Raw genomic sequence first — 57,671 nt, 5'->3', positions numbered from 1 at the left:
TTTAGTGGTGGGGTTGGTGGGCATACTGGTGTTCTTTCTGAATTATGCCAGCCCACGTCAACTGAATCCCAACGACTTCTCATTCAGCAGTCAGCCGGTTGCGAAGGTAATTCCGAACTCCGTGGTTTTCCGGTACGATGCCACGGCCGCGCCCACCGATTCGGTATTTATTCAGCAATCGTGGGATCCGCGCCGACGTGAGCTAGTCCCCCGAAACGGTCATGAACACAGTTCGATCTATTACTACCCCGGCTTTTTTCGGGCCAGGCTGGTGGTGGGCAAACAGATCATGCAGGAACACAACCTGCTGATTCCGTCGGAGGGCTGGAACGTGGCGGTCATGCAGGAGCCGGTGCCGGTTTATGTCAGGCCAACCGATTTCATGCACAACGGCGCGTTGAACCTGCCTGTCTCTGTCATTGAGCAGCAACACATTCCGATGCAGCCCAAGCCCCCTACGGTTCAGTACCGCTATGTGAAGGCGTTCGCCGACCTGCGGGCCGACAATTTTGTGCTGGAAACCCGCCTCAAGAACACCTTCGCCCAGGGGGCGTCGGTCTGCCAGCGGTCGCTCATTATGATCCTGTGCAAAAACAATATCTTCGCCATCCCCCTGTCGGCCAAAGGCTGCGTGGGCGATATGACGCTGTATCTGGCGGGTCATCGGGCCACCGCCAAAACCGCTGATTTGTCGGCTTTCGGCGTAGACTTTTCGCAGTGGGTGACCCTGCGCTGCGAAGTCCGTAACAAACACGTAACGCTGTTTATTGATGACCGAAAGGTGTACGAAGCCACCGCGCCGCAGGCCAGCGTCGACATTGTGGGTATCAGTTATTCGTTTGAAGGCAGTGGCGCCGTTGACTTTGTCCGCTTCCGCCGGGCCGATGGTACAACGGCGTTTGTCGATGCGTTTGGTTCACCTGGTCAGCAGAACCCATCGCGGTCTGGTGATGATACTGACCAGGAACGTGGGAAAATACAGGCACCGAAATAGCCAAAACAAGTGAAGTTATGTTGCCCATTTGGGCGAATGAAACGGTAGGGTACGTTCCGCCATCGCTACAGTTTCATTGCACCGTATCAGGCCAACTCTACAGCTCCGACTTCTCCACCACGATTCCCTTACCCGTACCTGACCCATAAATTAAGCCATAATCAGGCTTTACTCCGTACTGTGCTTTGAGCTTTTGGTGTAACTCGGCCGATTGACGTACCCCGTTCACGATCAGTTCGCTGTCGCTCAGGCCAAACCCATCTACTGCCGATGGGTCTGCCACAACCCCTTGCTGAACTAAAGCGGCTATGACTCCCCGAACGCGTTGGCGCTGCTGGTCATAAGCCAGGTCGGACGGCTCGGGCATCCGCTTTGTTTTCCACGAGCGCATGTTGGCCGCTGTGTCGGCTTTGGCGGTTTCCTTCCATTTCTTTTTGACGGTTGAGTAGGCTGGTTCAGGCTGGTTGATGTCGCGTTGGAACTCCTTTTTCGACGCTTGATCAGCTACCTCTTTCCTGTATAGCTTTTCGGGTTGATCACTCGGTTGACGTTTATCAAACTTGCGCAGCTGTGCTTCTTTTTGCCAGAGGCGTTGCTGCTGTCGCTTTGCTTCGGCCATTGCCATACTTCTGGCTAGTGTGTCATGTTTCGCCTGTTTTTTCGCCAGTAAGGCCTGATCAATTTGACGAAGCAGATCCTGATACTGGTTTAAGTCAGATGCAGCGACGGGTGTATCGTTTATGGTTAGGGCAACGAGCTGGTTGTTCGCTATTGTCAGGTGATATCGTATGCCGGTGGCTTCGCGAACCGTCATCTCCCGATTGGCCATCTCCTGATTGGTCGTCACAAACAGAATGCTGGTGAACTGCCTGCGTACAGGTGCTGACTGTGTGGGGGTTGCCGGGCTGGCCGGTACGGTATCAACGGGCGGTGGCAGGCGCTTATCGGGTGATCTCAGAACCGGTGCCGCCGCTTTATTTTTAGTCTGCGTGTGCTGGTCAACGCCGAAAAACGCAGGCTTTGCAGAGGCAACGCGCCGTAGACGAGCTTCTTCCGGTGAAGGCGGCAACATAGAAAAAGCCGAAAAACCGAGCAGGCCAAGCAACAAGGCGATTTTTTCGACCAGACTCAGGCGTTTATTCTCTTCAGTCACCAGTCGCTTCAGCCGATTGACCAGTTTATGACTTCCCAGCCCCATTACCAACGCCGAATCGGTGTGCGTATTTAGTTGAAAAGCCAGCAATGCTTCGACGTAGTGCCTTTTACCCAAACTGTGCGCCAGCACAATATCATCGCAACAGGCTTCGCGCTCGTTCCGGATCAACGAAGACAGCCACAGCAAGCCGGGGTTGAAAAAGAAGACTGTCTCGACCAGGCATTGCCCGATATTCACCAGGTAGTCGCGTCGCCAGATGTGGGCCAGTTCATGCCACAAAATGGTTTCGATTTGCTCGGGCGACAGTTGAAAAAACAAGCCCACCGGCACCAGAATAACCGGTTTGAACAGACCAACCGTAACGGGCACACTGACCAGCGCCGACTGCAACAGCCGAACCGATTGGCTAATACCCAGCACCTGCCGAAACGACTCCAGCCTGGTTTGCCAGTGGGGCTCAACGGCCAGCACCCTGCGGTAGCGAATCCGATGAGCGTAGTAGATCCCTCCGGCCAGCTTCAGGCTTTTGACTACGAAAAAGGCCAGCCAAATCAGGAAGATCCACCCCGACTCGCGATTCACAAACGCGATCAGGCTACCGTAGAGGTCGAAGTCTTCCACAACACTGTTCTGGTAAACTGCAGCCTGCACTGGCCCAACGGACTCAACAAGCAGGTTGCCAGTGGGTTGCTGTGGGTTGAAAGTCGTTAGTTCCCAATACAAGACAACCGCCATGGTCAACACAAAGCCTAGCAACGTGCTGCTCATCAGTTGATAACGTACCTGCGGAGCCGATTTTTGAGTGGCCATCATCACCCCACCCGTAACGACGGCCGTGAGTAGCCCGATCCAAAGCGAGTGAATAAGGGTCCAGCAGATCGCCTGAACGACCTGGCCAGAAAACAGTTGCGTTGAAAAAGAAGCGTCCATGGTGTTTTATGGTTTTTGATCCAGTTTGTTCATCAGTTCCTGTATGGCCTTCATATCGTCGGGCGACAGCTTTTTATTGCCCACCAACTGCATCATCAGGCTACTCGCCGACCCGTTGAACAGCGTATCGACCACCCGGTCGAGCAGCATGCTTTTGGTTTTAGATTCCTCAACAATAGCCCAATAAACGTGCTTCATCTGGCGCTCGTCCTTTTTCAGGAATCCCTTCTCGACCATGATCTGCATCAGCTTCAGGGTCGACATGTAGATCACTTTCCGGATGTGCTGATTCAGGTGATCGTTTACGAAACGAGCCGTCGATGGGCCGAACTCCCATAGTATCTGAAGAATTTCCAGCTCCGATTTGGTCGGCTCGCCAGGTACGTTGGCATCTTGTGTTGTTGTGTTCATGAGGCAAAGCTAAGAAACATTTCTTAACTAAAGTAAGAAATGTTTCTTAGCTTATAAAAAAAGTTGTAGCATTGCCACATGATTTGGGAATCAGCGCGTTAAAAGTAAGAAAAAATTCTTATGTCTATGCCTCATCCCGACTCGGTTAATCAGTTGGTTCACTCTCAAACCCAGTAAATAGCATGTTCAGCACGCGTGTATTACAATCGCCACTTGCCCTTTTGCTACTGGTATGGCTCAGTCATCCTGGCTGTGCCCAGCGCCCTGAAGTCGCCCGTATCGACTCGTTTTTAACCACGCTGGCCCAGCACCAGCTGTTCAATGGCAGTATGCTGGTGGCAGAACAGGGGCAGATCATCTACCAGCGTTCAGTTGGTTTTGCCGATACCCGCCGGCAGGTTCGCCACACCGACACAACAACCTTCAACCTGGCCTCGTTATCCAAGCCGTTTACCGCCGTTGCCGTGTTGCAGTTGGTTGAGAAGAAGAAGCTGACACTGGACGATCCGTTGGTGACCTACTTCCCGGACTTTGCCTACCCGGCGGTTACGATCCGCCACTTGTTGACCCACACATCGGGTTTGCCACAATTGGAACGGCAGGAAGATGCCTACAGCAACGCCCATCCCGACGAACTGATCAGCAACCAAACGGTCTACCGGCACCTGATCGAGCTAAAGAAGCCACTGCTTTTTCAATCGGGTGATAAATGGGCCTACAACAACACCAATTACATGCTGCTGGCGATGCTGGTCGAGAAGGTGAGTCGCCAGCCGTTTGCGACGTACCTGAAACAGCGTGTGTTCAAACCGGCTGGTATGGCCAACACCTATGTTCGGGAAGCGGAGATGCCCAATACCGTCCGGTACACGCGACCAGCCATGTATGTTAACCAGTTCCACAATGTTGATTCGCTGGATCGCAAACAGTTTTATACCTATTACCAACTGGGCAGCATAACCGGACCGAACAACGTAATCAGTACCGTGCGGGATTTGTGGGCGTTCGACCGGGCGCTTTTCTCGGGTAAACTGATCGGCAACGAATTGATGGCGCTTGCGGTTACCCCCGTGACCTTAAACAATGGCAAGACATACCGGCAGGGCAGTAGTACCCGCTCGTACGGGCTGGGTTGGACAGTTTATAACACTAAAACGGAGCCGATCAACAACTACGTTTTCCACGATGGACATATCGTTGGGTTGACCACGTTTCTGCACCACAACCTTACCAAAGACCAGACCATCATTTTCTACGACAATATGGACAACAACCCCATTCAGGTAATGGTGTCGGTAGCGAACCTGCTGAATGGTCAGGCACCGTTAGCCATTGAGAAGCGGCAGTCGCTGGCACGGGTCTACGGCGAAGCGCTGGTTGCCAAAGGCGCAGATCACGCGATCAGCAAATTCAACGAACTGAAAGACGACACCACCCACTACTACCTGGCCGAGCTGGATATGAACCGCCTTGGCTTCGACCTCCTGAAAGCCCCAATCGCGAACCACAACGAGCTTTGCCTGGAGGTTTTCAAACTTAACACGTTGCTGTATCCGAAAAGCGGCAACACCTACGACAGCTATGCCATGGCACTGGCGCATACCAACCGGAAAGAGGAGGCCATCGCCATGTACCGAAAATCGATTGCCCTGTGGCCCGCCAATGAAGACGGAAAAAAAGCCCTCCAGAAACTGATTGAGAAATAGGCTACCAGCGACCTTTTTTTGCCTTTCTGCTAGGTTTCCTGCTGTCCACCTGCGTACGGGCTTTTGTCCGATTCTGGACAATTCGCGTTCGGGTAAATTACTAAAAACGGCCTGTTCTGCGCAGAATAGGCCGTTTTTATTCCTGGCAACGCATTTGTTATACAAATACACATCTAATGATATTGGCATGAAAGGAACGTACCTGGGCGAATTTGAGGAGGTGGTATTGCTGGCCGTAGCCATCCGGTCGGGCGATGCCTACGGGGTGGCTATCGTCAATGAGATCGAGCAGCAGATGGGCCGGTCGGTCAACCTGGGGGCGGTGCATTCGGCCCTGAACCGGCTTCAGGAGAAAGGGCTGGTCAACTCCGAAATGGGCGGCGCAACTGCCGAGCGGGGTGGTCGTCGGAAGCGGCTCTATTCGGTGACGGCCTACGGACGCCGGGCGCTGGAAGAGGTTCGGCAACTACGCAATCAGATGTGGGACGCCATTCCTCAAACCACCTGGTCATGAACAAGCTACGCCGACCGCCGCGCTGGGCCACGTACCTGCTGCACAGGCTGTGCCCGCCCCAGCGGGCCGAAGAGCTGGAGGGCGACCTGGCCGAGCTGTTTCAGCAGCGGGTAGAGCAGGTGGGCCTGCGCCGGGCCCGCTGGCGCTACCTGCGCGATGTGCTGAGTCTGCTGCGGCCTTCGCTGCTGAAGAGAGAAAAACGGGCCTATCCCCAACCAACCAATACGACCATGCTTCGCAATTACCTGACCATCGCTTTCCGGAACCTGGCCAAGAACCGGGTCTATTCGTTCATTAACATTTTTGGGTTGGCCTCCGGTATGGCCGTCGCCATGCTGATCGGGCTGTGGATTTATGACGAACTGTCGTTCGACAGACAGTTTAAAAACACTGACCGGCTGGCTAAACTCTGGCAGTTCGTGAAGTTCGACGTCGAGAAAGCGTCTTATGATGTGATGCCGATACCGCTGGCGCAGGAATTGCGGAGTAAGTATCCTGATTTTGAGTCGGTCGGGTTGTCGGTGACGCGTAAGGTGATTCTGGCGGCTGGCGACAGGAAACTGATGAAATCGGGGAATTACGTCGAGCCCGACTTTTTCAATATGCTGTCGCTGAACGTCCTGTCGGGAACACCGTTTGGAAACAACGATGTCAATGCGATTCTCCTGTCTGAATCGCTCGCCAATGCCTTGTTCGGTGCCGAAAGTCCACTTGATAAGCTGATTAAACTGGACAATAAACAGACGGTGAAAGTCATGGGCGTTTACGGAGATTTTCCGGCTAATAGCTCGTTCAACGACGTCCTGTTTCTAGCTCCCTGGAAATTTTTTGCGGCCAACGACGCGGGTGCCAAACGCGACCAGGATGAATGGGATTCCAACTCCTATCAGATCTACGCCCAACTCAAACCGGGGGCCAGCTTCGATCAGGTGTCGGCTAAGATTAAGGATATTCGGATAAAGCGGGACAATCCACCGGGGTACAAACCCGAGTTTTTCCTGCATCCGATGACGAAATGGCACTTGTATTCCGATTTCAAAGACGGCGTCAACACGGGCGGGCTGATTACGTTTGTCTGGCTGTTTGGCTCTATCGGTATCATTGTGCTGCTGCTGGCCTGCATCAATTTTATGAACCTGAGTACGGCGCGTTCCGAAAAAAGGGCCAAGGAGGTCGGCATTCGAAAGGCAGTGGGATCGGTACGTGGTCAATTGATTGCGCAGTTCTTCAGCGAATCGCTGCTAATGGCGATGCTGGCTTTTACGTTGGGCATTCTGTTCGTGCAGGTTACGCTACCGTTCTTCAACCAGGTAGCTGACAAGAAAATGGTCATTTTGTGGGTCAATCCGTTGTTCTGGCTAGCCGGGCTGGGCTTCAGTCTGCTAACGGGTTTGATTGCCGGTAGCTACCCCGCTCTGTACTTATCGTCATTCCAGCCCGTAAAAGTGTTGAAGGGACCCTTTCGGGCCAATCGGTTTGCAGCTATTCCCCGGCGGGTACTGGTCGGTTTTCAGTTCACGGTTTCCGTAACGCTCATTATCGGCACCATCATCGTATTCCGGCAGATCGAACATGCCAAAGACCGCCCGATCGGGTATAGCCGCAATGGATTGATTGAAATCGGTATGAATGCGCCTGAATTGGCCGGGCACTATACGGCGTTACGAAACGACCTGCTTACTACGGGAGCCGTGGCCGCCATGTCGGAGTCGTCGAATTCAATAACGGTTCAGTATGGAGGCACCACCGACATTTCCTGGACAGGTAAAAAGACCGGCACCATGCCGCTGGTCATGTCGAATTATGTATCGCATGACTTCGGCAAAACGATCGGCTGGCAACTCAAGGAAGGGCGGGATTTCTCCCGGGAGTTTACGACGGATAGTTCGTCGATGATCTTGAATGAAGCGTCGGTTAAATTGATGGGCTTCCAGCATCCGATCGGGGAAATCGTACGGCAGGGCGGCCGCGAGTACAAGATCATCGGTGTGATCAAAGACATAGTAAAAGAAGATCCGTTTAAGCCCGTCAACCCCTCTTTTTTTGCGGTTAGCTACCGGAACGTCAACACCATCAATTTACGTTTAGCGCCACAGCTATCGGCCCACGAAGCGCTGGCGAAAGTAGAGCAGGTCTTCAAAACGTACAGTCCCGATTCGCCTTTCGACTACAAATTCGTGGACGACCAGTATGCCCGGAAATTCGGCACCGAAGAACGGATTGGGCGATTGGCCGGCGGGTTTGCTATGCTGGCCATTCTGATCAGTTGCCTGGGTCTGTTTGGGCTGGCTTCGTTTATAGCGGAGCAACGGACCAAGGAAATCGGCATTCGGAAAGTGCTCGGCGCGTCTCTGTTCAACGTCTGGGGATTGCTGTCGAAAGAATTTGTGCTGCTGATTCTGGTCGCTTTCTGCCTGGCAGCCCCCATTGCTTATTATGTGCTGTCTGACTGGCTCCAGAATTACCAGTACCGTACTGAGTTATCGTGGTGGATTTTCGCCCTGGCTGGTTTAGGGGCGTTGGCGGTCACGTTGCTAACCGTCAGTTACCAGAGTATCAAGGCCGCGCTGGTGAACCCCGTAAAAAGCCTGCGGAGCGAGTAGTCATGAGGCCGTCGCACCCACCCCGACCTGCTGGCCCGCGCTGGGCCACGTACCTGCTGCACAGGCTGTGCCCGCCCCAGCGGGCCGAAGAACTGGAGGGCGACCTGGCCGAGCTGTTTCAGCAGCGGGCAGAGCAGGTGGGCCTGCGCCGGGCCCGCTGGCGCTACCTGCGCGATGTGCTGAGTCTGCTACGGCCTTCGCTATTGAAACGAGAAGAGACTGTTTACCCTAAACCAACACATACGGACATGCTACGTAACTATCTCAAAATCGCTTTGCGCACCCTCGCCAGAAACAAGGGCTATTCGGTCATCAACATCGGCGGCCTGGCCGTTGGTATGACCGTGGCGATGCTCATCGGGCTCTGGATCTACGATGAACTGTCGGTCAATACATCATTTCAGCACTACGATCGCATTGCGCAGGTCATGCGCAACCGAACGGTCAATGGCGAAACAGATACCAGACCGGGTTTGCCGATACCGTTGGCCCAAAGTTTGAAAACGACCTACGGCGATCGGTTTAAACACATTGAATTAGCCTGGTGGACTGGTTTTCACACCGTCACGCTGGCCGGTCAGGTGTTTTCGAAAAGCGGCAAATTCATGACTCCCGGCGCACCCGACATGCTATCGCTAACCATGCTTAGAGGGAGCCGGGCGGGGCTCGTCGAACCGGCTTCCATACTGCTGTCGGCCTCGCTGGCAACGGCGCTGTTTGGCGATACGAATCCGCTAAACAAGACCCTGACGCTCGATAACACCATGACGGTCAACGTGACGGGCGTGTACGAGGATATGCCAGTTGGAAGCAGCTTTGCCGACGTGCAGTTCATCGCTCCCTGGGCGCTGTACGCCACGTCGACGGATTGGGTGAACGAAGCGAAAGACGACTGGACCAACACCTCATTTGAACTGTTCGTTGAGCTGGCCCCGTCGGTTAGTCTGGCCGATGCGTCGGTGGCGGTCAGGAACCTGCTGGTTGGGAAAACCAATGGCGATCCGGCTCAGAAACCCGAGGTACTGCTCTACCCGATGGCGCGCTGGCATTTGTATTCCGACTGGAAAAACGGCGTCAACGAAGGGGGCAGGATTCAATTCGTCTGGCTGTTTGGCCTGATTGGGCTCTTCGTGCTGCTGCTGGCCTGCATCAACTTCATGAACCTCAGTACGGCTCGTTCTGTCAAGCGGGCCAAAGAAGTGGGCATCCGCAAAGCCATTGGCTCGCGGCGGCAGGAACTGGTGGCTCAGTTTCTGGGCGAGTCGCTGCTGGTGGTTGGGCTCGCGTATGGCGTGGCTATCGGGCTGGTTTTTCTGCTGATGCCGCTGTTCAATCAGGTCGCCGACAAGCATATGGTCGTTCCGGTGGCGAATCCCATGTTCTGGGTCCTGGGCCTGGCCTTCGCCTGGCTGACGGGGCTTTTGGCGGGCAGCTACCCGGCGCTGTACCTGTCGTCGTTTCGGCCCGTTGCCGTGCTGAAAGGGGCCAGTCAAACCGGCCGGCGCATTGCAACGCCCCGGCGAGCACTGGTTGTTGTGCAGTTCACGGTCTCCATTAGCCTGATCGTGGGTACGTTGGTCGTTTACCGGCAGATTCAGTTCGCCAAGAACCGACCCATCGGCTACAGCCGGAACGGGCTGGTTTCGCTGCTCCTAAACGTACCCCATTACGAGCAACACCGCGAAACCGTCCGCAACGAGCTGATCCGGTCGGGCGCGGTGCTCGACGTGGGCGAATCGGCCAGTCCGCTAACCGAAGTCCGGTCGACCAACGGCGGTTTTAACTGGGCGGGGAAAGATCCGACGCTACAAATCAACTTCGGGACAATCGGCGTATCGCACGAGTTTGGGAAAACGGTGGGCTGGGAATTCAAACAGGGCCGCGATTTCTCCCGCAAGCTGGCCTCCGACTCGCTGGGCATCGTGCTGAACGAATCGGCCGTGGCGTTTATGGCTATGAGGGACGTACTCGGCAAAACCATCACCTGGACCGGAAACGACTTTCAGGTAAGCTTCCACGTCATCGGTGTGATCCGCGATATGGTAATGGATTCGCCCTACGAACCGGCCAAACCGTCGGTCTTTTTTATCGGCCCGAAAGCCGGTAAATTCCTGACCATGCGCCTCAATCCGGCCCGTAGCCCGCGGGCCGCCCTGATAACCATTGGCGACGTGTTGAAGGCACAGCTGCCTGATGCGCCGTTCAACTACACGTTTGTCGATGACGAATATGATCAGAAGTTCCGCAGCGAAGAGCGCATCGGCACGTTGGCGTCCATCTTTGCGGCGCTGGCTATTTTCATTTCGTGCCTCGGTATTTTTGGACTGGCGTCCTTCATGGCTGAGCAACGGACCAAAGAGATTGGCGTTCGGAAAGTGTTGGGCGCATCGGTGCTGAACCTCTGGGTTTTGCTCTCGAAAGACTTCGTTGTGCTGGTGCTGATCGCCCTGGGTATCGCCACGCCGTTCGCGTACTATTTCCTGACCAACTGGCTCCAGGCATACACGTACCACACCACAATTGCCTGGTGGGTCTTCGGCCTGACCGGCGCCGGTACGTTGCTCCTTACGCTACTGACGGTGAGTTTCCAAAGTGTCAAAACCGCCCTGCTAAATCCGGTGAAAAGCCTCCGAAGCGAATAGCCAACTACATCGTGCCGTTTGACAGGCAATGTGTGATGCTTCGCAGTGCTACGCGCTTGTGGTGTGTGGCAATATTCACCCCATTTCCAGCCAGGTACGTCCCATTTCCGACACGTACCTGCGCCACTCGTTTAGCTTTGGCCATGATCAACCAATGCCTTATGAAAACGACTGGCCTGCTACTACTTCTTCTCCTGTTCATGACCACGCACCTGCTCGGCCAATCGCCCGATCTGGTGCCTACGCAGGGCATTACCTCGGCCATTCATCAGGCCAACATCGGCAAGTTGCGGTTCACCGATAAAGCGATACCAGCGGCTGACCTGACGGAGGCTGACTTTCTAAGTACGTATACGCTGACCAATAAGAGCAACCTGTTCATGACGGCGTTTATGGGCAATTCGCTCACGAACTACCTGCACCAGCTAGCGCCCGAATTGCCGGCCGACGTGCTCACGAAAACGGGCGGCTATCAGTTCTCTTTCTTTGTCGACGACCGGCTCATTTACCAGAGCAACCTGCATCCGGGAGCACCCTATGCGTCCATTAAAAACGCCGAAACGATCATCAGCAAACCGCTGATCGACAACCAGAAGGAGGGTGCCTGGTGGAGCCAATCGGCCTGGAACCGGTTCATGAACAATGGCGGGGATGCGGCCCTGACCGAAGGCCCGCACCGCTTCCGGCTCGACATCCGACCGTACCTCAACCCGACCAGTCCGATGGTGGGCGGGCTGCTGGCAAGTGGGGCGCTGAAGCTGCTCGTCAACCGCAAACCGGTGATCGACCTGCGCACGATCCGGCTCAACGTACCCAGGCCGTATCCGGGACTGCCGGTGTCGACGGAGCGGTTTGACCGGGACAAGATCAAGGCGTTGGCAGGCATGATCGACGCGGCGGTATTCAAGCACATTACGGGCGTGGTGGTGCTGAAAAAGGGCAAGCTGCTGATTGAGGAGTATGGCAACGGCGCTACCCGCGATTCGCTGCACGATGTGCGTTCGGTGGGCAAGTCGTTTGCGTCTACCCTGACGGGTATGGCCATCCGGGACGGACATCTGTCCAGCGAACAGCAGCCCCTGGCCGACTTCTACGACCTGACCACCGTGGCGAACAACGTACCTGCCAAAGCCCGAACCACCTTGCGCGAGCTGCTGACGATGAGCTCGGCTTTCGATGGCAACGATGATGATAACGATTCGCCCGGTAACGAGGAAAACATGTACCCCACCCCGAACTGGGTAACCTTCACGCTGAACCTCCCGGTCGACACAGCCAAATACAGGGGCTCATGGCATTACTTCACGGCGGGCGTTGTCTTGCTGGGCGACGTGTTGAACAAGGTCGTGCCCGGCGGACTGGAGCGCTACGCCGATCAGAAATTACTTGGCCCGCTTGGTATTCGGCGGTATCAGTGGCCGTATACGCCCCAACAGACGGTCAGCATGGCGGGTGGCGTGCGCATGAACGCGCTGGATTTTGCCAAATACGGACAGCTCTACCAGAACGGTGGCCGCTGGCAGGGCCGACAACTGCTGCCAAGGGCCTGGGTCGACAAGACATTCACCCGCCATAAAGCCATTCCGGGCCGCCCGAACGAGTACTACAGCTACCTGTTCTGGAATAAGACGTACCGCGTAAACGGCAAGGGCTACGAAACCTATTACGCCACGGGCAACGGCGGCAACAAGATCTTTGTGTTCAAGGATCAGCCGTGGGTCATCGTCATAACCGCCACCGCCTACGGCACCGCCTACGCCCACCCCCAAATCGACCGCATGATGGAGCAATATATCCTCCCTGCTCTACTACGCTGAATTGGATATTGCTAGTGTATGTTGGGTATCCCACTAACCATTTTCGTTTTACGTCTAGCGCTCATATGACAATGAAATCGCCCATCATGACCGGCTGGATATTCATTCTGCTATTCGTGGGTGTACTGGTCATCGCCCTACTAACGGTCACCTTCCAAAGCATCAAAGCGGCCATGATGAACTCGGTAAAATCATTACAGGGAGAATAAACGGGGGCTATTGATTTCTATAACCCTCAAGTCGCGACGAGGCAGATAAAAGGTTAGTTGAGCTGGCGAACACTCTTGGTAGGGTAATACGTACTTCTCGACCTTATACATTGAAAGCATTGACTAATCCTATTATGTAAGCTGGGTATATAAATATTTGTAAATTTACAAATAATGTCAAAATGGCTTTGTATCCTCCATGTAGCTTGTTATATTTGATTTGTAAAAATACAAATGCAGGCATGGATGAATTAGACGACATAGATATCAGTCACCTATTGAGGTCGTATAGTGACATCGACAAAAGGAGTCTTAAGGAAAGGTTCGAAATGCAGTTGAAAAAAATGCAAATCAACCAGACCCAAGCGTTGGAGGCTATTCAAATTGAGAGCAGGGCTTTACACGCCCTTTTAGCTGGGACGAGTAGCAGGGTGGATATTCTTTCACTCATAAAATTGGCTCATTTTTTAGAAATCTCCCAAACCGAAGCGATCAATCTATATTTAGACTCTCTAAAGAAACCTAGCGACGAGCAAATTAGCCTTCTTGAAAGAAGAAAATATATACTCAAAAATTTTAATTTATCAGACTTGAAATCCGAGGGAATCATTGAAAGCTCTAGTGATCTCGACCATGTCGAAAAAGTTTTGGTCAAGTATTTTGATTACAACTCTATTTTTGACTACCGAAGAGAAGTTTTAAATCCGGCATATAGTTCTGCAAAGATTGCCAGTAATAACCAAATGCTTAATTATTGGACTGAATTTGCTCGTCAAGTATTTAAGAAAATTTACAATACGAATCCCTACGATCGAAAAGCATTGATTGAATATTTTCCGACAATTAGGTGGCATTCTATGAATGTTGAGAAGGGATTGTGGGAGATTGTTCGAGTACTTTTCAGAATGGGTATCACGATCATATACTTACCGAAATTTTCAAAACTTCATATTAGAGGTGCTACATTCTCTGTTAACAGAAAGCCTTGTATAGTCTTAACAGATTATAAGGGTAATTATGCAACGTTGTGGTTTGCTCTCTTACATGAATTACATCATGTACTTTTTGATTGGGATGATATTTTAATGAATTCATACCATATCTCAGACAAAACGGACCTCTATACGAAAGTAGAAGTTGAAGATGTTGCGAATCAATTTGCAAAAGATTATCTATTTTCCGATGAGAAATTACAAGATGTTCTTCCTCACATAAATAATCGTTCGTATATAGAGAAATATGCTAGACTTAATCATGTACACTCTAGTATTATCTATACGATGATAGCATACAAAAGAAGTAACTGGGTTTGGTTAAAAGATTTTTTGCCAGACATCGGCCGATGTTTAAAAGCGGTTGACGGCGTATCACACAAAATGCCAGCCTCCAAAGTCGCTGAACTTTATATTAACACTATTTACACCACAGATCATGAAAAAAACTGAGAATCAGAGCAAAAGAACAGTTGAGGAATTAAAAAAGATACAGGAAGCTGATGAACTGCGCAAACAGTTAACAATTGGTCCTGATTCTTTAATACAACGAAAGGGATCGGATAGGTCACTTGATCAAAGGATACAGAAAATTGAACTCATTAGTGGTGAGACAATTGACGTAAAGAAGCTTTATGAATACATAGACAGTAAGATTAATGAATATGGTATTCAATTTCAACAAAGTTGGTATCGTGAAATTTTTCGTTTGAATGGTTGGGAAATACCAGAAAGTGGAATTGTATCTAAAAAGCCAAGTATTGTGTCGAAGTACACCATTGATATAATTTATGGTCGTTTCCCCAAAGAAGTCCTTCCAGTAATTGAGACTAAGAATAGGTTCAACGAAATAGGAATTAGAATGTACAAACATTTTCAGTTTCTTACCCCGGAAGGCGTTAAGAAACTTGCTAAGTATCTGGAACAATCTGAAAAAATCATGAATCGATGTACTTATTGGGATGAATTTGTTAGGGAACATGCCAAAGAATATGGCCACCCATTCCAAATGAGTGTGTTTGACTAAATGCATCGTAACATAAACAGCCATCGCTATTAGAACGTACCTGACTATCACAGAAGTACTTTCTTGCCAGTGTTGGCGGCGCGGTAGATGGCTTCGATCACGCGCATGTCTTTGCGGCCTTCTTCGCCCGAAATGTGGGATGGGAGCGGTTTGTTGCTCAGGATGTGGCTGGCGATATCGTCGAGTTGGGCGGCTTGCTGGTTGATGACCGGGAAGTTGAACACGTTCCGGCTGGTTTTTCCTGCAAACGGGCCGTAACTCAGGGCTGGGCTTAGCTCAAACGTACCTTCGTCGGCGGTGGCGAAGAAGCGGTCGATATTGCAGTTCGCGGTCGTGGCTGAGGTACAGACGGCCCCACTCGGAAAGTACAGTTGCCACATAATGTTTTCCTCTACTTCCTTGAACCGGTCGGGCATCGTCACCGGGCCATACTGCGCGGTGACGGCGATGGGCTCTTCGCCCAGCACGTAGCGGCTGCTCTGCACACAGTAGACGCCCAGGTTCATCAGGGGGCCACCACCCGCCATGGCCTTGCTGAGGTGCCAGTCGTCGGCCGGGATGCCCGCCAGTCGGTAGCCCAGTGCCGCGTCGATCCAACGTACCTGGCCAAACACCTTTTCCTGACCGAGTCGTTTGAGCTCTATGTGGTGCGGTTCGTAATGCAGCCGGTAGCCAACCGCCAGTTGTACGCCCGCTCTCTGGCAGGCGGTAATCATCTCCCGGCAGTCGCGTTCCGTCAACGCCATCGGTTTCTCCACAATCACGTGTTTGCCCGCTTTGGCCACCCGCAGCGTGTATTCCTTGTGCATCCCGTTGGGCAGGGTAATGTAGACCAGGTCAATGTCCGGGTTGTTGGCCAGCTGGTCGAGCTGCTGATACGTGTAGATGTTCTTGTCGGGCAGGCCAAATTCGGCTTTCCACTGCGCTGCTTTGGCCGGTGTGCCCGTAATGACACCAGTGAGCTGGCAATAGCGCGAGTCGGCCAGGCCGCTTTTCAGCACGCTGGCGTAGCGGCCCAGTCCGCAGATCGCGATGTTCAGCTTGCTGGTCGGCCCCGGCTGGTCGAAGGCAGACGCCAGAAGGGTAGGGGAGAGCGTCGACGCCCCGATGCCAAGACCAAGATTACCGATGAATGAACGTCTGGAGAAAGTAGCCATGTTGCCGCGTTTAAGGTCCCAAAGTAGACCAGCCCGGCTGCTTCATCCAATCAATAAAGGCCCAAAGGCGATTCTGGCCGGTGAATGGCGATCGGGTTATCATCGCCAGCTAAACACCGTAGTCTCACGTCGGTAGCCAATCGCTACGTTTATCGGATTGCGTTGGCGTGCCCAACAAAGGGCCAAACGAGAACGGGTGGCTCATTGGCGGAGGTAGCCTGGCGCCAGTCTGGATTTGGAAACAACATAATAGCCTTAGTTGGGCGAGGTTTGGATTTGTTCGTAACTAGTGTCGTTTTTTGACGGATGTCGGCTCCGTGAAGCAATTAAACCGACTCAGGCAATTATGAATGATAAGCAATTACTGGAAGACAGTCTCCTCAAGGTGTGGAGTGAACGGAATGATGACCAACGGCTCGCCGTGATGCAACGGATTTATGCCGCCGATATCCTTTTTTACGAGACCGATCAGGGCGAAGCCATCAAGGGACATCAGGCAATTGATGCCCTGATCAAAACGCTGCAAAGCCAATGGTTGCCTGAATTTGTCTTCTCCCTGACCAGACCAGCCGTAACTAATCACGGGGTCAGTCATGTAGCCTGGACACTCGGAGCCGCTGAGGCAACACCTGTCGCCAGCGGTATGGATATCGCCATTAGTGAGAACGGACTCATTAAAGAACTGTATCTGTATTTAGATGCCCCCGCTGGTTAAAGCGATCGGTAAGTTGGTTGACCGGTAGGTGCCTGCGCACAGGTAGCCCCGGTTAACCGATGCCAACATTCATCCGCCAGGTACGTTTCGAAATACACCAAAACAGCCGCGCTCGGTCCACTTTTTACCGATCAGAAAAAATGTATGACTAATTGTGAAACCGATTGGTTGCGCGTATATTTGCAACCGAACGGTTTCGTTAATCGCGCAATACCCCTATGAGGAGAGACATTTTTCAGGCAATCGCCGACCCGACGAGGCGGGCCATTATCGCCTTGATCGCCCTGCAGGCCATGACACCAAACGACATCGCCGACCACTTCAACACGACCCGACAAGCCATATCGAAACACCTGCGTATTCTCACGGAATGTGAACTGGTCAGACAGGAGCCGCAGGGCCGGGAGATTTATTACTCGCTTGAGCTTGACAAACTAAAAGAGATAGACAACTGGCTAGCCCACTACCGAACCATTTGGGAAACCCGGTTCACTCAACTTGACGACGTATTAACCATCCTTAAACAACAGAAAAAATGAACAAGCTGCTCTTCGACTTCACCGTCGACAAACCACAAAAAACCGTATTCATCAACCGGGAATTTGCGGCCGAACTCCCGCTGGTTTGGGATGCCTTTACCACCCCGGAAATCCTGGACCAATGGGTAGCCCCCAAGCCCTGGTCATCCAAAACGAAGTACATGGATTTTAAGGTGGGTGGCCGCCGGTTCTACGCGATGGTGAGCCCGGATGGACAGGCCCGTTGGTCGATTCAGGAGTATACGTCCATTACGCCGAAGACAAACTACAAACTGTACAATTCGTTTGCTGATGAACAGGAAAACCCTGAACTGCCGGGTTCTGAGTGGGATACGACGTTCAGCGAGCAAAACGGCATCACTACCGTGCGTATTATCATTAAAAATGAATCGCTTACCCGCCTGGAGCGCATGATTGAGATGGGCTTTGAAGCAGGTTTCAAAGGATCGATCGATAACCTGGAACACGTGCTGGCCGACTTATCGAAACAACGGCAGACAGCCAACGCTCCATCACATTGATCACGGGGAAGCGTCAACCGGAATTGACTAAGCCTGAACAGCACGAATCAGACAACGATATACTATGGCTCTTCTAAACCCCTTTATCTACTTCAACGGCAATGCCGAAGAAGCCTTTACCTTTTACAGATCCGTATTTGGTGGCGAGTTTGCCAGAGTGGCGCGCTACAAAGACATCGCCAGCGCTGACTATCCGATTTCTGAAAACGACGCCAACAGACTGATGCACATTGCGTTGCCTATCGGTAAAAGCAACATGTTGCTGGGGAGCGACGTAATGGAACATAGGGGCCAGGTGATGGTGAACGATAACCGATATACGATTGTCATTCAGGCCGAAGGCCAGGAAGAAGCCGATGCCTTATTCAGTGGGCTGTCGGCAGGTGGGCGCGTGGAGATGCCGATAAGCTATGGCCCGGGGGGTAATTACTTTGGCATGTTCACCGATCGGTTCGGTGTTCAGTGGATGCTCGACTTCGACCCTAGACGCGGCGAAAACGCGTAAAGAGACAAGGTGATAAGTAGGTAGAGTTTTTGCTGGCTGGCTGCGAGGTCTACAGCGCGAAGCCAGCCAGCGAAAGCTTTACGCACAAGCTAGTATAACGATCACAGCGCATGGCTCGGAGCGGACAGCGTTTGTCCAGAATCGGACAGCCAGACTCGCCAATATTTTGTGAAAAATGCCTCCAGAACGTACCTGGGGGCTTTTTTTATAGCTGGCATCGCATTTGATCGACATTATCGGATTAAATAAACAGGCCATGAAACGAGCCTTTCTGGGAGAATTTGAAGAAGTGGTACTGCTAACCGTGGCCATCCTTGATGAGGGCGCCTACGGCGTCACGATCACGCAGGAAATTGAGCAGCAAACCGGTCGCGCCGTTGGCTTTAGTACCGTGCATACCACGTTGCAACGACTGGAAGAGAAAGGCTTCCTGTCATCGGAGATGGGCGGTGCCACGGCCGAGCGGGGTGGCCGGCGTAAACGCTTTTTCGCCGTTACGGCCGCGGGCCGAAAAGCGCTGGCCGACGTGAAGCAGGTACGTACGCAGCTATGGGATGCCCTGCCCCCACAAACGCTGCAACTCATGGGGATCTGACGATGAGCATGAATAACCAGAAGCCTGACCTCCATCCGCCGCGCTGGGCGCAGACCCTGCTGCGCTGGTGGGCCCACCCCGACACGGCCGAAGAAGTGCAGGGCGACCTGCTCGAACTCTACGACCACTGGGTACGTACCCAGGGCTCGCGCCGGGCCACCTGGCGTTATAGCCTGAGTGCCCTGAAACTGGTGCGGCCACTGGCCCACTCAGCCAACAGGTCCAGCCGTTATGCTGACCACTACCGATCCCCTTTATCCTTTAGTCCTGCCATGCTTCGCAACTACATCAAAATCGCCTTCCGCAACCTGACCCGAAACAAGGTTTTTTCGGGGATCAACCTGCTGGGCCTGTCGACGGGCATCACCGTGTGCCTGCTGATTTTCCTGTTCATCATGAACGAGTTCAGCGTCGATAATTTCCACAAGAATGGGAAAAGCATCTACCGCGTGATGCGGGGCATACAGAACGAGGGTAAAGAGACAGCCGTCTCCTACCTGTCGGGTCCGTATGCGCCCGCCCTGCTGAACGACTTCAAGGGCCAGATCACGCAGGCGGTGCGCGTAAACCCGACCGATGCGCTGGTCACGTCCGACAATCAATCGTTTCACGAGCGGAAGATCCTTGATACGGACCCTAACTTTTTCACGTTCTTCTCCTTCCCACTGCTCAAAGGTGATCCGGCTACCGTGTTGACCGACCCGGCGAGTGTGGTACTGACCGAATCGACCGCGAAAAAGTACTTCGGCACCATCGACAACGCCCTGGGCAAGATCGTTACGATCGACAAAAACCTGGCCGTGAAAGTTACCGGTATTGCGCAGGACGTACCTGCCAATTCTCACCTGGATTTTGATCTGGTTGTGCCGCTGGAAAACTACAAAGACCGGAGCTGGATGAACGTGTGGATCAACAACGGCCTGTACACCTATGTGCAGCTGGCGCCAACGGTCAGCGAAGCGCAGGTTGAGCGAAGTTTCCCGCGCTTCATGGATAAATACATGGGGCAGATCCTGAAGCAGGCAGGCTTTCATTTTAACCTGTCGCTCACGCCGTTACCCGACATTTACTTTGAGCAGGCGGCCTTCGACAGCGTAAAACATGGCGACAAAAAAGTGGTGTATATCTTTCTGTCGATCGCCATGCTGATTCTATTGGTGGCCTGCATCAATTTCATGAACCTTTCCACCGTTCGGGCGGTAGAGCGCTCAAAAGAGATTGGCGTCCGGAAAGTGCTGGGCGCCATTAAAGGGCATCTGGTGTGGCAGTTTATCGGTGAGTCGCTCCTGCTGGCAACCTTCTCGTGCGGGCTCTCGATCGGGATGCTGGCGCTGGTATTGCCTTTCTACAAACAGTTGCTGGGCTACCCCCTGAATCTGGCCGTTTATACGCTGCCGATCCTGCTGTTTCTCGTTGGGATCATCGTGGTAGTGGGTTTCCTGTCGGGCAGTTACCCGGCCTTTGTGCTGGCGGCTTTTTCGCCCATTCAGTCGCTGAAAGGGAAGCTACGCATGGGCAAAGGGGGAACGTCGCTGAGGCAGCTACTGGTGGTGGTGCAGTTCAGCATCTCAATCCTGCTCATGCTCGGAACGGCCATTGGTACCCAACAGATGCGCTACCTTAAAAACAAACAGCTGGGCTACACCAACGAGCAAACCCTGGTGGTCCCCATCGATAATGAGGATATCTATAATTTCTTCCTGCATCATAAAGCCCAACTGCTGGCGCAGAGCCAGGTAGAGGCCGTTTCGATGATGTCGGGCGAACCCGGTGGCTTTTTCGATGGCCTTATGTTCGACGTGGAGGCGCACCCCAACCGATGGAAAGCCCGAACGGAATTTGCCGATTTCGATTTCGTGAAAACGCTGGGGCTGACAATCATTGCAGGCCGCGATTTTTCGGGCCAGTTTCCGACCGATACGGCCCGCGCTGCCCTGATCAACCGAACGGCGGCAGCCCGGCTTGGCTGGACGCCCGACCAGGCCGTTGGCAAATGGCTTAAAAGCACCCTGCGCGACAGCACGAACCGCATTATCATTGGCGTGGTGGACGATTTCAACTACCTGTCGCTGAAAGAGGCGATCGAACCGCTGGTGATTGCCCCGAACGACGACCGCCGGGCCGCGCTGATCAAGCTAAGGCCGGGTAACCTGACGGCCACCGTGGAAGCGATCCAGCGGTTATACGCCGAAACGCGACCGGCCTACCCGTTTGATTACCATTTTTTAGATCAGCAGTTCGATAAACTCTACCAGACAGACCTTCGTCAGCAGACAATTCTGAGCGTTTTTGCTGGTCTGGCCATCTTCATCGCCTGCCTGGGTCTGTTTGGGCTGGCCACGTTTTCGGCCCAGCAGCGCACCAAAGAAATTGGCGTGCGCAAAGTGCTCGGTGCCTCCGTTGGCAGTATTGTCACGCTCCTGTCCAACGACTTTCTGAAACCGGTGGGTATCGCCATTCTGATCGCCAGCCCCCTGGCCTGGTGGACCATGAGCAACTGGTTGCAGGGCTTCGCGTACCGGGTTGACATTGAGTGGTGGCTCTTTGCGCTGACTGGCCTACTGGCAATAGGCATCGCCCTGCTGACGGTGAGCTTCCAAAGCATCAAAGCCGCGTTGATGAACCCCGTCAAGTCCCTTCGTTCTGAATAAGCGAACCGAGGCATCACCCGGTCTCGCCCCGTCAGGACCCCGACATCGGTAGAAAATGGGTGGCAGGGCCGTGTAAACCCGTCCCGTCAGGGACATAACATCGGTAGAAAATGGGTGCCAGGTTCATGAAAATACGTCCCGTTAGGGACATAACATTGGTAGAAAATGGGTACGAGACCCGTACATCCCCGTCCCGTCAGGGACACAATGTTGGTAGAAAATGGGTGGCAGGGCCGTGGGAATACGTCCCGTTAGGGACATAACATCGGTAGAAAATGGATACCAGGCCCGTACATCCCCGTCCCGTCAGGGACAAAATGTTGGTAGAAAATGGGGGTCTGGTTCATACATCCCCGTCCCGTCAGGGACATAACATCGGTAGAAAAGCCAGACCCGTACAAACCCGTCCCGTCAGGGACACAATATCGGTTTAGGGTTACCGATGTTATGTCCCTGCCGGGACGGGTTTTCATGAACCAGCCCCCATTTTCTACCGATGTTATGTCCCTAACGGGACGTATTTACACGGCCCTGCCACCCATTTTTCTACCAATTTTATATCCCTACCGGGACGGGTTTACACGGGTCGGGCTTTTTTGCCAATGCTGGGTCCCTGACGGGACGTGAAAACGTACATCGACTGTCTACAAACGGACAGTGCCGATGGGTGCTTTTGGGCTATAAAACGCCTTTAGTGGCTCTGTGGACCTCTGGCTGGATGTGGCACTGCATTTGATCAGCAAAAGTGGAGCTAATCACTGGGGCATGAAACGGACCTGTCTGGGGGAATTTGAAGAGGTGGTACTCCTGACGGCGGCTGTGCTGGCCCGGCAGGATCAGGCCTACGAGGTGGCCATCACCCACGCGATCAACGAGCAGAGTGGCCGGTCCGTCCGGCTGAATCAGATCCATGCCGCCCTGCAGCGGCTGGAAGCCAAAGGCATGGTCAGCTCACAGCTGGGCGACCCCACGGCCGAGCGCGGTGGGCGGCGCAAGCGGCTGTTCAGTGTGACGGCCTACGGGCAGGGCACCTTGCAGGAGATCCAGACCGTGCGGACCACCCTGTGGGACCGGTTACAGGCAACACTTATACCTACCTTGAGCGTATGAAACCCCGTCGTCTACCGCCCGATCCGCCTCGCGCTGCTGACCGACTGCTCCGCTGGTTTGTGGCGCCGCCCCGGCGCGAAGAGGTGCTGGGTGACCTCCACGAAGAATTTGCCTACCAGGTCGAGCGTATCGGCGAGCGCCAGGCCCGCTGGCGCTACTGGTGGGATGCGTTGCCAGTGCTTCTATAGTCCGTCAGCGTACGGGGTATGTCCGTTTGTGGACAACGCAATAGAAGGCATTAGCCTGCAAAAGCCCTTTCGTAGCTTCACAGGGCTGCTTTAGGTAGTCTGGCAAGGCGTTTGACAGACAGATAGAGACGGGCCTCCATCATCCGTATCGTGCCGGTGGATTGGTCTGACCATCGTTTATTCCAGCTCTGGTATGTTACGCAACTACATTAGAACCGCCTGGCGGACCCTGTTCAAGAACAAATTCTATTCGCTGATCAACATCACGGGCTTGACCGTTGGGCTGTCGGTGGGTATACTGATCCTGTTATGGGTGCAGGATGAGCTGAGCTTCGATCGGTTTCATAAGCAGGCCTCCTCCATTTACCGGCTCGAAAACTGGGCGGGCACCGGCAGTAGTCGGCAAATCTGGACCACCACGGTGGCGCCAATCGCCGGTTTTGCCAAACGGGAGGTGCCCGAAGTGAAAGACGCCGTTCGGCTGGCGCATAACTACGCATTCACACTGTTCAGCTACCAGGGGAAGGTGTTCAACGAAGACCATTCGCTCTTTACCGATCCCACTTTTTTCTCGGTATTCGATGTCAACCTGATTCAGGGGAATCCGGCGAAACCCTTTCCTGATAACAATTCGGTGGTGCTGACGGAGACCACGGCCAAACGGTACTTTGGCGATGACAATCCGATCGGGAAGGTGCTGACGGGCAACAACAAAACAGCCTTTACGGTGAGCGGCGTTGTCCGGGATTTGCCCAAGAACTCGTCGATCACCGGCGATCTGTTTCTCCCCCTGTCGCTGCACTTCACCAACCTGTATGGCAGTAAGCCGACCGGAAAAACGGCCGATTCCGATTTTTCGCAGTTCATGTACGACACGTACCTGCTGATACCGCCGGGCGCGTCGATCGCCAGCGTGGCCGATAAACTGCGGGCCATTCACCTCCGCAATAAACCCGACGATACTGACCTGACGTACCTGTTGCAGCCGCTGGCCAGTATGCACCTGTACCGGGCCGATGGGACCGAGGGTGGTATTGAAACCGTGCGCATGTTTGCTATTGTGGCCCTGCTGATCCTGGTCATTGCCTGCATCAACTACGTCAACCTTTCCACGGCCCGGTCTATGCTGCGGTCGAAGGAGGTGAGCATGCGTAAGATTGTGGGGGCGGCCCGGTCGCAGTTGTTCACGCAGTTTCTGATCGAGACCACCCTGCTGTTTGGTCTGGCCACAGTGCTGGCGCTGGGGCTGATGGCGGTCCTGTTGCCGCTCTACAATCAACTGTCGGGTAAGGCGCTGGTGCTGGATGTGGCCAGTTATCAGATCTGGCTGGTCATTGGCCTCACCATTGCGGGCACGCTGGTGGCGTCGAGTATGTACCCGGCGGTGCTGCTGTCTTCGTTTGAGCCGTTGAAAGCGCTGAAAGGGAAGGTGTCGAATCGGCTGAGCGAGGCGTCGTTTCGGAAAGTGCTGGTGGTGGTGCAGTTCGCCGTGTCGGTGATGCTGATCGCCGGTACGTTCATCATCAGCAATCAATTGCAGTACATCCGCTCGAAGGAACTGGGCTACGACAAGACGCACGTGTTCGCTTTCTACATGCGCGACATGATGAAGCAGTATGATGTGTTGAAAGCCGATTTGCTGAGCCAGCCGGGGGTGGCGGCCGTGACGCGGTCGAACGCCAACATTGTTGACCTGGGTAGCCAGACCGGTGATAACGCCTGGGACGGTAAACAAACGGGCGAAACCATGATGATGCGACCCATGTCGATCGACAAGGATTTCATTCCGTTCTTCAATATGACGCTGACGCAAGGGGCCAATTTTACGGGTGCCGTGGCCGATTCGCTGCATTTCATTCTGAACGAAACCGCCGTAAAAGCCGCCCGGATCAACAACCCGATTGGGAAGCGGTTCCGGTTGTGGAAGCACGAGGGCACCATTATTGGCGTGGTGAAAGACTTCCACTTCGCGTCGATGCGGCAGAAGATTGAGCCCGCCATCTTCTATTACGACACAAAACAGGCCGGGTCGATGTACGTTAAAACGACCGGCAAAGACGCTGCCCAGGCCATCGCTACGGTTGAACGCGCCTGGAAGCAGTACAACGGTGCCTACACGTTTGAGTACTCGTTTTTGGACGAGGTGTTCAACAATCTCTACAAAACCGAGCAGCGGACCGGAATGCTGTTTACCATCTTCGCGTCGATCGCCATCCTGATCTCCTGCCTGGGCCTGTTCGGGCTGGCGGCCTACACGGCGCAGGTACGTACCCGCGAAATCGGCGTTCGGAAAGTGTTGGGGGCGAGTGTGGGCAGTGTCATTCAGCTGCTGGCCAGAGACTTCATTCAACTGGTCATTGTCGCCATTATCATTGCGGTGCCGGTAGCCTGGTGGGCCATGAACCAGTGGCTCCAGGATTTCGCCTACCGGATCGAGATCAGGTGGTGGATGTTCGCCTTTGCCGGTATGTTGTCGCTGGTTATTGCCCTGCTCACGATCAGCTTCCAGAGCATCAAAGCCGCGCTGATGAATCCCGTAAAAAGTTTGCGGAGTGAATAGCTAGTCTGATAGCTGAGATAAGTCGCGGCATGTGTAGGCATTCATAGTACCGACAGGGAGTTTTTGCCCCTTGCTTCGAACAGCCTGAATAAATGCGTTACACCGGCTCTCGTCAAACAAGCCAGTCGACAAGGCATAACATAAAAAGTCCATTGTGGTCAGGTACATTATCTTATGCCTCTCACAATAGTTCTTTATGTCTTTGAGGTTGCTACTAGCGAGTATATCCTTTGTATAGCGAGCAACGGCCATGCAAGCGCTTTCGCCCATTCCTTTATCCAGCATTTTTCGTATCCAGAAGAATTCTTTCACGATCTCTGGATTGTCGTCGGGGAAGGGTATAATTTCAAGGAGCTTAAAATTTATCAGATTGTCTACTTCCCGCTTTCGGTCGCGCCAGCGTTCCAACTCAGTATAGACTTTGTCGAGCAGTTTGACGGGATAAGGAAAGATGCTGGGGAGCATGACGATTTCACCGGCGCTTACGAAATGAGATACCACATCAGCATCTACCAAGATAATTTTAGGCATGATCGGTTGTTAACTCATCAAGACTAATGCCTAAGTCGAGCAGAAGCTCTGTGTAATGACTTTCTGAAATTTGTTCGGAATCGAAGAGTTCACGGGCCATTGTTCCATAATCGCCAATGGTCAGATTATGGTTACCGGGCTCATATAGTTCGGTCGATTTGCCGAATTGGATGGCTGAGCGTTTGACATTTGATTTGAACTGCTCACCATAGGCCCGATCAATCAGTCCAATCTCTTCCAGACGGATGAGCAGGGCTTGCCGGGAACAGGAGAAAAACTGTTCCAGATGAATGATGGTGGCAAGGCTGATCTGGTTTTTGTCTAATTCGTCCCAATCGGTAATCTGCATTAAAACGCCATCGCGTGGAATGAGCAGGTAGGCAGCAAACCAATCGGCGTTCAATTCCTCAGGGTCTCGGTAATCGAATTGGCCGGGGTTACAAATCCGTGAGGTGAATTCTTTTTGAACAAACAGATGGTACAACTCGTGGCAAATGGTAAAGTGCTGTCTGGCTAGTATCTGTTTGCTATTAACCAGCATAAACCGTTCTGAACCTGTTTTAATCGCCATACCCGAAAATGTATCGCTCAGTGGTTTAAAGACGGTCTGGACGTTTAAATCCTGCAATAAACTACGCAGTCGGATGGGTTGGCGATCGTTCAGCCCGTGCGTTTGCCTGAATTCGCTGGCCGTTTTCTCCAGCGATAGCTTCATGCCTCTCAATTTAGTCGACATGGTTCAACCGTTTCTTCATTTTAAGGTAATTATTAACAATCCGCTGGAACGATGCCATGCTGGCTAAATCCTCTGGCGTTAGTTCGTCGGCCCGAAAGGCAAAGGCGGTATTGGCCTGCTGCTGTGCGCTATCTGCTTCGAGCAGGTCGTAGGCGTCGATGCCAAACAGGTCGGCTAAACGCTGGAGGTGATCGGTTGAGACGGGGCGGGCACCGGTTTCGTAATAGCTGATCTGCTCCCGGTTAATGCCGAGATACTCAGCTACGCTAGCCTGATTAAAGCTAAGCCGCTCGCGAAACTGGCGGATATTCCAGCCGACCGATTCGTTGGGGGTCCTCATAAGTAGGTTGGGAAATTGCTGTTACAAATGTATAAAAATGTTATATACTATTGTCGAGTACTTTATCGGCCTATCTGTGTAAATAGCTGTATATCAATTAAAAGCTCGAAAGTCGGATTCTTTGTTTTGTTACAAATAAATTTAGGAAGAATAGGAATATGATCTATGTAACAATATGATTTAGTCTAAAGTTAGCCGTTCTTCAGCTTTTTCGACGTAATGCCTGTCCATCTCCCCCTTTACCAGAAAGGCCAGACTTTTATCGACTAGTTATACTTTATGGCCTGAGGGTTAGGTAATCAGGTATTTGCTAACTGCCAATCAAATTGCTAGTAAGTTAAAGTTGACGCCTGACCTAATCAGGACAGCCATTGTCCAGAAACGGACAGTTTTTAAACGGAATACATGGCCAAAAGCGCCAAATTAGCCTGTTTAGGCCGTTTGGCGCTTTTGGCCATCGATTTGTACGATAAAATAGAGACTAATCAGAACAAGACGATGCGCAGAACGTACCTGGGCGAATTTGAAGAAGTGGTGCTGCTGATGGTGGCGATTCTCGGCGGCGAAGGCTATGGCGTTACGGTTAGTCAGGCGCTGGAAGAGCATACGGGCCGGGTAGTCACCTTCGGCACCGTACACAACACGCTCATCCGGTTGGAAGAGAAAGGCTTTGTACGCTCCGAACTCGGTGGCGCCACGGCCGAACGGGGTGGTCGCCGCAAACGACTATTTCGGGTAACGGCGCCAGGGAGCCGTGCCTTGCAGGAAATTCAGCAACTGCGGCAGGAGCTCTGGCAACTGATACCGCCCCAATCGCTTCAACTCAGTGGCTTATGACCCGGCCAGACCACAACGCCCAGGCTCCGCGCCACCAGGCAATACCACCGCGCTGGGTACGTTGGCTGCTGACCCGGCTACACCCCGCCGATACGCTGGAGGAAGTGGAGGGCGACCTCGCCGAGCTCTACACCTATTGGCACGAGCGGGCGGGCCAGTCCCAGGCCACGCTCAGGTACGTGCTCAACGTGGTGTCGGTACTGCCGCCCTTCGTGCGCCGACGAAAACAACCCCAACCCGACTACGAACCCATTTCATCTCTGCATCCTGCTATGCTTCGCAATTACCTCAAAATCGCCTTCCGCAACCTCAAAATGAGTCCGGCTTATTCGGCCATCAACATTGGCGGGCTGGCCATCGGTATGGCCGTGGCCATGCTCATTGGTTTGTGGGTGTACGACGAGCTATCATTCAATACACATTTTGCCAATTACGGCCGGATTGCGGAGGTGCGGCACTATGCTACAGAACCTGCCACGGGGATCACGCGGGGTACCGAGGCCAGCCAGATTCCGCTGGGTACGGCCCTGAAAACGCGGTATGGGCAGCATTTCAGGCACATCCTGCTGGGTTTCTGGGATGGCGACTATACCCTCTCGGTGACGGAGAAAAAACTGACGGGCCGCGGCAAATTCATTGAGGGTGGTGTGATCGACATGCTTTCGCTGAAGATGCTCAAAGGCACCCGAACCGCATTGAATGCCCCCCACTCCATTATTCTATCCCGGTCGATGGCCAGGGCAATTTTTGGTGATGAAGACCCGATTGCCAAAACCCTGGCGATCGATAACCGTATGAACGTGACGGTAACCGGGGTGTACGAGGATCTTCCGCCAAACACCAACTTCAGCCACATCGAATTTTTTGCTCCGTGGGCGCTGTGGGTCTCCTCGAACGACTGGGTTAAAAACGTAGAGAACGATTGGGGAAACAGCTCGTTTTCCGTGCTGGTCCAACTGGCCGATCACACTACTTTCGAGTCGGCCAATGCGGCCCTGGCCGATTTTTACCGCAAGAATCTGCCTAAAGACCTGGTTCAGGATGCGACAGACTACAAGATTGTCCTCTTCCTGTATCCCATGCAGCAGTGGCATCTGTATTCGGAGTTTAAAGACGGCCTGCCAGCCCCCGGTCGCCTCACCTTCGTATGGCTGTTTGGCATCGTGGGGGGCTTTGTGCTCCTGCTGGCCTGCATCAACTTTATGAACCTGAGCACGGCCCGTTCCGAGAAACGGGCGAAGGAGGTGGGGGTTCGGAAAGCGGTTGGCTCCCGCAGGTCACAACTGGTCAACCAGTTTTTGAGCGAATCCTTCCTGGTGGTTTGCCTGGCCTTTGCTGGTTCGCTGCTGCTGGTTGCCCTGTCGTTGTCGTTGTTCAATGAGCTGGCCGACAAAACCCTGACGTTTCCCTGGAGCAACCCTTATTTCTGGAGTATCAGCGTGGTTTTTCTGGGAACCACGGCCTTATTGGCGGGCCTGTATCCGGCTTTTTACCTATCGTCGTTTCAGCCGGTCAAGGTGCTCAAAGGTTCAGTTCGGCTTGGGCGTATGGCTGCCCTTCCCCGCCAGGTACTGGTGGTGGTGCAGTTCACGGTTTCCGTCGTACTGATTATCGGCGTTGTTGTGGTCTACAAGCAAATTCAGTACGCCCAAAACCGACCCGTGGGTTACGATCGGGAAGGGCTGCTGTCTATTCCTATGAACGATCCCCACTACAAAGGGCAGGAAGAAGCCATTCAGCGCGAACTGCTCAATACGGGTCTGGTTGTGCGGGTGGCCTATTCGTCAAGTCCGCTAACCAGTGTCTGGAATAATATGGGTGGGTTCAACTGGAGAAACAAAGACCCTAAGGCGGAATCGGATTTTTCGATAACCCAGATTTCGCACGACTTTGGCGCGATGGCGGGCTGGACATTCCTGGCAGGCCGCGACTTCTCGAAAGCCTTCGCCACAGACTCCAGCGCCGTTATTATCAACGAAACGGCCGCCAACTACCTGAACCTGAAAAATCGCAACCGGGTAGCCGGCGCGGGCGGACTGCCGATTGGCGAGTATGTAACGTTTGACGAGGGCAAGAAAAAGCGGCAAATCATCGGCGTTATTAAGGATATGGTTATGCGGTCGCCGTATGAACCCGTGAAACGGGGGATGTATTTTCTGGATGCTACCTATGCGGGAGCCGCCCGCCTGAACCTACGGCTCGACCCAAAGGCCAGTCCGCAGGAAGCGCTGGCTAAAATCGAAGCTGTGCTGAAAAAAATGGTGCCTTCCGCTTTATTCCAGTATGCCTTTGTCGATCAGGACTTTGCTGCCAAGTTTTCGGCAGAGCAGCGCATCGGCAAACTCGCTGCTGTTTTCACTGTCCTGGCCATCCTGATCTCGTGCCTGGGCCTGTTTGGACTGGCCTCGTTCATGGCTGAACAACGCACCAAAGAGATCGGCGTACGGAAGGTGTTGGGCGCAACGGTGCTGAATCTGTGGAGCCTGCTAGCTAAAGACTTTGTGATGCTGGTGCTCATCGCCTTCTTCGTAGCCGCGCCCATTGCCTGGTATTTTCTGGACGGCTGGCTTCAACAATACGCTTATCGCACGCAACTGTCGTGGTGGGTATTTGCTCTGGCGGGTGTTGGCGCTGTTCTTATCACGTTGCTGACGGTCAGTTTCCAGGCGATCAAAGCCGCTTTACTCAATCCCGTAAAAAGCTTACGCAGCGAATAACCGATGGCGCACAAACCAACACCACCGCGCTGGGTACGTTGGCTGCTGACCCGGCTACACCCCGCCGATACGCTGGAGGAAGTGGAGGGCGACCTCGCCGAACTCTACACCTATTGGCACGAGCGGGCGGGCCAGTCCCAGGCCACGCTCAGGTACGTGCTCAACGTGGTGTCGGTACTGCCACCCTTCGTGCGCCGACGAAAACAACCCCAACCCGACTACGAACCCATTTCATCTCTGCATCCTGCTATGCTTCGCAATTACCTCAAAATCGCTTTCCGCAACCTGACCCGCAACAGCACGTACTCGCTACTGAACGTGGCTGGGCTGGCGCTGGGCATGACCTGCGGCATTCTGCTGTTCACGCTCATCACCTATCACCTGAGCTTCGATAATTTCCACGACCAGTCGGACCGGATTTACCGCTTCGTGACAGAACAGCACCGCGAAACGATCGGCTATTCGCGTAGTGTGCCTGCGCCATTGGGTAAGGTGTTCCGCAACGACTACACGTTTGCCGAAAAGGTGGCCCGCGTGGCTACGTTCGACGATATACTGATTACGGTGAAGCAGGGGCCGGCGATTGCCAAATACAAAGAGCCGGAAGGCGTCGCGTTTGCCGAAACGGATTTCTTCGACCTGTTCAACTACCCGCTGACCAACGGCGGCAAGGTAACCGCCCTGACCGAACCCAACACGGCCGTTCTGACCGAGCGCATGGCCCACAAGTATTTCGGCGATGCCAGCCCGATCAATCAGGTCATTCGGATGGATAACAAGATTGACCTGCGCATTACGGGTGTCTTGAAAGACCTGCCCATCAACACTGATCAGCGGGCTGAAATCGTTGCGTCGTACAGTACGCTCAGGCAGTACGACGACTGGCTGGCCAGCGACGATTCGTGGGGGGGTATCGCCAGCGCCATGCAATGCTATGTGCGTCTACGCCCCGGCCTTATGCCCGCGCAGGTTGAAGCGGTGATGCCCGCGTATGTAAAACAATACCGGCCAACCAGTAAAAATGTGCACCACTACAAGCTACAACCCCTGGCCGACGTGCACTTCGATGCCCGTTATGGCGGTGCCATGACCAAAACGAACCTGTGGGTGCTGGCCTGTATCGGGCTGTTTCTGATCATTACGGCCTGCGTCAACTTCATCAATCTGGCCACGGCGCAGGCGCTGAATCGATCGAAAGAGGTGGGTGTGCGAAAAGTGTTGGGCAGCGTTCGGGGGCAATTGTTCTGGCAGTTTATCACCGAAACGGCGCTGATTTCCGCAACGGCGTTGCTGATTGCCCTGCTGTGTTCGCTGGCCCTGCTGCCGTTTGTCAATGACTGGTTCAAGGCCCGCCTGAGCCTCAATCTGTTCTCTGGCTGGCCGTTGCCTCTGTTTGCGCTGGGCCTGACGGCGTTGGTAACGTTCGTGGCAGGGGCCTATCCGGGCCTTATTCTGGCGGGCTTTCAACCAATTCTGGCCTTGAAAGGGCGCCTGTCGCAGCAGGCTATCGGTGGGTTTAATACCCGTCGGGCATTGATTATCACGCAGTTTGCCATCTCGCAGATATTGATCATCGGCGTCATTGTCATTGCCAGCCAGATGCGCTACGCCCAGCAGTCGAAGGTCGGGTTTGATAAAGACGCTGTGGTGATGGTGCCGCTGGCGACCGATTCGAAACCACAAACGATACACGCCGTCGCCGACCGTTTTTCGGCGCTGGCGGGCGTGAAACAAGTATCGCTTTGCCAGGCGGCTCCCGCGTCGAACAGCAACTGGACCACCTCGCCCCGCTACGACAACCGGCCGGAAGAAGAGCCGTTCGCTATCAACGTCCGGGCGGCCGACGATCAGTTTATTCCGATGTTCGACCTGCAACTGGTCGCTGGTCGGACTATATATCCTGCCGACTCGGTGCGGGAATTTGTGGTCAACGAGGCGTTTGTTCGTAAGCTCAACCTCTCTGCCCCCACACAGGTACTGGGTAAGCTGATAAGCCTGAATGACGGGGAGTTTGAAGGGCCGATTGTGGGCGTCATTCGCGATTTTCACGACAAGTCGTTTCATGAGGATATTTTGCCCATGTGTATCAGCACGGCCCTGAAAAATTATGAGTACTACGCCGTAAAAATCGATTTGTCGACGGCACAGACGACGCTCACCGCGCTGGATGGGGTGTGGAGTCAGACGCATCCCGATCAGGTATTCGACTACACCTTTCTCGATGATCAGATTGCCGAATTCTACGAGACCGAAACGCTGATGCTGAAACTGATTCAGGCGTTTGCGGCCATTGCCATTTTCATTGGCTGTTTGGGCTTATACGGGCTGGTATCGTTTATGGCGGCTCAGAAAACCAAGGAGATTGGCATCCGTAAAGTGTTGGGCAGCAGCACGGGACAGATCATCTGGATTTTTGCCGGGGAGTTTACCCGCCTGATCCTGATCGCTTTTACTGTGGCCATGCCGGTGGCCTGGTTTGCCATGAGCCAGTGGTTACAAACCTTCAAGGATCAGATCAGCCTTGGCGTCGACGTGTTTGCGCTGGCTATGCTGGGTACGTTCCTCGTCGCGATGCTGACCGTCGGTTACCGATCAGTGAAGGCGGCATTGATGAACCCGATAAACTCACTGCGCAGCGAGTAAGCTCGCCTAACCATAAAAAAAAGGCGCTGCTCACAAGGCAGCGCTTTTTTTTTATGGTTAGGCGTTTGACGCTGTGTGTGGCTTCGGTCGAAGGGCCTAGCTCGCGAGGCCACACACAGCGCGTAAAGCAACTGTTTCCCTACTAGCGAATTGACAGAACCGTGTCACAAAGGGCTGTCCGGCGTCGTACTGAAACTGTCCGTTTCTGGACATTGAAAAGTCATCTTTCGGTATGAAAAACGCGCTACAGGGCCTGTCTGGGCCTTAGTCGGTAGTTGGCAAGGCATTTGACATACCGAAATAGATAATATCAACCTTAGTAGTTGTCTCCTATGCGTCGAAGTGATTTAGGTGAGTTTGAAGAGGTGGTTTTGCTGGCCGTGGCCGTTCTTGTTCCCGCGGCGTATTCGGTGGCCATTGCCGAAGAGCTGGAACAGGAAACGGGGCATTCCATCAGTACCGGGGCGGTTCACGCGGCCCTGCAACGGCTGGAAACGAAGGGCTACCTCCGGTCTGAACTGGGCGAAGCGACGCCCGAACGGGGTGGTCGCCGGAAGCGGCTTTTCACCGTAACGGCCCTGGGCGGGCGGGTGCTCGGTGAAGTACGGGCTGTGCGGAATAATTTGTGGGAACGCATTGTACCGCAGACCATCCTGACGTGGAGCTGACCCGCCAACACCATGCACGCTGACTCGTCACCAACACCCAATCGGCCCCAAGGTACCGGACCGCCGCGCTGGCCCACCCGGCTACTGGGCTGGCTGGTGGCGCCCCACCTGCGCGAAGAGGCGCTGGGCGATATGCACGAACGCTTTTACCGACGTACCCAGCGGCTGGGCCAGGCCCACGCCAGGCAACGCTACTGGCGCGACACGCTGGCCTACCTACGCCCCCGCTTCATCAGACGACAACCCGACGAATCTCCCAATCCATCAGCTATGGACATCCTACAGAACTACATCAAAATTGCCTGGCGGAACCTGACCAGGGCCAAAGGACACGCCTTCATCAATATCTCCGGGCTGGCCGTTGGCATGGCAGCTTCCGCACTTATTTTCCTGTGGATACAAAGCGAGCTGCACTATGACCGCTTCTTCCCAAAAACTGACCGGCTGTTTCAGGTCTATAACCAGGATACGTTTAACGGCGTAGCGCAGGTTTGGGGCACCACACCCCGGCCGCTGGCGCCTGAACTGAAACAGCACTTTCCCGATATTGAGGCCGCTGCCCGTTACCACCCGAACTCGTTTCTGATGGCGGCAAACGACAAAAAGATAACGGTCGATGGCGCTTTTGCCGATCCGGCCTTTCTGCACTTGTTTGATTGGCCGTTCATCGCCGGTAATCGGGAAACGTCGCTGGCCGGAACCAACGGCATCGTGGTCACGAAGTCGCTGGCCGAGAAGCTGTTCGGTACAGCCGATGCCCTGGGCAAAACCGTTCGGCTCGACAACAAAGACGCTTTCTCGGTGACGGGTGTGCTCGAAGATCTACCCAACAACACGCAGTTCAGCCAGGTATCGTTGCTGCTGCCCTGGACGTACTTCGCTACCCCCGGCTGGGATTCCGACGGCTGGGCGTCCAACAATCAATACACCTTTGTGCTGCTCAGGGAGCAGGTCGATCCGGCGGTGGCGGCTGCGAAAATAAAGCGCGTGACGGCCGACCACCTCAAGGGCGTGATCGACGATGTATCGCACCGACAGATTTTCCTGCATCCGGCCAGCAAATGGCACCTGTATTCCAAACAGGACAACGGGCAGCTGGTCGGTGGGCGCATCGTGACGGTGCAACTGTTCGGGATTATTGCGGGGCTCATTCTGCTGATTGCCGCTGTCAATTTCATTAATCTCAGCACGGCCCGAAGCGAAAAACGCGCTAAAGAAGTCGGCATCAGGAAGGTAGCTGGTGCGCAGAAGGCAGCGCTGGTCTTCCAGTTTATCAGCGAATCGGTGATGCTGGCCTTTCTGTCGGGGGGAGTAGCCCTGCTGATCGTTGTGCTGTGCATGCCTGCGTTCAATGCCCTTACGGGCAAGCAGCTGTCGCTGGACATTACTTCTGTTCAGTTCTGGCTGGGCGCTCTTGGCTTCGTGGTCTGTACGGGCCTGCTGGCCGGCACGTACCCCGCTTTTTTTCTGGCTACTTATCAACCGGCAACCATTGTCAGAAGCACTGCGCGGGCGGCAAACTCGGTATTCTCACTTCGAAAGGGGCTGGTGGTGACGCAGTTTACGGTCGCCATCGTGCTGATTATCGCTACGGTGGTGATCAGGCAGCAGATCGATTTCGCCCAGAGCCGGGAGAGCGGATATGATCAGAACAACCTGTTGTTCACCACCTTGTCGGGCGAGTTGGGCAAGCATTATGGCGCGTTGCGGCAGGAGTTGATCCAGCGTGGCGCGGCTGTTTCGGTCAGCCAATCGCTCGGCGCGATCACCAGCCTCAACACCCGCCAGTGGGGTTTGTCGTGGCCGGGCAGCACCAAGGCGGATAAAGACATCGAGTTCGACCGGTTTGCGGCCGACGCCGATTTTGCAAAGACCACCGGTACCCGGCTGCTCATTGGGCGCGACATCGACGTTTACCGGTACCCGACCGATTCGACGGCGGTGCTGCTCAACGAAACGGCGGTGAAAACAATGCAGTTGACACAGCCCCTGGGCACCCTGATTCACTTCGACAGTCGCGACTGGCAGGTGGTGGGTGTGGTGAAGGACTTCATCTTTGCCTCGCCCTACGACCCCATCAACCCGGTTATTGTGGGTGGGCCGGGTGGCTCAATGCCGCTGTCGTGGATGAGCATTCGGTTAAACCCCGCCAACACAACGGTTCGCAATCTGGCCATTACCGAAAACCTGTTCAGGACCTATAACCCGGCTTATCCGTTTGCCTACACCTTCGCCGACGAGTCGTATAAAGCCAAGTTTGCCGAGGAACAGCAGACCGGTGCATTGACCAGTCTGTTTACGGTGCTGACCATCTTTATTGCCTGTCTCGGCCTGTTCGGGTTAGCCGCCTACACGGCCCAGCAGCGTACCAAAGAGATCGGCGTGCGGAAGGTGCTGGGCGCGTCGGTAGGCAGCATCGTGCAGCTGTTGACCAAAGATTTCAGTCAATTGCTGCTGGTGGCTTTCGTCATTGGGGCGCCGTTGGGCTGGTATGCCATGGAAAAATGGTTGCAGGACTATACCTACCGCATCGCCATCGGCGTCGGTGTATTTGCGCTGACGTTGGTATCGGCCGTTGCGATCATCCTGGTGACGGTCAGTTTTCAGGCGATCAAAGCAGCGCTGACAGACCCGGTGAAAGCCCTGCGGGCCGAGTAAGGCCATGAACATGAACAAGCCGAGGCCTTCGTCCCAGCGGCCCGGGCCACCCCGCTGGCCTGACAAACTGCTCAACTGGCTGATAGCGCCCCACCTGCGCGAGGAGGTGCTGGGCGATATGCACGAACGCTTTTACCGACGTACCCAGCGGCTGGGCCTGGCGCGGGCCAGACAGCGTTACTGGCAGGACGTGCCGGCCTATATCCGGCCCCGATTCATCAGACGCCAACCCCAGGAATACCCCAATCCAACCTTCAGCGACATGATCCGCAACTACCTTACCATCTCTTTCCGGACGCTGGGCCGGCACAAACTCTACACGACACTCAACGTGGCGGGGCTTTCGTTTGGCATCGCGTGCTTCCTGCTGATCGGGCTGTACGTGTTCGACGAACTGACCTTTGATCGGCAACACCGTAAAACGGACCGGATCTACCGGGCCATTCAGCACAAAAAGACACCGACCGAAGACCTGACCATTGCCGCGTCGAGCTTCAGGGTTTCCGAAGAGGCGAAAAAACGAATTGGCGACATCGAGAACTCCGCCCGCATTGTCAGAACGGGCCGGGCCAACATCTCGAATCCGGCGAACAAGAATTCGTTTCAGGAAACTATTGCCTTCGGAAATGCCGGTTTACTAGAAGTGTTTGATTTTGAGGTGGTTGACGGATCAATAAAGTCGGCACTGACTGAGCCGAACACCATCATCCTCGTGGAGGAGCTCGCGCAGCGCCTCTTCAACAGCACCCAGGTAGTTGGCAAAACGGTCGATTTTGAACTGAACAAGCCGCTCAGAATCACGGCCGTCCTGAAAAACCATCCCCGCAATTCGAGCTTTACGGTCAACGCGGTGGTGTCAGAAGCCACCATCAGCAGCGACAGTGAGTTTATCGATTGGATAGCCAATTGGGATTCGCAGACCTTCCAGACGTTTTTTCTGCTGAAAGAGAAAGCCAGTCCGGACGTAGCGGCGGCAAAAATCACCCGGCTGCTCAACGCCAATATGCGCCACGAGCCAGGTACGTCGGTGGCGTATACACTGCAACCCCTGGCCGACATGCACCTTTTCTCCGAAAACATTGTAGACGGTGCCCGCAACGGAAACGTAGAAGCGATGGGGCAGGGGGCGCTGCTCTATATCAAACTCTTTGCGATCGTTGCCTTGTTTGTGCTGCTGATCGCCTGCATCAACTACATGAACCTGGCCACAGCCCGGGCATCCAACCGGTCGAAAGAGATTGGCGTTCGTAAGGCTAGTGGTGCGTTTCAGAGCCACCTCATCCACCAGTTCCTGACCGAGTCGCTGGTGGTGACCACGATTTCGTTTCTGCTGGCCGTCGGGCTGGTGAACCTGTTGCTGCCTGCGTTCAATGAATTTACCAACAAAGAACTCTCGCTTGGTTTTCATACCGACTACCGCATCTGGCTGTATAGTCTGCTCGCGCTGGTCGTTACGGGGCTGGTGTCCGGGAGTTACCCGGCTTTTCTGTTGTCGGGATTCAGTCCGCTGTTGTTACTGAAGAACCTCCAGCTACAAAACCGGAGCGACCTGTCGCTGCGGAAAGGGCTGGTCGTGTTTCAATTCACGATCTCGGTGGTGATGATCATCGCCACCATCGTGCTCTTCCAGCAGGTTCAGTTTATGAATACCAAGCAGTTGGGCTTCAATAAGGAACTGCTGCTGGTGGTCGATATCAACAGTGGCAAGGTTCGGGCCGGGGCCGAGACCATCAAGCAGGAATTCAGCCGTATTCCCACGGTCAAACAGGTATCGACCACCTCGCGGGTGCCGGGCGAATGGAAAACGATTCCCACTGTTCGGGTCAAGACTGAAGGCAATACCGACGAGGGTAAGGTGGCGTACTGGCTGGGCGTCGACGAGAATTTTACGAAAACCTTCGAAGTGCAGCTGGTCAACGGCCGGAATTTTACGGGCCTGCGCGATTCGTCGTCGGTGATCCTCAACGAAACGGCGGCTAAACTACTGGGTGTCACCCAGGCCTCGTCGCAGCAGATAACCATTCCGGCCCGGGCTATGGGCGGCAGTTTTCGGCCACTCAACGAGGCCAACACGCCCTTCAATGCCCGGGTGGTGGGCATAGTGAAAGACTTTCATTTTCAATCGCTGCGCGAGAAGATTGCGCCGATGGTGTTGGGCTACGAACATAATCCGGTGCATAACATCGACTATTTCACTGCCCGGATCGAAGGCCGGGACGTACCGGCAACGTTAGCCAGCATGAAGGGTATTCTGGCGGGCATAGACCCCACGCACCTGCTCGAATATCATTTTCTGGATGAGCAGCTGGCCCGTTTCTACGCCGAAGATCACCGCCGCGAAACCCTGCTGATCTGGGTGGCGCTGGCCACGATCTTCATCGCCAGTCTGGGTCTGTTCGGGCTGGCGACCTACGCCGCCGAGCAGCGCATCAAAGAGATTGGCGTGCGGAAAGTGCTGGGCGCATCGGTTATGAGTATTGTGGCCCTACTGGCCAGAGACTTCCTGAAACTGGTGGTTGTGTCGATCCTGATCGCCTCGCCCATTGCCTGGCTGGCTATGGGGCGTTGGCTCAATGAATTTGCTTACCACATTGTGTTTCCGTGGTGGTCGTTTGCCCTGGCGGGGTTCGCCGCGCTGACCATTGCGTTCCTGACGGTCATTTTCCAAAGCGTGAAAGCCGCCCTGATGGACCCGGTGAAAAGTCTGCGCAGTGAGTGACGCCCGGCGGTTATGCCCCGCAACATTTTAGCCCGAACCGGCATAACGTAAGAAGGTTACGTTGTGCCGGTTTTATTATTACAGCGCTATATGCAAATCATCTCTACCGCCTGTATGAAACTATCCAAAGCAATCCCCATTCTGTATTCAACCGATGTGGCCCGGAGTCTGGCTTACTACACCACCGTACTTGGTTTCGCCGATCAATGGGAGTGGGAATCGCCCCCTTCGTTTGGCGGCGTGGCGAAAGACGAGGTAGCGCTATTCTTCTGCCTGGAAGATCAGGGCAACCCCGGCACGTGGCTTTCGCTGATGGTCGACGATGTGGACGCGTATTACGACACGATCAAAGCCAACGGAGCTACCATTGTGAGGCCGCCCACCGATGAACCCTGGAATATGCGGGAAATGCTGGTGAAAGACCCCGACGGCCATATACTTCGTTTTGGCCATTCACTCGAATGCGAACCTGCCAACGACGAATCGACCCAGTAAAGCCATGAGCGCTACTATCAACCAGGTCTGGCCGTACCAGCAAGATCAGATGAACCTGCCCGTTGCCAACCTCGACGCGGCCCTGCCTTTTTACGAAACCGTCATGGGGTTCCGGCTGGTGTCCCGGAACGAAACGCCCTACCCGTCGGCGGTGATTGCCCGGGATTCGATTCTGCTTGGCCTGGCCGAAAACGGCGGCGACCCCACGCAGGACGGTTGTTTCTTTGCGGTCGATAACCTCGAGGCGGCTTTTGCCGAACTGAAGGCAAACGGGCTGCCCAGAGAAAACCCCACCTACGATTATCAAAAATACGGCGCGGCCACCTGGAAAGTCTTTTTTGTGGTCGCCCCCGACGGCCTCTGCTACTGCTACGGTGAGCGGCAACCGGGATGAATGAGTTAGGCTCCGCGCTGTGGTGCTAGCTCGCGAAGCACCATAGCGCGAAGCCACATAGCACCAAGCAATACAGTGCCATTAGCAACGTACCTGAGCTACTGCGTGGCCGGGTAGTTCGGAATGTTGCGGCCGAGGTAGATGGGACGCTCGGCTTTATACATGTTGCCCACATCTTTCAGCTTCAAAATACCGCTACCGCCGCGATTGTCCAGCTTTTGGCGCTGGGTGGCGGTGAGCAGCGGGTCATCGTCGAACACGAACTCGTCGATGTAATAGTCGGGGAGGCCCGGTTCGTTGACCGTGATATGGATATGGGCCGGGTTGGTATGGCCGGGGTAGGGGGCCGGGCGCAGCGTTACGAACTTGTATTCGCCTTTTTCGTTGGTGCGCATCCAGCCACGCAACGAGCCATGGCGTTGTTCCCAGCCTGTTGCACCTTTTCTGGCTACGTAATGACCCGTTTCGTCGGTATGGTACACGTAGAGCACGACACCCGGTGCAGGGGTTTTTCCATCCGCCTTGTACACAATGCCGTTAATGCCCAGCGGCTTTTTAGTAGCCCAGGCGGCGTCGGGTAGTTTTACAAAACTGGCCAGTTTGTCGAAGGGCACCGGACTTTCGTGAATGGCTTCGCAGCCTTCGCAGGGGCCACCCACAAGCCGTTGCTGGCAATACCCGTTCCGCGACAAAGCCAGCAGCATAATCAGGAAGGTAATCGCTTGATTGTTCATGGTTTGCCTGTTTTTCTGTAAAGAAACCAGGTCCGGTTGTTACGCCAAAAAGCTGAACGAACCCACGGCGTACTGGCTTTTCTGGCATTAGCGCCTCCTGAAAAACGAGTTCGGGACGTAGACGCAACGGTAAAACGGCCCTTATTTCGTGTTTCATTACTTGATTTTAACTGGGATTTGAACGAAGCCGGGCCGAACAGGGTACTAAGCTGTAGGTACGTTCTATTGCCAAGCGTATTCACGTTCCTTGTGCACCCAACGACAGTCTTTCATGAAACTCCTTATAGTTGAAGACGAAGAGCGACTGGCGTCGTTTATCCGCAAGGGCATGCTGGCCGAAGGCTACGAGGTCGAGGTGGCCTATGACGGCCGGATCGGCCTGTCGCTTTTCCACAAGGATATCTACGACATTATTATCCTGGATGTCAACCTCCCGCACATCACTGGATTTGAGCTGTGCCGGTTGATACGGGCCGAGAATGAGACGGTACCGGTATTGATCCTCACCGCATTGGATAGCCTGGCCGACAAAGCTGACGGGTTCAATGCCGGGGCCGATGATTACCTGGCCAAACCATTTGAATTTCAGGAGCTGCTGTTACGCGTGCGTGCCCTGACGCGCCGGAACGGACCTAAACACAAGCAGATTCTCCGCCTGGCCGATCTGGAGCTGAATCTGGATACGAAAACCGTGACCCGGGCCGGCAAACGGATCGACCTCACCACCCGCGAATACGCCCTGATGGAATACCTGATGCTGAACAAAGGGAAAACAATCTCCCGCGTCGATATCAGCGAACGGGTCTGGAGCCTTAATTTCGATACAAATACTAACGTTATAGACGTGTATATCAGCTACTTACGCAAAAAAATAGATAAGGGTTTTTCAACCAGGCTGTTGCATACCATCGTTGGAACGGGCTACGTGCTTCGTGAAGGGTAATCTGACCAGAACGCAACCATGCTCATTCGGAATCGCCTGACGATCATTTTTACGCTGCTGGCTACCGCCATTCAGGTGACCCTATCGCTGCTGGTCTGGTATTTCTATTCCCTCTACCGGCAGGAAGAGTTTTATAGCCGACTGGAAGGAAAGGCCCGCGTAACCGGACGTGTACTGATCTCCCGGCGACATCTGCACGATGATTTTTTTAAGAACATGGTGCGCACCGACCTGCTCACCATCGTCGAAGAACAGATCAGTATTTACGACCAGCAGAAAAAACTGGTGTTCACCAACCGGAGCCTGAAAGACTCGGATTACTACAAAGAAAAAATACCGCAGCTGGCCACCGGCTCGCTGGTCGAGTTTAAAAGCGGGCATCTGGAGTCGATCATGATTCCGTACCGCGACCGGGGGCAACTGTTCTACATTTTTGCGTCTGGCTACGACCGGATCGGCTTCGCCAAGCTGGGTACGTTGCAACAGATTCTGTTGCTGGCCAACCTGCTGGGTTTTGCGCTGATCGTGCTGGCGGGCTGGTATTTTTCAGGCCGGGTACTACGGCCCATTTCCCGGATTGTGGATGAAGTGGAGCAGATCACCGCTACGCACCTGCACAAACGGGTGAATGAAGGAAACCGCCGTGATGAGATTGCCCAGCTGGCCATGACGTTCAACCAGATGCTGTTTCGGCTGGAAGACGCCTTTGTTTCGCAACGCAGCTTTGTGTCTCATGCGTCTCACGAATTACGCACGCCGCTGACCAACACGCTGGGTACGTTGGAGACCTCGCTGCGCTACGATCACGATCCGGCCGACTGGCGTGAGAGCATGGAAGTGGCCATTGATGAACTGAAAAAAGTGATTGCCCTGACCAATGGGCTGCTCGGATTAGCCAAAATCAGCGATGCCACACTGGCGCTGACTGCCGTCCAGGTCGACGACTGTCTGCTCACGGCCATTGGGCAGGTGCAGACAAAATATCCGGGACGAACCCTACCGCTTCATTTTATGACCAGTGAAGATGAAGCACTGACCGTGAAAGGCATTGCATCGTTGCTGACAACGGCTTTCCTGAACGTATTGGATAATGCCTGTAAATATTCCAGCGAGGCCATTTCGGTACAGCTGGAATCAAAAAATGGTCAAATCACGGTGACCGTAATGGATCAGGGACGAGGCATTGCCAAAGCTGACGCCGACCATATACTCAACCCGCTTTACCGGGGCAGTAATGTACAGGGCGTGCCGGGCTACGGTATTGGGCTGGCAGTGACACAGAAGATCATTGAGCTGCATCAGGGCGCCATCCAGATCGCGTCGGAAGAAAACGAGGGAACCACCGTCACCATCAGCCTGCCCGCTCAGGCATAAACCAGGCCAGCCACGCATCCGTCAGGCTGTTCAATCACCCCTGGAAACAGGTGTCTCATACGGGTACGTTTTTTCACTTGGTAGACCCTGGTTGATCAGCAGGCCTGCCGTGTTGTAGGGCCTGTAGTCTATTTTTTCCGCTGCGTGGGTAGCCTGCTTCGTTTGGGGTGTAGGTGTGTATCGATCTGCCCGGCCTCTAGAGCGTACCTGTTCCGTCTCTGCTAAGGTCGATACCTTTGGTTAGCAGGCTGGTAAACGGGAGGTCTTTGGCAGGCCTGCCAAAGACCATGTCTTCGTAGGGGATTCGTGCCTTCCCGACCAGGCTCATCAGGTAGCAGACCCTCGTTAGTAGAAATCTGCTCGCCTAGGCTAGTGCGCCCCTTTTCACTATCACTTGTCTGGATCTACCTTATCAACCTATGGCCAACTTCCGTCGTGAAGCGATCTAACGGCTGCTTTGGGTTAGGTCGCCTCACGACGAGAAACTACTTGTAGGAACAGCTGTTTACGGGCATCACTAGCTGGCAGAACGACCAACTATACCACGAGTTTCATGGTCACCGGATCCCAGTGTACGATCTTTTTGCTCAGGAAACTGGCATTACAAGACAGCGCCGGGGCGGCGGCCCGGAACCCGAACGTGGCATCTTCCACAACGGGTTTGCCCATTCGGATGGCGTCGAAGAAATTGGTGAAGTGATCTAGATGGTCGCTGTAGCCATCGGGTGCCTTGAAAACGATATCTTCTTTTTTGGGCCTCTTGCGCTGATCTGCCGTCCATTTGGCGTCGTATTCTGCCTTCATTTCGTCCTGCATACGCTTGGCGAACGTGAATACCGAGTCGTAGCCACCAAAACCGGGGGCTTCGGGCATAAGGCTGTGTTTCACGGTGATGCTGTTGCCCATCACGTCAATGATGCCTTCAGAACCAACCAGCCGAATCACCTCCTGGCCACCCGTACCGCTGATGAAGTTTACCTGCAAGGTCAACTGAAAGGCAGCATGGTCGGGGCTATCGGGGTATTGCATGACGCCCGACATCACATCGGGCAGGTTACGGCCGTCTTTCCAGTAGCTGAACTGACCGGTGCTGTAAATGCTTTTGGGGCCTTTTGAGTTGGTGATGAAGTGGGTGCCGCTCAGCAGGTGAATGAATAAGTCGCCCGCTACGCCCGTGCCCACTTCTTTGAAGGCCCGCCACCAGAAAAACTTTTTGCCATCGTAGGGCATTTTGGTGCCCGTGACGGCAATAAACCGCTCCCAGTCGGTGGTCATGGCATCGGCATCTTTAGGAATGGTATACTCCCAGGCGCCAATCGAGCTTTGCCGGTCATAGACGGCATTCACCATGTTGAGTTTGCCGATCTCGCCCGCTGCCAGCAGTTCTTTTGCTTTGGCATAGCCAAGGCTACTGACCCGCTGGCTACCAACCTGCAATACTTTGCCCGATTTTTTGGCGGCGGCTATTACCGGATACCCTTCGCTGATCTTGTAGACCATCGGCTTTTCGCAGTACACATGCTTACCGGCCGCCAGGGCATCGAGCGTGATGCGCGAATGCCAGACATCGTGGGTGGCGATAATCACCGCGTCGATATCTTTCCGGGCCAGCAGCTCTTTATAATTGCGGGTGGTATAGAGCTGGGGACCGTAGGCTTCTTTGGCGTTATCCAGGCGGCCCGTATACAGATCGCAGATGCCAGCCAGCTCAACACCCGGCACTTTCAGGGCGGTATTCAGATCAAAATGGCCTTGCACGCCATAACCAATGACCCCCAGCCGGATGGTATCATTGGCCGATACCGGCTTCTCGTAGTGCAGGATACGCTCTTCCGCTTTTGCCTGTGCCGTCAGCGACGAAAAAGGGGAAGACGCTGCCACCAGGCTGGTAGCGCCAATCTGCTGCAAAAAATGCCTTCTCGAGGCCGACGATTTGCCGTAGTTGCTATGTTTTTTCATGAAGGTATAAGGGAGGAATAGTGGCTATTTAACTAGGTAGCAAAGCTATTTTCTGGCGGTCGGGCCTCCACGAGGGCACATTGATGGTACCCTGACCGCCATAGAGAACGGGGGTGAGGTCTTTAGCTGCTATGATTACTGCGCTATAGGTTTAAATGTTGGCTCTATAAAATAAAAAATAGTATTATTTACAGTCATGTGGGCTGTTCTGCCAGGTAGTGGCCTGCGCCTTTACACTTTTCTAATGTTTTCTAATTTCCTTTTCACGCGGTTATAATACCGGAGTCGCTGTTTTGTGTCACTCAATATGGATACAGGATATGCAACGCCGACATTCTCCTTCGGTTTTACTATATGGCTTCGGACTGGCACTCATCCTGTCGCTGGTCTTCAACGGGGTATTGCTGCATGAGCAAAGTCTTCAGCGTAGCAACAAGGAATATGAATTGGGCGGCTCGGCTTTTCCGGTTGGGTACGTTGCCTGGCAGCAGCAACTCGTTGACTGCCAGCGATCCAACCAGCAGAAAGATAGCCTTATTCGCCAGCTGGAGCATGCCCCTAATGCACCGCCGGGAAAAGCAATAACCCTCCAGCGTACATCCCGCTAATCAAACTACCCCAATTCACAGCATCCGTCAGCTAAGGCACCTGTCAACGGGTTACGGCCGAACTGATAAACACCCTTTCCAGCAGGAAAATTAACGTGGCCGGTGCCCACTTATTACCTTAAAAACTGTATGAAACGAATTCATGTGCTCATGGGCTTGTGTGCGTTAGTTTATCTCACAAGCTGTGCAAAAGAAGAAGAGAAGAAAGAGGAAGAGGTCAAATACCTGGTCACTACTCCGTTGGTAAAAGACACAACGATCACCAAAGACTACGTGTCGCAGATTCGGGCTTACCGCCACATCGAAATGCGGGCGCAGCAGCGGGGGTATATCCAGAACATCTTCGTGGATGAAGGCCAGTCGGTGAACCAGGGGCAGATGATGTTTCAGATCATGCCCAAGCTCTATGAGGCCGAGTTGCAGAAGGCCGAAGCGGAAGCCAGCTTCGCCAACATCGAATATCAGAACACCAAGAAGCTGGCCGACAACAAGATTGTGGCCCCCAACGAACTGTCGATGGCCAATGCCAAGCTCGACAAGGCGAAAGCGGAAGTAGCACTGGCCCAGACGCACCTCGGCTTCACCAAAATCAGGGCGCCTTTTTCGGGTATCATGGACCACTTCCAGGTACGTCTGGGTAGCCTTGTCGATGAGGGTGACCTGCTGACGACCCTGTCTGACAACAGTAAGATGTGGGTTTATTTCAACGTACCTGAAGCCGAGTACCTGGATTTGAAATCACAAGCCGCCTCGGGTAACCTGTCGAATGTACATCTGATGCTGGCCAACAACCAGATGTTCCCCTACCTGGGCAAGGTTGAAACCATCGAAGCCGACTTCAACAATACGACCGGTAACATCGAGTTCCGGGCCACGTTCCCGAACCCGAAAGGGGTTTTACGGCACGGCGAAACCGGTAATGTTCAGATGACCCTGCCGTTTAAAAATGCCATGATCATTCCGCAGAAAGCCACCTATGAGGTGCTGGAAAAAAAGTACGTCTATGTGGTGGATAAAAACAACGTGATCCGGTCGAGAGAAGTCGAGATAGCTGCCGAGTTGCCGCACATTTTTATTGTTCGCTCTGGTCTGAAAAGAGAGGACAGAATCCTTCTGGAAGGCTTGCGTCAGGTAAAAGAAAACGAAAAAATACAAGTCAAATTCGAGAAACCCCAGGCGGTCGTTTCCAATCTGAGCCTGTATGCCGAGTAATCAACGAGTCTAAAAACCAGAAGACATGTTTAGTAAATTCATACGCAGGCCCGTATTCGCGATTGTGATCTCGGTCATGATCGTGTTTATTGGTGTACTGGCGATCAAGAAGTTGCCCATTTCGCAATTCCCGGATATTGCCCCGACAACCGTCAATATATTCATTGCCTATCCCGGATCCAGCGCTGATGTGCTGGTGAAATCGACGTTGATCACGCTGGAGCAGGCCATCAACGGGGTGCAGGACATGCGCTACATCGCTACCGATGCAACCAGTGCGGGTGAGGCAACCCTGCGTATCATTTTCGAGCCCGGAACTGACCCCAACGATGCCGTTATCCGGGTAAAAACGCGGGTCGACCAGGTGATGCCGCTGCTGCCCGAACTGGTGCAGCGCGAAGGGGTCATCATCACGCCCATTCAGCCCAGTATGCTGATGTACGTCAACCTCTATTCAAAGGAGAAGAGCATCGACGAGAAATTCCTGTTCAACTACGCTACCGTGAAGATGATCCCTGAAATTCAGCGGACCAAAGGGGTAGCGCGGGCGCAGATTCTGGGTAGCCGCCGGTACGCCATGCGCGTTTGGCTGAACCCCGAGCGCATGCGGGCCTACAACGTCTCGACCGAGGAAGTGATGAAGGCCATTGGCGAGCAAAGCATCATTGGTCGGCCGGGCCGGATCGGGCAAAGCTCCGGTATTGCGGCGCAGTCGCTGGAATACGTGCTGACGTATAAAGGGCGGTACAACAAACCGGAAGAGTATGAAAGCATCATTGTCCGGGCCAACTCGGAAGGGGAAAGCATTCACCTGCGCGATATTGCCCGCGTTGAACTGGGAAGTGAATTCTTCGATATCTACTCCAATCTGGACGGGCACGCATCGGCCGCTATTGTGTTGCGGCAGAACTACGGCAGTAACGCCAGCGATGTAATCGAAGAGGTGAAGAAGAAACTGGAGGTGATGAAAACGTCGTTCCCGCCGGGTGTCGACTATAAAATCAGCTATGACGTATCGAACTTCCTGGACGCGTCGATCGAGCAGGTAATCGATACCCTGCGCGATGCGTTCCTGCTGGTGGCGCTGGTGGTGTTCATCTTCCTGGGCGACTGGCGGTCTACGCTGATTCCGATTCTGGCGGTGCCGGTGTCGCTGGTCGGGGCCTTCTTTGTGATTCAGGCGTTCGGGCTGTCCATCAACCTGATCACGCTCTTTGCCCTGGTGCTGGCTATCGGTATTGTGGTCGATGATGCCATTGTGGTGGTAGAGGCCGTGCACGCCAAGATGGAAGAAAAGCCGTATCTGACACCTTTTGGGGCGGTTAAACAGGTGCTTGGTGAGATCAGCGGTGCCATTATCGCCATTACGCTGGTGATGGTGTCGGTGTTCCTGCCTATCTCGTTCATGACGGGTCCGGTAGGTACGTTCTATCGTCAGTTCTCGATCACGATGGCCAGTTCCATTGTGATTTCGGCCCTGATCGCCCTGACGCTGACGCCTGTACTGTGCGCCATGTTGCTGCAAAATCATCATGGCCATGAACGGAAGAAGAACCTGCTGACCAAAGCGCTCGATAGTTTCAACCGGGGATTCGATAAACTCACGGGCCGTTACGTGGGCCTGCTGCGCTTGATCGCCAGCCGCCGCGTGGTCACCTTCCTGATTCTGGTCGGTTTCTGCGTGGGTATCGCCTACGAAAACAAGGTGCTGCCCGCCGGTTTTATTCCGAACGAAGACCAGAGCACGATCTACGCGATCATTCAGACGCCGCCGGGCTCAACGCTCGAAAAAACGAACGAGGTGTCGCGGCGGCTCCAGAAGATTTGTGAAGAAGTGCCGGGTATCGAATCGATCTCCTCACTGGCTGGCTACGAGATCATGACCGAAGGGCGTGGTTCCAACGCAGGTACGTGTCTGATCAACCTGAAACCCTGGTCGGATCGCGACAAGAACGTGAAAGAGATCATGGAAGAACTGGAAGAGAAATCAAGAAACCTCGGCGCGACGGTCGAATTCTTTGAGCCACCAGCCATTCCCGGATTTGGTACGTCGGGCGGTTTTTCGATGCGTCTGCTGGATAAAAATACCGACACCGATTACAGCGAATTCGATAAAATAAACAAGGAGTTCATGGAGAACCTGGGCAAGCGCAAAGAGCTGGCCGGCCTGTTCACCTTCTTCGCTGCCAACTACCCGCAGTACGAACTGGAAATCGACAATAACCTGGCCATGCAGAAAGGCGTGTCGATCGGTAAAGCGATGGATAACCTGAACATCATGATCGGTAGTACCTACGAACAGGGTTTCATTAAGTATAACCAGTTCTTTAAAGTGTACGTACAGTCAGACCCAAGTTTCAGGCGGCTGCCCTCTGATCTGCTGAAGTTGTACGTGAAAAACGACGCGGGCGAAATGGTGCCTTACTCGGCTTTTATGAAGCTGAAAAAAGGACAGGGACCGAACGAGATCACCCGGTTCAACCTGTACAACTCAGCCGCCATTCAGGGCCTGCCCGCCAAGGGGTTCACAACGGCCGATGCCATTGCGGCTATCCGGGAGGTAGCCGCCAAGACGTTGCCAAAGGGATACGACATCGCGTTTGAAGGGCTGTCGTACGATGAATCGATCCGGGGGAACGAGTCGCTGTATGTGTTCCTGATCGTGTTGGCCTTCGTCTACATGGTGTTGGCGGCGCAGTACGAAAGCTTCATCATTCCCCTGGCCGTGGTGTTCTCGCTGCCGGTTGGGGTGTTCGGCTCGTTCCTGCTGCTGAAGCTCATGGGCCTGGAAAACAACATCTACGCCCAGATCGGCCTGATCATGCTGGTTGGTCTGCTGGGTAAGAATGCCGTACTGATCGTGGAATTTGCCGTGCAGAAACGACAGCAGGGCGAAACCATTCTGAATGCTGCCATTGAAGGGGCAAGGGTTCGTTTCCGTCCGATCCTGATGACGTCGTTCGCCTTCGTCGCCGGTCTGATTCCCCTGATCACGGCCACGGGTGCCGGGGCTATCGGTAACCGGACCATTGGCGCCTCGGCCCTGGGCGGTATGCTATTCGGTACCATTTTCGGGGTCATCATCATCCCCGGTCTGTACTACATATTCGGTAGCCTGGCCGATGGCCGGAAGATGATCCGGGATGAAGAGAATGAGCCGTTGACCGAAAACCTGGTTCATCAGTTAGACGATTTCCCTGAAACAGAAGAAACTCCTAATCATGTATAAAAGACTCATCACAAGATGCCTGGGAGTAGCCTGCCTGTCAGTAGCGTTTACGGCTTGCAAAACCCCTGCCCTGATCACCCGAACAGAGAATCGGAACGTACCTGTGAGCTTCGGTACCTCGCAGGACTCGACCAATTCGGTTAACCGGCGGTGGCGGTCATTTTTCACGGACCCAAACCTGGTGGCGCTGATCGATACTGCCATTCGGAACAACCAGGAACTGAACATCACCGCTCAGGAAATTCAGATTACCCAGAACGAAATCCGCGCCCGGCAGGGGGAGTACATGCCTTTTGTGGGGCTGCGCGGTGGGGCGGGTATCGATAAAGTGGGGCGCTACACCCTGTTGGGGGCCGCCGAGGCAAATTCTGAAATCAGACCCGGTAAAGAAGTGCCTGAGCCGCTACCCAACTACATGGTGGGGGCGTTTGCCAGCTGGGAGGTCGATATCTGGCACAAGCTGCGGAACGCCAAAAAAGCCGCAATAAACCGGTATCTGGCCAGTGTCGAAGGCCGGAATTTCACGATCACAAACCTGATCTCCGAAATTGCCACGTCGTATTACGAACTGTTGGCGCTGGATAACCAACTGGATATCGTACGGCAGAACATCGAGATTCAGAACAACGCCCTGCGCATTGTTCGGTTGCAGAAAGAAGCGACCCGCGTTACCGAACTGGCCGTACGCCGGTTTGAGGCGCAGGTACTGAACACGCAGAACCTGCAATACGGCTTGCAGCAGCGGATTGTAGAAACCGAGAACCGGATCAATTTCCTGGTCGGTCGTTATCCGCAGCCTGTTGCCCGGAATTCGGCGGCGTTCAACAGCATGGTGCCCGATAGTATGCGGGTGGGTATTCCGTCGCAACTGCTGGCCAACCGCCCGGATATTCGGCGGGCAGAGCAGGAGCTGGCGGCGGCTAAACTGGATGTGCAGGTAGCCAAAGCGCGTTTTTACCCATCACTGGCTATTTCGGCGGGCATCGGTTACCAGGCGTTCAATCCGGCTTATTTCCTGAAGACGCCCGAGTCGTTGATTATGTCGCTGGCGGGTGATCTGGCCGCTCCGCTGGTGAACAAGAACGCGATTATCGCTACGTATAACAGTGCCAATGCGCGGCAGATTCAGGCGGTGTTCAATTACGAACGAACGATCCTGAACGCCTACATCGAGGTGGCCAACCAGCTCTCCAACATCAGCAATCTGGAAAAGAGTTATAGTGTGAAAACGCGGGAGGTGCAGGCCTTAACGCAGTCGATCGACATTTCGAACACGCTCTTCAACTCGGCCCGGGCTGAATATACGGAAGTGTTGTTTACCCAACGCGACGCACTGGACGCCCGATTTGATCTGGTTGAAACCAAAATGCGGCAGTTGACGGCCACGGTCAATATCTACCGGGCACTGGGCGGCGGCTGGCAGTAAGCTGGCGTGAGTCATGCACGAGGCTATAGCGTTGCAACCCTGGTAAGGGTGGTATGTTAATAGCATTGAATAGATAATAGTTAATAAAGCCCCATTAGGGGCGACATGTAAAGGGCCCCTGCCTATACTATACATGCCGCCCCTAATGGGGCTGTTTCGTGTTGGTAAAGGGCGCTTTTCTATTGACGTACCACCCCTACGGGGTTTGCTAGTGTTACGAGGCGCCATATTATTAAGGCATTTCTAAGGTACGTGAACTCATCAATACCCATCAGCGGTATAGTTTATGGCTGACTTCATCATTCGCATTTCATCGCCTTCCCTCCAGCCGATACACCGGGTAGCGGTTAAAGGTCTTCTCGAAGTAGGGTGTTTGTTTGTAGATGAACTCCAATTGCGCGTCGGCACTTTCGGCAAAGGCTTTGTCGGTGGCCCGTTTGTCGGCCAGTTTCTGGCGCAGGGCGGGGTCGTTACGGAGCAGTTCGGCGGCGGTGTCTTCAAAGATGTAGTCCGAGAAATATTCCTTCTGGTCGAGGATGCTGTCGAAGAAATTCCAGGCAAAAAACGAGTCCTGCGCCTGTGGCTCCAGCGTTTCGATCAGGTAGCGGTTCGTTGGCTGGTTGGTCAGAATGAGGTAATCGCCCCTGTAGAATTGAATGCGCTGAGTTTCCGTCCTGAGCTTTACGCCCGAGTGCAGGTAATGCCCTTCATAGGGCCGCTGGCCCGTTCTGTAATCGTCGAGATAGTAGGCTGATACAGCCATCAGCGTGTCTTGGGGGAGTATCTGAACTGTAACGCCGTTGCGTTTCAGCAACGTACCTACCTCCTGCCATGCCTGCGGAATAACGTACCCAGCCGGTTTGGTGAGTTGCAGGTCGGGCACAAACGTATTCATGTAGGGAACACGCTTGGTGAAGGGCTTCGTCCGGTCGTAATACAGGCGCTTCAGACCCGATACCTCGCTGGGTTTGTAGGCCGCCTCGTAGCCCAGAAACGTGACCGAATCGACCTTGCTGCGGTCGAGACGGTAGTTAAGCGCGAAGGTCGTTTGCTGACTCACGGCGGCATCGGCGCGCTGTTTGTTAGCCAGAATGGTGCTGGCGTCGCGCTCGCAGAGGCGCAACACGGCCTCGTCGAACGCGTAGCTGCCTTTCACCCGCGCCGGGTAGTCTTTCCACATATGTGTTTCCAACGTGAAGCCGAAGCAGTTGAACATGGCCGCGTAGCCCGTTGTGTAGCGGGGCGAATCGTTGTAGCCCAGCAACCCGCTTTCGGGCGTGTCTTTGGGATGGTTCACGTAGGGGGCCGTGGGGAACCCTTTATCGGCCAGGGCCTTGTCGAGGGCAGGCTGGAAGGTCTGCGTCATGTAGCCCGACACGGCGGGGTGCAGCTTGTCTTTCTGCGTGGCAAAATACGTGACCACGTGCTGGTAGTCGGCCCCGTTGCTGGTGTGGTTGTCAATAAATACCTGCGGTTTCAACTGCTGGTACATCGCCTGAAACGCCCGCGTATTCTCCGCGTCGGCCTTGATGAAGTCGCGGTTGAGGTTCAGGTTGCGGGCGTTCCCCCGGAAGCCGTAGCTGACCGGCCCGTTCTGGTTCACGCGCGATACGCCCCGGTTCAGACTGCCGCCCACGTTGAATACCGGCACAATGGCCAGCAGTACGTTTTTGGGCAGTTTATTGGCCATCAGCAGGTCACGCGCCAGCATCATGCAGGCGTCGATCCCCTCCGGTTCGCCGGGGTGAATGCCGTTGTTGATCAGCAGCGTCACGCGGTCGGGGCGGGCCGTGAAGTGCTTATCGGCCGCCAGCAGCAACAGGTGCAGGGGTTTGCCCACATCCGTTTTCCCTACTTCGACCAGTTTCGCCTGGTCGAACTGCTTGTCGAGCCGCTGGTAGTAGTCGATGATCTCCGGGTACGTTGCCGTTTCCCGGCCCTGACTCTTTTCATAGGGCGTTACGAGTGAAGGTTTGGTTTGGGCGAATACGGCGGTAGTGAGCAGGCAGAGTAGCCAGTAGACGGGTAGTTTCATGATAGCGGTTGTCTGATGCCCTAAATTACCCGGAAACGGCTTTGAACGGGTATAGGGATCGCCATCGACACGTCGTGTAGCGGGCGGTGGGTATGTCATGGGCTCTCCTGACTTTGTTCATAATAACATACGCTACGCCGCTAACGGACTATGAACCAGTGTGCAATGTTCCTTCTCGTCCTGCTGGGCGTTGGTTTTGTGGAGGCTAGCAGGCCCGCTATCGAGCCCGCTACATTTGTTGCCAGCAGTCCCTGCGACCTTATCCCGAGGGCGATGTTGTCCATTCCAGCCGACATCGAATGTGAGTTCATCAACTGGAAACTGACCCTGCAGGTAGACCCTGCAACACAAACACCCTCCATCTTCAGGCTCGACTACACATACGGCATGACGGTGCCCAGTACCACAGGCTTTGCCAACGGGGGTACCACAAAGCAGAAAACCGGAACCTGGCGCATCGATCGAGACGCACAGAATCGGGTGATCTATCTGCTTCGTGCGGATTCGACGGATAAGACCATCGGGCTAGTCAATCTGGATAATAAATTACTCCACCTGCTCGACCCGCAGGGCCGACTCATGATTGGGCACGGCGGCTGGAGCTATACCCTGAACAGACAATGAACCCTACATACAACACAGCGGCGGTGAAGCGTATCACACTGATTCTGATCTGCCTGTTGGGGCTTGTAGCGGGTTTGCGTGCGCAACCGCCCCGTAGTCAGAATATACCGACAAAGGCAACGGGGCGAATTTCAGTACCTACCGGACCGTCGGTGCTGGGTACGTTCGACGGACGATTTCCCTGTGCTGATATTGCCCGTGACTGGAAGCTGACAGTAAGTCCCGACTGCTGGAAAGTGAAATGGCGCGTAACCCTGTTTCAGGACCCTGTCACCCACCAGCCAACTACCTATAAACTGCGGGGAATACTCGGCACTGCCAGAGAGCGCGAGGGGCGATGGACACGCGTGCAGGGATCACAAACAGACCCGAACGCCGAGGTATACCAGCTGGATTCGGAGACGCCGGGCATTTACGTGTACTTGTTGAAAGGAGATGATAACGTACTGTTTATTCTCGATCAGGCGCGTGGTTTCCGGGTTGGTACTGCCGATCTGAGTTATACGCTCAATCGCGTCGATAGTCAGGAAGCGGGCAACTGAGGAGCAGCGGAGGCCGGCACCCCAAGGCAGGTGGTCATCGTATCAAAATTCAGATTGGCTCACTGGCCGAAACCAGCGTGATTAGCAGACCAACAACCTGCCAGCTCGATCTCTTCGTTGTGGTCAACAACGAAAAATGCCCACGTCGCCGCTGTTCGTCCCCGTTCCGGTTCAACTGCTTAACTAACATTTCCTTACCTGTAAACTTCGTTCTATCGTGAATCAACCACGTCGCCACTTCTTACAACAACTCGGCCTGTCGGCTGCTGGTATAGGGCTGGCCTCTGTACTTCCCTCACAAACGGTTGCTGCTATGGCAACGGAACAAACCGCTGCGGCGCTCAAATTCGACATCTCGCTGGCCGAATTCTCGTTTGCGGGTGAGCTGCTGTCGGGGAAAATGACCAACATGGAGTTTCCGGCCAAAGCCAAGAAAGAGTTTGGCATCAACGTGCTGGAATACGTGTCGATGTTCTTCAACAACAAGCACACCGACCAGACGTACCTGACAGAGCTAAAGCAACGCTGCGACGACCTGGGGATGAAGAATAACCTCATCATGGTCGACGGTGCTAATATTGCCGATCTCGACGCTGCCAAACGCCAGAAAGCCGTTGAGCAGCACCACGCCTGGGTCGATGCGGCCAAGTTTTTAGGGTGTAGCGCCATCCGGGTAAACCTGGGTGACTCATCGAAAGCCATGACCGGTGTAGCCGATGATCCGGCCGACGAGGCGGCTAAAGCGGCGGCCGATGGCTACCACAAGTTGCTCGAATACGCCGCCAAATCGAACATGAACGTTATTGTGGAGAATCACTTTGGCAACTCAACCGATGTTGACTGGCTGATTGGCGTGTTGACACAGGTGAATATGCCCAACGCAGGCCTGTTACCCGATTTTGGTAATTTCTGCACCCAGCGCAGCAAACCCGTTACCAACGATATCAAAGGGATCATGGGCACCACCTGTGTGAAGGAGGTTGACCGCTACGAGGGCGTGAAGAAAATGATGCCTTACGCCAAAGGTGTCAGCGCCAAGACCCACAAGTTCGATGCGCATGGCAACGAAACGGAGACCGATTTCCGGCGGATGTTCAAGATCATCAAAGACGCGGGGTTCAGTGGGTACGTTGGCATTGAATACGAAGGCGGTATCATCGGTATGTACAAGCCAACGGGTGGGTACCTATCCACCACCGACGGTATCAAAGCCACCAAAACGCTGCTCGAACGCGTACGCACCGAACTAGGCTAGGTAAGCCAGCTATCCGGTAATCTCCTGACCCGGAGAGGCCAGGAGATTACCGGGTCCTGACCACTTTCAGCCGGTCGATAAGGGGTTTCCGGGCGCCTTCCGGAATAGTGATTTCGTGTGTACCAACGTACAGCCGGTTCGATTCGATCCGGTCGAGGCAACTGAGGTTGAACACCAGCGACCGCGATAACTGATAAAACCCATCTGACAGATAGGGGAGCAGCTTACCCAGGTTGAGCGACAGGCTAATAGCCCGGTAGGGGCGGTTCGGAAAAATTCGCTGAAAACCCGCCGGCGTCAGGTACAGTTCGCTGTTGCCTCTGTCGGCCTTGATGTACTGAATTTCCGATTTGACAACCCGGATGTAGCCGTTGCTGGTGGGTAAAAATGTGTGGTCGGGCAGATCGGGCGCCCCGGCGATGTTGCCCGCATAAAAATTATGCATGGCCAGCTCGATCTGCGCAGATACCTCCCGCACCCGAAACGGTTTGTGCAGAAACGCCGCCGGAAAGGTATTCTTGGCGCGGTTGAACGTGTCGGCCTCGGAGTTTCCGGTCAGGTAAATGACCGGAACCCACTTGATGCGCATCAGTTCTTTCACCGTCGTGATGCCGTCGACCGGGCCAGCGAGGGTGATATCGACCAGAACGAGGTCGGGCTGGGTCTGCTTCATGGCGGCTACGGCAGTGTCATGGCTATGAACCTTACCGGCAATAGCGTAGCCTGCCCCAATCAGGCTTTCTTCAATGCTGGTGGCGGTGAATACATCATCTTCCACGATCAGAATTCGTAAGCGGTTTTCCATCGAAGTGGCTTGACGTTGAGTTGGTTTCAGGCAAGGGTTGGCTCTGCTCAGGCCGCTGTCATGGGCTGAAGATCAAACGATAAGGTAAAGGCACAGCCGTTGTCTGTCTCGAAACGGCTCTGTCCTTTCAGCTGTTCGGTAATCATTCGGATCAGTTTCATGCCAAACGAATTGCCTTTCGGGGTGGGGGTAAAGCCGGGGCCGTTGTCGGTAAACCAGACCTGTAACTGCCCCTCTTCGGCCACACACCCTATGTCGAGCCTTGGCTGTAGGTGAAACGGCAGGGCGTATTTACACGAATTGGTGACGAGCTCATTCAGCAGCAGCCCTATATTGATGGCCACGTCGGCGCTGAGCCAGACCGGGCCAAGCTTATATACCGGGCGAATGTGTTCCAGACTATAAATGCGCAGAACACCCTCGACCAGGTCGGGAATGAACTGCCTGATATCCACTTCGGCCAGATGGTCGCCGTCGTAGAGCCGCTGATGAACGAGCGCTATGGCCTCTATCCGCAGCAGGCTTTCTTCAACCGCCTGTTTGGCGGTTGGGTCAGACAGGCGGTTGAACTGCATCCCGAGCAGGCTGGTGATGGACTGCAAATTGTTTTTCACCCGGTGGTTTTGCTCTTTCACCAGTTTGGCA

At 54.2% G+C, this 57,671-nt stretch carries 47 protein-coding genes (2 of these 47 cut by a window edge); 35 read left to right on the top strand and 12 right to left on the bottom strand.

Annotated elements, in window-relative coordinates:
* Positions 1-994, top strand: the 3' portion of a protein-coding gene (locus ACAW75_RS16850; RefSeq protein WP_370729912.1) for a hypothetical protein. Its footprint begins 401 nt before the window's first position; 994 of the gene's 1,395 nt are visible here — the last part of the coding sequence; its start codon lies off the left edge, out of view; it ends in the stop codon at positions 992-994.
* Between the two features lie 97 nt (positions 995-1,091).
* Here ACAW75_RS16850 and ACAW75_RS16845 read toward each other — a convergent pair whose 3' ends face one another.
* Complete coding sequence (locus ACAW75_RS16845; RefSeq protein ID WP_370729911.1) at positions 1,092-3,080, bottom strand: M56 family metallopeptidase; 1,989 nt, start codon at positions 3,078-3,080, stop codon at positions 1,092-1,094.
* A gap of 6 nt (positions 3,081-3,086) precedes the next feature.
* The gene (locus ACAW75_RS16840; protein ID WP_370729910.1) at positions 3,087-3,491 is read right to left on the bottom strand and encodes a BlaI/MecI/CopY family transcriptional regulator; all 405 of its coding nucleotides are present in this window, start codon (positions 3,489-3,491) and stop codon (positions 3,087-3,089) included.
* A gap of 182 nt (positions 3,492-3,673) precedes the next feature.
* On the opposite strand from ACAW75_RS16840, the gene ACAW75_RS16835 reads away from it, so the two are divergent.
* The 4 genes from ACAW75_RS16835 to ACAW75_RS16820 all read left to right on the top strand — a co-directional run bounded on the left by ACAW75_RS16835 (position 3,674) and on the right by ACAW75_RS16820 (position 10,956).
* A complete protein-coding gene (locus ACAW75_RS16835) occupies positions 3,674-5,197 on the top strand; it encodes a serine hydrolase (protein WP_370729909.1) in 1,524 nt (507 codons plus the stop codon).
* A gap of 187 nt (positions 5,198-5,384) precedes the next feature.
* Positions 5,385-5,711: a PadR family transcriptional regulator gene (locus tag ACAW75_RS16830; RefSeq protein WP_370729908.1), complete on the top strand. Its 327-nt coding sequence runs from the start codon at positions 5,385-5,387 to the stop codon at positions 5,709-5,711.
* A complete protein-coding gene (locus tag ACAW75_RS16825) occupies positions 5,708-8,314 on the top strand; it encodes an ABC transporter permease (RefSeq protein ID WP_370729907.1) in 2,607 nt (868 codons plus the stop codon). The genes ACAW75_RS16830 and ACAW75_RS16825 overlap by 4 nt, the downstream gene beginning before the upstream one ends.
* A gap of 2 nt (positions 8,315-8,316) precedes the next feature.
* The gene (locus ACAW75_RS16820) at positions 8,317-10,956 is read left to right on the top strand and encodes an ABC transporter permease (protein ID WP_370729906.1); all 2,640 of its coding nucleotides are present in this window, start codon (positions 8,317-8,319) and stop codon (positions 10,954-10,956) included.
* Positions 10,957-10,960: 4 nt separating this feature from the next.
* On the opposite strand, the gene ACAW75_RS16815 is transcribed toward ACAW75_RS16820, so the two are convergent.
* Positions 10,961-11,101: a hypothetical protein gene (locus ACAW75_RS16815; RefSeq protein WP_370729905.1), complete on the bottom strand. Its 141-nt coding sequence runs from the start codon at positions 11,099-11,101 to the stop codon at positions 10,961-10,963.
* A gap of 16 nt (positions 11,102-11,117) precedes the next feature.
* Here ACAW75_RS16815 and ACAW75_RS16810 point away from each other — a divergent pair, with 16 nt between their 5' ends.
* The 4 genes from ACAW75_RS16810 to ACAW75_RS16795 all read left to right on the top strand — a co-directional run bounded on the left by ACAW75_RS16810 (position 11,118) and on the right by ACAW75_RS16795 (position 15,001).
* Entirely contained in the window at positions 11,118-12,773 is a 1,656-nt protein-coding gene (locus ACAW75_RS16810; RefSeq protein ID WP_370729904.1) for a serine hydrolase domain-containing protein, read from the top strand.
* 71 nt (positions 12,774-12,844) lie between these two features.
* Positions 12,845-12,982 (top strand): hypothetical protein, encoded by a 138-nt coding sequence (locus ACAW75_RS16805; protein WP_370729903.1) that lies wholly within the window; start codon positions 12,845-12,847, stop codon positions 12,980-12,982.
* A 344-nt stretch (positions 12,983-13,326) separates the two neighbouring features.
* Complete coding sequence (locus ACAW75_RS16800; RefSeq protein WP_370729902.1) at positions 13,327-14,427, top strand: ImmA/IrrE family metallo-endopeptidase; 1,101 nt, start codon at positions 13,327-13,329, stop codon at positions 14,425-14,427.
* Complete coding sequence (locus ACAW75_RS16795) at positions 14,414-15,001, top strand: P63C domain-containing protein (RefSeq protein WP_370729901.1); 588 nt, start codon at positions 14,414-14,416, stop codon at positions 14,999-15,001. The genes ACAW75_RS16800 and ACAW75_RS16795 overlap by 14 nt, the downstream gene beginning before the upstream one ends.
* Positions 15,002-15,048: 47 nt before the next feature.
* Here ACAW75_RS16795 and ACAW75_RS16790 read toward each other — a convergent pair whose 3' ends face one another.
* Positions 15,049-16,158 carry a Gfo/Idh/MocA family protein gene (locus ACAW75_RS16790; RefSeq protein ID WP_370729900.1) on the bottom strand — a complete coding sequence of 370 codons (1,110 nt, stop codon included), beginning with the start codon at positions 16,156-16,158 and terminating at the stop codon, positions 15,049-15,051.
* Between the two features lie 346 nt (positions 16,159-16,504).
* On the opposite strand from ACAW75_RS16790, the gene ACAW75_RS16785 reads away from it, so the two are divergent.
* The 9 genes from ACAW75_RS16785 to ACAW75_RS16745 all read left to right on the top strand — a co-directional run bounded on the left by ACAW75_RS16785 (position 16,505) and on the right by ACAW75_RS16745 (position 25,542).
* On the top strand, positions 16,505-16,873 hold the full coding sequence (locus tag ACAW75_RS16785) for a nuclear transport factor 2 family protein (RefSeq protein WP_370729899.1): 369 nt from the start codon (positions 16,505-16,507) through the stop codon (positions 16,871-16,873).
* 218 nt (positions 16,874-17,091) lie between these two features.
* Positions 17,092-17,412, top strand: coding sequence for an ArsR/SmtB family transcription factor (locus ACAW75_RS16780; RefSeq protein ID WP_370729898.1), 321 nt, complete (start codon positions 17,092-17,094; stop codon positions 17,410-17,412).
* Complete coding sequence (locus ACAW75_RS16775; RefSeq protein WP_370729897.1) at positions 17,409-17,933, top strand: SRPBCC family protein; 525 nt, start codon at positions 17,409-17,411, stop codon at positions 17,931-17,933. Before ACAW75_RS16780 ends, ACAW75_RS16775 begins: the two co-directional genes overlap by 4 nt.
* 64 nt (positions 17,934-17,997) lie before the next feature.
* Positions 17,998-18,438 (top strand): VOC family protein, encoded by a 441-nt coding sequence (locus tag ACAW75_RS16770; RefSeq protein ID WP_370729896.1) that lies wholly within the window; start codon positions 17,998-18,000, stop codon positions 18,436-18,438.
* Between the two features lie 256 nt (positions 18,439-18,694).
* A complete protein-coding gene (locus ACAW75_RS16765) occupies positions 18,695-19,033 on the top strand; it encodes a PadR family transcriptional regulator (protein WP_370729895.1) in 339 nt (112 codons plus the stop codon).
* A gap of 8 nt (positions 19,034-19,041) precedes the next feature.
* Positions 19,042-21,684 (top strand): ABC transporter permease, encoded by a 2,643-nt coding sequence (locus tag ACAW75_RS16760; protein WP_370729894.1) that lies wholly within the window; start codon positions 19,042-19,044, stop codon positions 21,682-21,684.
* A 765-nt stretch (positions 21,685-22,449) separates the two neighbouring features.
* Positions 22,450-22,794, top strand: coding sequence for a PadR family transcriptional regulator (locus tag ACAW75_RS16755; protein ID WP_370729893.1), 345 nt, complete (start codon positions 22,450-22,452; stop codon positions 22,792-22,794).
* The gene (locus ACAW75_RS16750) at positions 22,791-22,982 is read left to right on the top strand and encodes a permease prefix domain 2-containing transporter (RefSeq protein WP_370729892.1); all 192 of its coding nucleotides are present in this window, start codon (positions 22,791-22,793) and stop codon (positions 22,980-22,982) included. The genes ACAW75_RS16755 and ACAW75_RS16750 overlap by 4 nt, the downstream gene beginning before the upstream one ends.
* A 193-nt stretch (positions 22,983-23,175) precedes the next feature.
* The gene (locus ACAW75_RS16745) at positions 23,176-25,542 is read left to right on the top strand and encodes an ABC transporter permease (protein WP_370729891.1); all 2,367 of its coding nucleotides are present in this window, start codon (positions 23,176-23,178) and stop codon (positions 25,540-25,542) included.
* Here ACAW75_RS16745 and ACAW75_RS16740 read toward each other — a convergent pair whose 3' ends face one another.
* The 3 genes from ACAW75_RS16740 to ACAW75_RS16730 are packed head-to-tail and all read right to left on the bottom strand — an operon-like array spanning position 25,543 to position 27,149.
* The gene (locus tag ACAW75_RS16740; protein ID WP_370729890.1) at positions 25,543-26,073 is read right to left on the bottom strand and encodes a hypothetical protein; all 531 of its coding nucleotides are present in this window, start codon (positions 26,071-26,073) and stop codon (positions 25,543-25,545) included.
* A complete protein-coding gene (locus ACAW75_RS16735; protein ID WP_370729889.1) occupies positions 26,066-26,788 on the bottom strand; it encodes an ImmA/IrrE family metallo-endopeptidase in 723 nt (240 codons plus the stop codon). The genes ACAW75_RS16740 and ACAW75_RS16735 overlap by 8 nt, the downstream gene beginning before the upstream one ends.
* Positions 26,789-26,798: 10 nt before the next feature.
* Positions 26,799-27,149, bottom strand: coding sequence for a helix-turn-helix domain-containing protein (locus ACAW75_RS16730; RefSeq protein ID WP_370729888.1), 351 nt, complete (start codon positions 27,147-27,149; stop codon positions 26,799-26,801).
* Positions 27,150-27,647: 498 nt separating this feature from the next.
* On the opposite strand from ACAW75_RS16730, the gene ACAW75_RS16725 reads away from it, so the two are divergent.
* From ACAW75_RS16725 to ACAW75_RS16690, 8 genes are all read left to right on the top strand, one after another.
* Positions 27,648-27,986 carry a PadR family transcriptional regulator gene (locus ACAW75_RS16725; protein ID WP_370729887.1) on the top strand — a complete coding sequence of 113 codons (339 nt, stop codon included), beginning with the start codon at positions 27,648-27,650 and terminating at the stop codon, positions 27,984-27,986.
* Positions 27,983-30,703 (top strand): ABC transporter permease, encoded by a 2,721-nt coding sequence (locus ACAW75_RS16720; RefSeq protein WP_370729886.1) that lies wholly within the window; start codon positions 27,983-27,985, stop codon positions 30,701-30,703. Before ACAW75_RS16725 ends, ACAW75_RS16720 begins: the two co-directional genes overlap by 4 nt.
* A gap of 3 nt (positions 30,704-30,706) precedes the next feature.
* A complete protein-coding gene (locus tag ACAW75_RS16715) occupies positions 30,707-33,346 on the top strand; it encodes an ABC transporter permease (protein ID WP_370729885.1) in 2,640 nt (879 codons plus the stop codon).
* Positions 33,347-33,678: 332 nt separating this feature from the next.
* Positions 33,679-34,014, top strand: coding sequence for a PadR family transcriptional regulator (locus tag ACAW75_RS16710; RefSeq protein ID WP_370729884.1), 336 nt, complete (start codon positions 33,679-33,681; stop codon positions 34,012-34,014).
* A gap of 12 nt (positions 34,015-34,026) precedes the next feature.
* Positions 34,027-36,672, top strand: coding sequence for an ABC transporter permease (locus ACAW75_RS16705; protein ID WP_370729883.1), 2,646 nt, complete (start codon positions 34,027-34,029; stop codon positions 36,670-36,672).
* Between the two features lie 10 nt (positions 36,673-36,682).
* Complete coding sequence (locus tag ACAW75_RS16700; RefSeq protein ID WP_370729882.1) at positions 36,683-39,391, top strand: ABC transporter permease; 2,709 nt, start codon at positions 36,683-36,685, stop codon at positions 39,389-39,391.
* 114 nt (positions 39,392-39,505) lie between these two features.
* Positions 39,506-39,886, top strand: coding sequence for a glyoxalase superfamily protein (locus ACAW75_RS16695; protein ID WP_370729881.1), 381 nt, complete (start codon positions 39,506-39,508; stop codon positions 39,884-39,886).
* 4 nt (positions 39,887-39,890) lie between these two features.
* Positions 39,891-40,280, top strand: coding sequence for a VOC family protein (locus tag ACAW75_RS16690; RefSeq protein ID WP_370729880.1), 390 nt, complete (start codon positions 39,891-39,893; stop codon positions 40,278-40,280).
* Positions 40,281-40,378: 98 nt separating this feature from the next.
* Here the strand turns inward: ACAW75_RS16690 and ACAW75_RS16685 are convergent, their stop codons facing one another.
* A complete protein-coding gene (locus ACAW75_RS16685) occupies positions 40,379-41,014 on the bottom strand; it encodes a dioxygenase family protein (RefSeq protein ID WP_370729879.1) in 636 nt (211 codons plus the stop codon).
* Between the two features lie 271 nt (positions 41,015-41,285).
* On the opposite strand from ACAW75_RS16685, the gene ACAW75_RS16680 reads away from it, so the two are divergent.
* Together ACAW75_RS16680 and ACAW75_RS16675 are read left to right on the top strand one after the other, a co-directional pair.
* A complete protein-coding gene (locus ACAW75_RS16680) occupies positions 41,286-41,957 on the top strand; it encodes a response regulator transcription factor (RefSeq protein WP_370729878.1) in 672 nt (223 codons plus the stop codon).
* Positions 41,958-41,975: 18 nt separating this feature from the next.
* Positions 41,976-43,331 (top strand): HAMP domain-containing sensor histidine kinase, encoded by a 1,356-nt coding sequence (locus ACAW75_RS16675; protein ID WP_370729877.1) that lies wholly within the window; start codon positions 41,976-41,978, stop codon positions 43,329-43,331.
* Positions 43,332-43,868: 537 nt separating this feature from the next.
* On the opposite strand, the gene ACAW75_RS16670 is transcribed toward ACAW75_RS16675, so the two are convergent.
* Positions 43,869-45,290 carry a Gfo/Idh/MocA family protein gene (locus ACAW75_RS16670; RefSeq protein ID WP_370729876.1) on the bottom strand — a complete coding sequence of 474 codons (1,422 nt, stop codon included), beginning with the start codon at positions 45,288-45,290 and terminating at the stop codon, positions 43,869-43,871.
* A 320-nt stretch (positions 45,291-45,610) separates the two neighbouring features.
* Here ACAW75_RS16670 and ACAW75_RS16665 point away from each other — a divergent pair, with 320 nt between their 5' ends.
* The 4 genes from ACAW75_RS16665 (at position 45,611) to ACAW75_RS16650 (ending at position 51,765) form a co-directional block, all read left to right on the top strand.
* Positions 45,611-45,898 (top strand): hypothetical protein, encoded by a 288-nt coding sequence (locus ACAW75_RS16665; protein ID WP_370729875.1) that lies wholly within the window; start codon positions 45,611-45,613, stop codon positions 45,896-45,898.
* Between the two features lie 129 nt (positions 45,899-46,027).
* Positions 46,028-47,110 carry an efflux RND transporter periplasmic adaptor subunit gene (locus tag ACAW75_RS16660; protein WP_370729874.1) on the top strand — a complete coding sequence of 361 codons (1,083 nt, stop codon included), beginning with the start codon at positions 46,028-46,030 and terminating at the stop codon, positions 47,108-47,110.
* Between the two features lie 25 nt (positions 47,111-47,135).
* Positions 47,136-50,339 (top strand): efflux RND transporter permease subunit, encoded by a 3,204-nt coding sequence (locus ACAW75_RS16655; protein WP_370729873.1) that lies wholly within the window; start codon positions 47,136-47,138, stop codon positions 50,337-50,339.
* Positions 50,332-51,765, top strand: a complete 1,434-nt coding sequence (locus ACAW75_RS16650; protein ID WP_370729872.1) for a TolC family protein — start codon at positions 50,332-50,334, stop codon at positions 51,763-51,765. The genes ACAW75_RS16655 and ACAW75_RS16650 overlap by 8 nt, the downstream gene beginning before the upstream one ends.
* A 310-nt stretch (positions 51,766-52,075) precedes the next feature.
* On the opposite strand, the gene ACAW75_RS16645 is transcribed toward ACAW75_RS16650, so the two are convergent.
* Entirely contained in the window at positions 52,076-53,800 is a 1,725-nt protein-coding gene (locus ACAW75_RS16645) for a M14 family metallopeptidase (RefSeq protein ID WP_370729997.1), read from the bottom strand.
* A gap of 165 nt (positions 53,801-53,965) precedes the next feature.
* Here ACAW75_RS16645 and ACAW75_RS16640 point away from each other — a divergent pair, with 165 nt between their 5' ends.
* From ACAW75_RS16640 to ACAW75_RS16630, 3 genes are all read left to right on the top strand, one after another.
* The gene (locus ACAW75_RS16640) at positions 53,966-54,424 is read left to right on the top strand and encodes a hypothetical protein (RefSeq protein ID WP_370729871.1); all 459 of its coding nucleotides are present in this window, start codon (positions 53,966-53,968) and stop codon (positions 54,422-54,424) included.
* A complete protein-coding gene (locus ACAW75_RS16635; protein ID WP_370729870.1) occupies positions 54,421-54,966 on the top strand; it encodes a hypothetical protein in 546 nt (181 codons plus the stop codon). Before ACAW75_RS16640 ends, ACAW75_RS16635 begins: the two co-directional genes overlap by 4 nt.
* 217 nt (positions 54,967-55,183) lie before the next feature.
* Positions 55,184-56,221, top strand: coding sequence for a sugar phosphate isomerase/epimerase family protein (locus tag ACAW75_RS16630; protein ID WP_370729869.1), 1,038 nt, complete (start codon positions 55,184-55,186; stop codon positions 56,219-56,221).
* Between the two features lie 46 nt (positions 56,222-56,267).
* Here the strand turns inward: ACAW75_RS16630 and ACAW75_RS16625 are convergent, their stop codons facing one another.
* Both ACAW75_RS16625 and ACAW75_RS16620 read right to left on the bottom strand, forming a co-directional pair.
* Positions 56,268-57,026, bottom strand: coding sequence for a response regulator (locus ACAW75_RS16625; protein ID WP_370729868.1), 759 nt, complete (start codon positions 57,024-57,026; stop codon positions 56,268-56,270).
* 47 nt (positions 57,027-57,073) lie between these two features.
* Positions 57,074-57,671, bottom strand: the 3' portion of a protein-coding gene (locus tag ACAW75_RS16620) for a sensor histidine kinase (protein WP_370729867.1). The gene runs 1,145 nt beyond the window's last position; 598 of the gene's 1,743 nt are visible here — the last part of the coding sequence; the start codon falls outside the window, past its right edge; its stop codon occupies positions 57,074-57,076.

The organism is Fibrella arboris (genome assembly GCF_041321095.1).
Taxonomy (GTDB): domain Bacteria; phylum Bacteroidota; class Bacteroidia; order Cytophagales; family Spirosomataceae; genus Fibrella; species Fibrella arboris.
Note: the sequence above shows the minus strand (reverse complement) of the source record. Positions and strands in the feature narration are given on the sequence as shown.

Bases quoted from the DNA above. Each gene is read 5' to 3' on its own strand.
- ACAW75_RS16665 (WP_370729875.1), top strand. From the start codon at position 45,611: ATGCAACGCCGACATTCTCCTTCGGTTTTACTATATGGCTTCGGACTG.
- ACAW75_RS16710 (WP_370729884.1), top strand. From the start codon at position 33,679: ATGCGTCGAAGTGATTTAGGTGAGTTTGAAGAGGTGGTTTTGCTGGCC.
- ACAW75_RS16790 (WP_370729900.1), bottom strand. From the start codon at position 16,158: ATGGCTACTTTCTCCAGACGTTCATTCATCGGTAATCTTGGTCTTGGC.
- ACAW75_RS16760 (WP_370729894.1), top strand. From the start codon at position 19,042: ATGAATAACCAGAAGCCTGACCTCCATCCGCCGCGCTGGGCGCAGACC.
- ACAW75_RS16675 (WP_370729877.1), top strand. From the start codon at position 41,976: ATGCTCATTCGGAATCGCCTGACGATCATTTTTACGCTGCTGGCTACC.
- ACAW75_RS16800 (WP_370729902.1), top strand. From the start codon at position 13,327: ATGCAAATCAACCAGACCCAAGCGTTGGAGGCTATTCAAATTGAGAGC.
- ACAW75_RS16635 (WP_370729870.1), top strand. From the start codon at position 54,421: ATGAACCCTACATACAACACAGCGGCGGTGAAGCGTATCACACTGATT.
- ACAW75_RS16655 (WP_370729873.1), top strand. From the start codon at position 47,136: ATGTTTAGTAAATTCATACGCAGGCCCGTATTCGCGATTGTGATCTCG.
- ACAW75_RS16640 (WP_370729871.1), top strand. From the start codon at position 53,966: ATGTTCCTTCTCGTCCTGCTGGGCGTTGGTTTTGTGGAGGCTAGCAGG.
- ACAW75_RS16735 (WP_370729889.1), bottom strand. From the start codon at position 26,788: ATGAAGCTATCGCTGGAGAAAACGGCCAGCGAATTCAGGCAAACGCAC.
- ACAW75_RS16660 (WP_370729874.1), top strand. From the start codon at position 46,028: ATGAAACGAATTCATGTGCTCATGGGCTTGTGTGCGTTAGTTTATCTC.
- ACAW75_RS16730 (WP_370729888.1), bottom strand. From the start codon at position 27,149: ATGAGGACCCCCAACGAATCGGTCGGCTGGAATATCCGCCAGTTTCGC.
- ACAW75_RS16775 (WP_370729897.1), top strand. From the start codon at position 17,409: ATGAACAAGCTGCTCTTCGACTTCACCGTCGACAAACCACAAAAAACC.
- ACAW75_RS16740 (WP_370729890.1), bottom strand. From the start codon at position 26,073: ATGCCTAAAATTATCTTGGTAGATGCTGATGTGGTATCTCATTTCGTA.
- ACAW75_RS16650 (WP_370729872.1), top strand. From the start codon at position 50,332: ATGTATAAAAGACTCATCACAAGATGCCTGGGAGTAGCCTGCCTGTCA.
- ACAW75_RS16685 (WP_370729879.1), bottom strand. From the start codon at position 41,014: ATGAACAATCAAGCGATTACCTTCCTGATTATGCTGCTGGCTTTGTCG.
- ACAW75_RS16645 (WP_370729997.1), bottom strand. From the start codon at position 53,800: ATGAAACTACCCGTCTACTGGCTACTCTGCCTGCTCACTACCGCCGTA.
- ACAW75_RS16765 (WP_370729895.1), top strand. From the start codon at position 18,695: ATGAAACGAGCCTTTCTGGGAGAATTTGAAGAAGTGGTACTGCTAACC.
- ACAW75_RS16755 (WP_370729893.1), top strand. From the start codon at position 22,450: ATGAAACGGACCTGTCTGGGGGAATTTGAAGAGGTGGTACTCCTGACG.
- ACAW75_RS16705 (WP_370729883.1), top strand. From the start codon at position 34,027: ATGCACGCTGACTCGTCACCAACACCCAATCGGCCCCAAGGTACCGGA.
- ACAW75_RS16680 (WP_370729878.1), top strand. From the start codon at position 41,286: ATGAAACTCCTTATAGTTGAAGACGAAGAGCGACTGGCGTCGTTTATC.
- ACAW75_RS16805 (WP_370729903.1), top strand. From the start codon at position 12,845: ATGAAATCGCCCATCATGACCGGCTGGATATTCATTCTGCTATTCGTG.
- ACAW75_RS16825 (WP_370729907.1), top strand. From the start codon at position 5,708: ATGAACAAGCTACGCCGACCGCCGCGCTGGGCCACGTACCTGCTGCAC.
- ACAW75_RS16795 (WP_370729901.1), top strand. From the start codon at position 14,414: ATGAAAAAAACTGAGAATCAGAGCAAAAGAACAGTTGAGGAATTAAAA.
- ACAW75_RS16670 (WP_370729876.1), bottom strand. From the start codon at position 45,290: ATGAAAAAACATAGCAACTACGGCAAATCGTCGGCCTCGAGAAGGCAT.
- ACAW75_RS16715 (WP_370729885.1), top strand. From the start codon at position 30,707: ATGGCGCACAAACCAACACCACCGCGCTGGGTACGTTGGCTGCTGACC.
- ACAW75_RS16725 (WP_370729887.1), top strand. From the start codon at position 27,648: ATGCGCAGAACGTACCTGGGCGAATTTGAAGAAGTGGTGCTGCTGATG.
- ACAW75_RS16785 (WP_370729899.1), top strand. From the start codon at position 16,505: ATGAATGATAAGCAATTACTGGAAGACAGTCTCCTCAAGGTGTGGAGT.
- ACAW75_RS16835 (WP_370729909.1), top strand. From the start codon at position 3,674: ATGTTCAGCACGCGTGTATTACAATCGCCACTTGCCCTTTTGCTACTG.
- ACAW75_RS16780 (WP_370729898.1), top strand. From the start codon at position 17,092: ATGAGGAGAGACATTTTTCAGGCAATCGCCGACCCGACGAGGCGGGCC.
- ACAW75_RS16845 (WP_370729911.1), bottom strand. From the start codon at position 3,080: ATGGACGCTTCTTTTTCAACGCAACTGTTTTCTGGCCAGGTCGTTCAG.
- ACAW75_RS16695 (WP_370729881.1), top strand. From the start codon at position 39,506: ATGAAACTATCCAAAGCAATCCCCATTCTGTATTCAACCGATGTGGCC.
- ACAW75_RS16745 (WP_370729891.1), top strand. From the start codon at position 23,176: ATGTTACGCAACTACATTAGAACCGCCTGGCGGACCCTGTTCAAGAAC.
- ACAW75_RS16830 (WP_370729908.1), top strand. From the start codon at position 5,385: ATGAAAGGAACGTACCTGGGCGAATTTGAGGAGGTGGTATTGCTGGCC.
- ACAW75_RS16690 (WP_370729880.1), top strand. From the start codon at position 39,891: ATGAGCGCTACTATCAACCAGGTCTGGCCGTACCAGCAAGATCAGATG.
- ACAW75_RS16770 (WP_370729896.1), top strand. From the start codon at position 17,998: ATGGCTCTTCTAAACCCCTTTATCTACTTCAACGGCAATGCCGAAGAA.
- ACAW75_RS16840 (WP_370729910.1), bottom strand. From the start codon at position 3,491: ATGAACACAACAACACAAGATGCCAACGTACCTGGCGAGCCGACCAAA.
- ACAW75_RS16820 (WP_370729906.1), top strand. From the start codon at position 8,317: ATGAGGCCGTCGCACCCACCCCGACCTGCTGGCCCGCGCTGGGCCACG.
- ACAW75_RS16810 (WP_370729904.1), top strand. From the start codon at position 11,118: ATGAAAACGACTGGCCTGCTACTACTTCTTCTCCTGTTCATGACCACG.
- ACAW75_RS16700 (WP_370729882.1), top strand. From the start codon at position 36,683: ATGAACAAGCCGAGGCCTTCGTCCCAGCGGCCCGGGCCACCCCGCTGG.
- ACAW75_RS16720 (WP_370729886.1), top strand. From the start codon at position 27,983: ATGACCCGGCCAGACCACAACGCCCAGGCTCCGCGCCACCAGGCAATA.
- ACAW75_RS16815 (WP_370729905.1), bottom strand. From the start codon at position 11,101: ATGGCCAAAGCTAAACGAGTGGCGCAGGTACGTGTCGGAAATGGGACG.
- ACAW75_RS16625 (WP_370729868.1), bottom strand. From the start codon at position 57,026: ATGGAAAACCGCTTACGAATTCTGATCGTGGAAGATGATGTATTCACC.
- ACAW75_RS16750 (WP_370729892.1), top strand. From the start codon at position 22,791: ATGAAACCCCGTCGTCTACCGCCCGATCCGCCTCGCGCTGCTGACCGA.